Source organism: Aeromonas caviae, from assembly GCF_000819785.1.
Lineage (GTDB): Bacteria > Pseudomonadota > Gammaproteobacteria > Enterobacterales > Aeromonadaceae > Aeromonas > Aeromonas caviae.
This window is the reverse complement of the sequence record NZ_CDBK01000087.1, coordinates 55,377-112,303: the sequence shown is the minus strand read 5'-3', so window position 1 is coordinate 112,303 and position 56,927 is coordinate 55,377. Positions and strand designations below refer to the sequence as shown.

General features: G+C 62.5%; 53 protein-coding genes, 1 tRNA gene and 1 other RNA gene (2 of these 55 cut by a window edge). 26 read left to right on the top strand and 29 right to left on the bottom strand.

Features of this window, described 5'->3' with window-relative positions; translation table 11 throughout:
* The 14 genes from hscA to BN1120_RS14645 form a co-directional block, all read left to right on the top strand.
* A protein-coding gene (gene hscA / locus BN1120_RS14710) for a Fe-S protein assembly chaperone HscA (RefSeq protein ID WP_042016655.1) crosses the window boundary here: on the top strand, positions 1–218 show its 3' portion. Its footprint begins 1,630 nt before the window's first position; 218 of the gene's 1,848 nt are visible here — the last part of the coding sequence; the start codon falls outside the window, past its left edge; the stop codon is at positions 216–218.
* 1 nt (position 219) lies between these two features.
* Entirely contained in the window at positions 220–558 is a 339-nt protein-coding gene (gene fdx / locus BN1120_RS14705; protein WP_005299781.1) for an ISC system 2Fe-2S type ferredoxin, read from the top strand.
* Between the two features lie 157 nt (positions 559–715).
* A complete protein-coding gene (pepB, locus tag BN1120_RS14700) occupies positions 716–2,017 on the top strand; it encodes an aminopeptidase PepB (RefSeq protein ID WP_042016654.1) in 1,302 nt (433 codons plus the stop codon).
* Positions 2,014–3,297, top strand: coding sequence for an aminopeptidase PepB (gene pepB / locus BN1120_RS14695; RefSeq protein ID WP_039038726.1), 1,284 nt, complete (start codon positions 2,014–2,016; stop codon positions 3,295–3,297). The genes pepB (BN1120_RS14700) and pepB (BN1120_RS14695) overlap by 4 nt, the downstream gene beginning before the upstream one ends.
* 277 nt (positions 3,298–3,574) lie before the next feature.
* Positions 3,575–4,003, top strand: a complete 429-nt coding sequence (ndk, locus tag BN1120_RS14690) for a nucleoside-diphosphate kinase (protein ID WP_042016652.1) — start codon at positions 3,575–3,577, stop codon at positions 4,001–4,003.
* Between the two features lie 167 nt (positions 4,004–4,170).
* Positions 4,171–5,274 (top strand): dual-specificity RNA methyltransferase RlmN, encoded by a 1,104-nt coding sequence (rlmN, locus tag BN1120_RS14685; protein ID WP_039038724.1) that lies wholly within the window; start codon positions 4,171–4,173, stop codon positions 5,272–5,274.
* 11 nt (positions 5,275–5,285) lie between these two features.
* Positions 5,286–6,077: a PilW family type IVa pilus biogenesis/stability lipoprotein TapF gene (gene tapF, locus BN1120_RS14680; RefSeq protein ID WP_080768047.1), complete on the top strand. Its 792-nt coding sequence runs from the start codon at positions 5,286–5,288 to the stop codon at positions 6,075–6,077.
* On the top strand, positions 6,067–6,987 hold the full coding sequence (locus BN1120_RS14675; RefSeq protein ID WP_042016651.1) for a RodZ domain-containing protein: 921 nt from the start codon (positions 6,067–6,069) through the stop codon (positions 6,985–6,987). Before tapF ends, BN1120_RS14675 begins: the two co-directional genes overlap by 11 nt.
* 10 nt (positions 6,988–6,997) lie before the next feature.
* Entirely contained in the window at positions 6,998–8,128 is a 1,131-nt protein-coding gene (gene ispG / locus BN1120_RS14670) for a flavodoxin-dependent (E)-4-hydroxy-3-methylbut-2-enyl-diphosphate synthase (protein ID WP_010675049.1), read from the top strand.
* 138 nt (positions 8,129–8,266) lie between these two features.
* Positions 8,267–9,544 (top strand): histidine--tRNA ligase, encoded by a 1,278-nt coding sequence (gene hisS, locus BN1120_RS14665; RefSeq protein WP_042016650.1) that lies wholly within the window; start codon positions 8,267–8,269, stop codon positions 9,542–9,544.
* A gap of 3 nt (positions 9,545–9,547) precedes the next feature.
* Positions 9,548–10,198, top strand: a complete 651-nt coding sequence (locus BN1120_RS14660; protein ID WP_039038720.1) for a YfgM family protein — start codon at positions 9,548–9,550, stop codon at positions 10,196–10,198.
* The gene (gene bamB, locus BN1120_RS14655; protein WP_039038719.1) at positions 10,191–11,375 is read left to right on the top strand and encodes an outer membrane protein assembly factor BamB; all 1,185 of its coding nucleotides are present in this window, start codon (positions 10,191–10,193) and stop codon (positions 11,373–11,375) included. The genes BN1120_RS14660 and bamB overlap by 8 nt, the downstream gene beginning before the upstream one ends.
* Positions 11,376–11,449: 74 nt before the next feature.
* Positions 11,450–12,946: a ribosome biogenesis GTPase Der gene (gene der / locus BN1120_RS14650; RefSeq protein WP_010675045.1), complete on the top strand. Its 1,497-nt coding sequence runs from the start codon at positions 11,450–11,452 to the stop codon at positions 12,944–12,946.
* Between the two features lie 123 nt (positions 12,947–13,069).
* Positions 13,070–13,300: a zinc ribbon domain-containing protein gene (locus BN1120_RS14645; protein WP_042016649.1), complete on the top strand. Its 231-nt coding sequence runs from the start codon at positions 13,070–13,072 to the stop codon at positions 13,298–13,300.
* A gap of 322 nt (positions 13,301–13,622) precedes the next feature.
* Here BN1120_RS14645 and mltF read toward each other — a convergent pair whose 3' ends face one another.
* Entirely contained in the window at positions 13,623–15,116 is a 1,494-nt protein-coding gene (gene mltF / locus BN1120_RS14640; RefSeq protein ID WP_042016648.1) for a membrane-bound lytic murein transglycosylase MltF, read from the bottom strand.
* A 149-nt stretch (positions 15,117–15,265) separates the two neighbouring features.
* Here mltF and purL point away from each other — a divergent pair, with 149 nt between their 5' ends.
* Positions 15,266–19,159 carry a phosphoribosylformylglycinamidine synthase gene (gene purL / locus BN1120_RS14635; protein ID WP_042016646.1) on the top strand — a complete coding sequence of 1,298 codons (3,894 nt, stop codon included), beginning with the start codon at positions 15,266–15,268 and terminating at the stop codon, positions 19,157–19,159.
* A gap of 269 nt (positions 19,160–19,428) precedes the next feature.
* Here the strand turns inward: purL and nuoN are convergent, their stop codons facing one another.
* From nuoN to mepA, 21 genes are all read right to left on the bottom strand, one after another.
* Complete coding sequence (gene nuoN, locus BN1120_RS14630; RefSeq protein WP_039038715.1) at positions 19,429–20,892, bottom strand: NADH-quinone oxidoreductase subunit NuoN; 1,464 nt, start codon at positions 20,890–20,892, stop codon at positions 19,429–19,431.
* Between the two features lie 43 nt (positions 20,893–20,935).
* On the bottom strand, positions 20,936–22,453 hold the full coding sequence (gene nuoM / locus BN1120_RS14625) for an NADH-quinone oxidoreductase subunit M (protein WP_042016671.1): 1,518 nt from the start codon (positions 22,451–22,453) through the stop codon (positions 20,936–20,938).
* A gap of 69 nt (positions 22,454–22,522) precedes the next feature.
* Positions 22,523–24,370: an NADH-quinone oxidoreductase subunit L gene (gene nuoL / locus BN1120_RS14620; protein WP_042016645.1), complete on the bottom strand. Its 1,848-nt coding sequence runs from the start codon at positions 24,368–24,370 to the stop codon at positions 22,523–22,525.
* Positions 24,367–24,675: an NADH-quinone oxidoreductase subunit NuoK gene (gene nuoK / locus BN1120_RS14615; protein WP_010675036.1), complete on the bottom strand. Its 309-nt coding sequence runs from the start codon at positions 24,673–24,675 to the stop codon at positions 24,367–24,369. Before nuoK ends, nuoL begins: the two co-directional genes overlap by 4 nt.
* A gap of 79 nt (positions 24,676–24,754) precedes the next feature.
* Positions 24,755–25,294: an NADH-quinone oxidoreductase subunit J gene (gene nuoJ / locus BN1120_RS14610; protein ID WP_010675035.1), complete on the bottom strand. Its 540-nt coding sequence runs from the start codon at positions 25,292–25,294 to the stop codon at positions 24,755–24,757.
* A gap of 9 nt (positions 25,295–25,303) precedes the next feature.
* Positions 25,304–25,846 (bottom strand): NADH-quinone oxidoreductase subunit NuoI, encoded by a 543-nt coding sequence (nuoI, locus tag BN1120_RS14605; protein ID WP_010675034.1) that lies wholly within the window; start codon positions 25,844–25,846, stop codon positions 25,304–25,306.
* A gap of 90 nt (positions 25,847–25,936) precedes the next feature.
* On the bottom strand, positions 25,937–26,902 hold the full coding sequence (gene nuoH / locus BN1120_RS14600; protein WP_010675033.1) for an NADH-quinone oxidoreductase subunit NuoH: 966 nt from the start codon (positions 26,900–26,902) through the stop codon (positions 25,937–25,939).
* Complete coding sequence (gene nuoG / locus BN1120_RS14595) at positions 26,899–29,628, bottom strand: NADH-quinone oxidoreductase subunit NuoG (protein ID WP_041211565.1); 2,730 nt, start codon at positions 29,626–29,628, stop codon at positions 26,899–26,901. Before nuoG ends, nuoH begins: the two co-directional genes overlap by 4 nt.
* A 57-nt stretch (positions 29,629–29,685) precedes the next feature.
* Entirely contained in the window at positions 29,686–31,071 is a 1,386-nt protein-coding gene (gene nuoF, locus BN1120_RS14590) for an NADH-quinone oxidoreductase subunit NuoF (RefSeq protein ID WP_042016644.1), read from the bottom strand.
* Positions 31,068–31,607 carry an NADH-quinone oxidoreductase subunit NuoE gene (gene nuoE / locus BN1120_RS14585; protein ID WP_010675030.1) on the bottom strand — a complete coding sequence of 180 codons (540 nt, stop codon included), beginning with the start codon at positions 31,605–31,607 and terminating at the stop codon, positions 31,068–31,070. Before nuoE ends, nuoF begins: the two co-directional genes overlap by 4 nt.
* 72 nt (positions 31,608–31,679) lie before the next feature.
* Positions 31,680–33,485, bottom strand: coding sequence for an NADH-quinone oxidoreductase subunit C/D (gene nuoC, locus BN1120_RS14580; RefSeq protein WP_041211563.1), 1,806 nt, complete (start codon positions 33,483–33,485; stop codon positions 31,680–31,682).
* Positions 33,486–33,487: 2 nt separating this feature from the next.
* The gene (locus BN1120_RS14575) at positions 33,488–34,162 is read right to left on the bottom strand and encodes a NuoB/complex I 20 kDa subunit family protein (protein ID WP_010675028.1); all 675 of its coding nucleotides are present in this window, start codon (positions 34,160–34,162) and stop codon (positions 33,488–33,490) included.
* Positions 34,163–34,191: 29 nt separating this feature from the next.
* Positions 34,192–34,596, bottom strand: a complete 405-nt coding sequence (locus tag BN1120_RS14570; RefSeq protein ID WP_039038710.1) for an NADH-quinone oxidoreductase subunit A — start codon at positions 34,594–34,596, stop codon at positions 34,192–34,194.
* 256 nt (positions 34,597–34,852) lie between these two features.
* Positions 34,853–35,728 carry a flagellar motor protein MotB gene (locus BN1120_RS14565; protein ID WP_010675026.1) on the bottom strand — a complete coding sequence of 292 codons (876 nt, stop codon included), beginning with the start codon at positions 35,726–35,728 and terminating at the stop codon, positions 34,853–34,855.
* Positions 35,706–36,464 carry a flagellar motor protein gene (locus tag BN1120_RS14560; RefSeq protein ID WP_039038709.1) on the bottom strand — a complete coding sequence of 253 codons (759 nt, stop codon included), beginning with the start codon at positions 36,462–36,464 and terminating at the stop codon, positions 35,706–35,708. Before BN1120_RS14560 ends, BN1120_RS14565 begins: the two co-directional genes overlap by 23 nt.
* A 671-nt stretch (positions 36,465–37,135) precedes the next feature.
* Positions 37,136–37,264: non-coding RNA, RtT sRNA (locus BN1120_RS20905), on the bottom strand.
* Between the two features lie 55 nt (positions 37,265–37,319).
* Positions 37,320–37,407 (bottom strand) — tRNA-Ser (locus tag BN1120_RS14555).
* Positions 37,408–37,673: 266 nt separating this feature from the next.
* The gene (locus BN1120_RS14550) at positions 37,674–38,291 is read right to left on the bottom strand and encodes a TPM domain-containing protein (protein WP_039038708.1); all 618 of its coding nucleotides are present in this window, start codon (positions 38,289–38,291) and stop codon (positions 37,674–37,676) included.
* A gap of 22 nt (positions 38,292–38,313) precedes the next feature.
* The gene (locus BN1120_RS14545; protein ID WP_042016642.1) at positions 38,314–39,048 is read right to left on the bottom strand and encodes a TPM domain-containing protein; all 735 of its coding nucleotides are present in this window, start codon (positions 39,046–39,048) and stop codon (positions 38,314–38,316) included.
* Entirely contained in the window at positions 39,045–39,650 is a 606-nt protein-coding gene (locus BN1120_RS14540) for a LemA family protein (RefSeq protein WP_010675022.1), read from the bottom strand. Before BN1120_RS14540 ends, BN1120_RS14545 begins: the two co-directional genes overlap by 4 nt.
* A 42-nt stretch (positions 39,651–39,692) precedes the next feature.
* A complete protein-coding gene (gene mepA / locus BN1120_RS14535; RefSeq protein WP_042016640.1) occupies positions 39,693–40,436 on the bottom strand; it encodes a penicillin-insensitive murein endopeptidase in 744 nt (247 codons plus the stop codon).
* Between the two features lie 174 nt (positions 40,437–40,610).
* Between mepA and BN1120_RS14530 the strand changes: the two genes are divergently transcribed.
* Positions 40,611–41,153, top strand: coding sequence for a hypothetical protein (locus BN1120_RS14530; protein WP_010675020.1), 543 nt, complete (start codon positions 40,611–40,613; stop codon positions 41,151–41,153).
* A 212-nt stretch (positions 41,154–41,365) separates the two neighbouring features.
* Complete coding sequence (locus tag BN1120_RS14525; RefSeq protein WP_029314670.1) at positions 41,366–41,644, top strand: RNA recognition motif domain-containing protein; 279 nt, start codon at positions 41,366–41,368, stop codon at positions 41,642–41,644.
* Positions 41,645–41,713: 69 nt separating this feature from the next.
* On the opposite strand, the gene BN1120_RS14520 is transcribed toward BN1120_RS14525, so the two are convergent.
* Positions 41,714–42,613, bottom strand: coding sequence for an aldo/keto reductase (locus tag BN1120_RS14520; RefSeq protein WP_042016639.1), 900 nt, complete (start codon positions 42,611–42,613; stop codon positions 41,714–41,716).
* 166 nt (positions 42,614–42,779) lie between these two features.
* Here BN1120_RS14520 and BN1120_RS14515 point away from each other — a divergent pair, with 166 nt between their 5' ends.
* The 3 genes from BN1120_RS14515 to ltaE all read left to right on the top strand — a co-directional run bounded on the left by BN1120_RS14515 (position 42,780) and on the right by ltaE (position 45,073).
* Positions 42,780–43,187 carry a transcriptional regulator gene (locus BN1120_RS14515; RefSeq protein ID WP_042016637.1) on the top strand — a complete coding sequence of 136 codons (408 nt, stop codon included), beginning with the start codon at positions 42,780–42,782 and terminating at the stop codon, positions 43,185–43,187.
* Between the two features lie 75 nt (positions 43,188–43,262).
* Positions 43,263–43,970 (top strand): Rossmann-fold NAD(P)-binding domain-containing protein, encoded by a 708-nt coding sequence (locus tag BN1120_RS14510; protein ID WP_039038702.1) that lies wholly within the window; start codon positions 43,263–43,265, stop codon positions 43,968–43,970.
* 86 nt (positions 43,971–44,056) lie between these two features.
* Complete coding sequence (gene ltaE, locus BN1120_RS14505; protein ID WP_042016636.1) at positions 44,057–45,073, top strand: low-specificity L-threonine aldolase; 1,017 nt, start codon at positions 44,057–44,059, stop codon at positions 45,071–45,073.
* A gap of 63 nt (positions 45,074–45,136) precedes the next feature.
* Here ltaE and BN1120_RS14500 read toward each other — a convergent pair whose 3' ends face one another.
* The 4 genes from BN1120_RS14500 to BN1120_RS14485 form a co-directional block, all read right to left on the bottom strand.
* The gene (locus BN1120_RS14500; protein ID WP_039038700.1) at positions 45,137–45,568 is read right to left on the bottom strand and encodes a PAS domain-containing protein; all 432 of its coding nucleotides are present in this window, start codon (positions 45,566–45,568) and stop codon (positions 45,137–45,139) included.
* Between the two features lie 32 nt (positions 45,569–45,600).
* Positions 45,601–46,623, bottom strand: coding sequence for a response regulator (locus tag BN1120_RS14495; RefSeq protein WP_042016635.1), 1,023 nt, complete (start codon positions 46,621–46,623; stop codon positions 45,601–45,603).
* A gap of 46 nt (positions 46,624–46,669) precedes the next feature.
* A complete protein-coding gene (locus tag BN1120_RS14490; protein WP_042016634.1) occupies positions 46,670–47,614 on the bottom strand; it encodes a LysR family transcriptional regulator in 945 nt (314 codons plus the stop codon).
* An 82-nt stretch (positions 47,615–47,696) separates the two neighbouring features.
* Positions 47,697–48,398 carry a DUF2982 domain-containing protein gene (locus tag BN1120_RS14485; RefSeq protein WP_042016632.1) on the bottom strand — a complete coding sequence of 234 codons (702 nt, stop codon included), beginning with the start codon at positions 48,396–48,398 and terminating at the stop codon, positions 47,697–47,699.
* 169 nt (positions 48,399–48,567) lie between these two features.
* On the opposite strand from BN1120_RS14485, the gene BN1120_RS14480 reads away from it, so the two are divergent.
* The 5 genes from BN1120_RS14480 (at position 48,568) to BN1120_RS14460 (ending at position 54,484) form a co-directional block, all read left to right on the top strand.
* Complete coding sequence (locus BN1120_RS14480) at positions 48,568–50,508, top strand: putative bifunctional diguanylate cyclase/phosphodiesterase (RefSeq protein WP_039038812.1); 1,941 nt, start codon at positions 48,568–48,570, stop codon at positions 50,506–50,508.
* A gap of 154 nt (positions 50,509–50,662) precedes the next feature.
* Positions 50,663–52,225 (top strand): AbgT family transporter, encoded by a 1,563-nt coding sequence (locus BN1120_RS14475; protein ID WP_042016631.1) that lies wholly within the window; start codon positions 50,663–50,665, stop codon positions 52,223–52,225.
* Positions 52,226–52,292: 67 nt separating this feature from the next.
* The gene (gene nfsA, locus BN1120_RS14470; RefSeq protein ID WP_041215036.1) at positions 52,293–53,018 is read left to right on the top strand and encodes an oxygen-insensitive NADPH nitroreductase; all 726 of its coding nucleotides are present in this window, start codon (positions 52,293–52,295) and stop codon (positions 53,016–53,018) included.
* A 153-nt stretch (positions 53,019–53,171) separates the two neighbouring features.
* Positions 53,172–53,936, top strand: coding sequence for a hypothetical protein (locus BN1120_RS14465; protein WP_010675007.1), 765 nt, complete (start codon positions 53,172–53,174; stop codon positions 53,934–53,936).
* Positions 53,930–54,484 (top strand): VOC family protein, encoded by a 555-nt coding sequence (locus BN1120_RS14460; RefSeq protein ID WP_042016629.1) that lies wholly within the window; start codon positions 53,930–53,932, stop codon positions 54,482–54,484. Before BN1120_RS14465 ends, BN1120_RS14460 begins: the two co-directional genes overlap by 7 nt.
* Here the strand turns inward: BN1120_RS14460 and BN1120_RS14455 are convergent.
* Positions 54,469–55,722 carry an MFS transporter gene (locus tag BN1120_RS14455; protein ID WP_042016627.1) on the bottom strand — a complete coding sequence of 418 codons (1,254 nt, stop codon included), beginning with the start codon at positions 55,720–55,722 and terminating at the stop codon, positions 54,469–54,471. The two genes, BN1120_RS14460 and BN1120_RS14455, sit on opposite strands and share 16 nt — an antisense overlap.
* A gap of 93 nt (positions 55,723–55,815) precedes the next feature.
* Here BN1120_RS14455 and BN1120_RS14450 point away from each other — a divergent pair, with 93 nt between their 5' ends.
* Positions 55,816–56,718, top strand: a complete 903-nt coding sequence (locus tag BN1120_RS14450; RefSeq protein ID WP_042016626.1) for a LysR family transcriptional regulator — start codon at positions 55,816–55,818, stop codon at positions 56,716–56,718.
* Positions 56,719–56,784: 66 nt separating this feature from the next.
* On the opposite strand, the gene ribA is transcribed toward BN1120_RS14450, so the two are convergent.
* On the bottom strand, positions 56,785–56,927 hold the end of the coding sequence (gene ribA, locus BN1120_RS14445) for a GTP cyclohydrolase II (protein WP_010675003.1). It continues 451 nt past the right edge of the window; only the last 143 of its 594 coding nucleotides appear in the window; its start codon lies off the right edge, out of view — the gene reads right to left on this strand; its stop codon occupies positions 56,785–56,787.

The following is a 56,927-nucleotide window of genomic DNA, read 5'->3' as shown; positions in this document are numbered from 1 at the left end:
CCCTGGCCGCCGATGGCGAGGCCTTATTGAGCCCCGCCGAGCGGGTCGAGCTGGATGCCGCCATCGCCCATCTGCTGACCATGCGCAGCACGGGCACCACCAACCAGATCAAAGAGGCCATCGAGGCGGCGGACGCTGCCAGTGGCGAATTTGCAGCCCGCCGGATGGATGCCTCCATCCGCAAGGTGCTGACCGGACAAAACGTCAACAAGGTGTGATATGCCAAAACTGATTATTCTGCCCCATCCCGAGCTCTGTCCGGACGGCGCGGCCCTCGAAGGTGCGACCGGTGAAACCATTCTGGATATCGCGCTGCGCAATGGCATCGAGATCGAGCACGCCTGCGAGAAGTCCTGTGCCTGCACCACCTGCCACTGCGTGGTGCGGGAAGGGTTCGACTCCCTCGAGCCGAGCGACGAGCTGGAAGACGACATGCTGGACAAGGCGTGGGGGCTGGAGCCGGAATCCCGTCTCAGCTGCCAGGCCAGACTGGCGGACGAGGATCTGGTGGTGGAACTGCCCAAGTACACCCTGAATCTGGCGTCCGAGCGCCACTGATGACCCCTTAATTACACATGAGTGAATTGCGCGTGCAGCATCTCATGGTGCAGTAATGATATGGTGAAGGCCGTGACCCTTGAGGGAGCGGCCTTTTTTGTGCCCGTGATTTCCCTATTCGTTGATGAAAGTGCCAATAAAAAGGAAGCAAGAGAACATGGCTGACATGATGAACGTAAGGTTGTCGTCCCAGGCTGCCGCCGCCCAGTGGGGTGAGGGTGCCCTGCTCAGTTTCAACGGGGACGAGGCTCATCTCCATCTGGCTGCTGGCCAGGAGAAGGAGGCGCTGCGCGCCATCCAGCGCGGGGCCAGACGCCTCGAGTCGAGCGGCATCAAGCGCATCAAGCTGGTGGGCGAGGGGTGGGATCGGGAGCGTCGTTACGCCTTTGCCCAGGGCTTCTATGCCGCCAAGGGGGTTCGCGAGCTCGACTTCGGCGAGCAGAGCGACCAGGAGGCTGCCGAGCTGGCGGCTTTGCTCAAAGCGACCCACTGGGTGCGCGAGGTGACCAACGGCTGCCCGGAAGCCATCTACCCCATGAGCCTGGCGGAGTCCGCTCTGCTGCTCATTCGCAGCCTCGGCGGTGACAAGGTGACCGCCCGCATCACCGCTGGCGAAGCCTTGCGTGAATCGGGTCATATCGGGATCTGGTCGGTGGGCCGTGGCAGCGAGCGCGAGCCGGTGCTGCTGGAGCTCGACTACAACCCGACCGGGGATGCCAACGCCCCCGTGGTCGCGGCGCTGGTGGGCAAGGGGATCACCTTCGATTCCGGCGGCTACTCCATGAAGTCCTCCGACAACATGCTGCCGATGAAGTCCGACATGGGCGGCGCCGCCATGGTGACCGGCGCCCTGGCGCTGGCCATCAGCCGTGGCCTGAACAAGCGGGTCAAGCTCATCCTCTGCTGCGCCGAGAACCTGGTCTCCGGCCACGCCTTCAAGCTCGGCGACATCCTCACCTATCGCAACGGCATCTCGGTCGAGATCCAGAACACCGATGCGGAAGGTCGCCTGGTGCTGGCAGACGGCCTGCTGGCCGCCAGCGAAAGCGGGGCTGCCTACATCCTCGACGCTGCCACCCTGACCGGCGCCGCCAAGACAGCGCTGGGCCGCGACTACAATGCCGTGTTTGCCCTCGATGAGGCGGAGCAGGTGCGCGCGCTGGCTGCCGCCAACGCCGAAAACGAGAAGGCCTGGCCGCTGCCGCTCGAACCCTGGCACGCAGGCCAGCTCACCTCGGCCTTTGCCGAGCTGGGCAACGTGGCGTCCGCCGAAGGCACTGCCGGTGCCACCACCGCAGCGGCTTTCCTGTCGCGCTTTGTCCGTGACGAAGGCAAGGGCTGGGTGCACCTGGACCTGGCCGCTTCCTATCAGAAGTCGGGCAATGATCTCTGGGCGACCGGTGCCAAGGGCCATGGTCTTCGCACGATTGCCCGCTGGTTGCAGGAGGTGTGCGCATGAACGTCTGGTTGAGCCGAGAGTTTGCACCGGCCGAGTGGGGGGAGGGGGCACTGCTCTCCCACCGTGCCGACGGCATGGTGATCCATCTGGTGAGCGCCACTCCCTTGCTGGATATCCAGCAGGCGGCGCGGCGCCTGTGCAGCCAGGGGATCCAGCAGGTGGTCCTGGCTGGCCACTGGGAGCGGGAGCAGCAGTGGGCCTTTGCCCAGGGGCTGCAGACGCCCAAGGCGGAAGTGGGGTTGCAGTGGGCCACTTCGTCCGAGGAGGACAGGGAGGAGCTGGAGGCGCGCTGGCTGTGCGGGCGCTGGGTGCGGGAGATGACCAACGCCACCCCGGAGCAGCTGGGGCCGCTGGAGCTGGCGGTCGAAGCCGCCGCCTTCCTCACCGAGCTGGCACCGGACCGGATCAGCCATCGCATCCTCAAGGGAGAGGCGCTGCAACAGGCGGGCTGGGTCGGTCTCTATCAAGTGGGTCGTGGCAGTGACCGCGAGCCCGTGATGCTGGAGCTGGATTTCAATCCGGGCAAGGATCCCAAGGCGCCGGTAGCGGCCGCCCTGGTGGGCAAGGGGATCACCTTCGATTCCGGCGGCTACTCCATGAAGACCTCCCAGGGCATGCTGACCATGAAACACGACATGGGCGGTGCCGCCATCGTCACCGGCGCGCTGGCGCTGGCCATTCTGCGTGGCCTCGACAAGCGGGTGAAGCTCATCCTCTGCTGCGCCGAGAACCTGGTATCCGGCCATGCCTACAAGCTGGGTGACATCCTCACCTACAAGAACGGCACCACGGTGGAGGTGGTCAATACCGACGCCGAAGGGCGTCTGATCCTGGCCGACGGCTTGCAACTGGCCGGCGAGTCTGGTGCGCCGCTCATCATCGACGCCGCCACCCTCACCGGGGCGGCCGTGATGGCGCTGGGAGGGCGTTACAACGCCCTGTTTGGACTGGACAAGGGGCTGGTGAGCCGCGCCATGGCCTATTCGGATGCGGAGCAGGAGCCAGCATGGCCGCTCCCGCTGGAGCCCTGGCATCGCCAGCAGTGCCCGTCCCACTATGCCGACACCGCCAACAGCCGCCCCGTGCCGGGCGGCGGACCGGGGGGCGCCTCCAACGCGGCGGGCTTCCTCTCCCGCTTTGTCCCTGATGAGGGAAGAGGGTGGCTGCATGTCGATCTCGCCGCCTGCTTCAGCGAAAACGGCGATAGTCTGTGGGCGCCCGGGGCCAATACCCTGGGGATGCGCACCATCGCCCATACCCTGATGGCGGAGACGCGCTGAGTCAGTGAACGGCATCACAAGGGCACCTCAGGGTGCCCTTTCCAGTGCTGCTTTGCTGAGCAATTGATACGGTTTTGAGGCATTAGCATGCCGATCGTGCGCAAGCGCACATTTTTTCTCTCTGCCCTGGCACAAGATGAGTCACCATGTTGTTTCAAGGATTCTTTTGTTTAACAAAAAGTTGATTTTTTGTGTGTTATTTCGTTTTTTGTTTACGTATAATCGCCGCCGAACATGGATTCCTACAATAAAACTCTGTAGTTAAGGAAAGAACTCAATGGCTATCGAACGTACCTTCTCCATCGTCAAGCCGGATGCGGTCAGCAAGAACCTGATTGGTGCCATTTACAGCCGCTTCGAAAGCGCCGGCCTGAAAGTCATCGCTGCCAAGATGCTGCACCTGACCAGCGAACAGGCCGCCGGTTTCTACGCCGAGCACCAGGGCAAGCCGTTTTATGATGCTCTGGTCGGTTTCATGACCTCTGGCCCTGTCATGGTACAGGTGCTGGAAGGTGAAGACGCCATCCGCCGTCACCGTGAAATCATGGGCGCCACCAACCCGAAAGAGGCTCTGGCCGGCACCCTGCGCGCCTGCTACGCCGAGAGCATCGATCGCAACGCCGTCCATGGCTCCGATGCCCCGGCCTCTGCCGCCCGTGAAATCGCCTACTTCTTCTCCGACGACGAGATCTGCCCGCGCGGCTGATGTTGTCTGCTGGTGACCAAGGGAGCTTCGGCTCCCTTTTGTTTTTTGGTCATCCTGCCAATATCCACTTATTCTCCAGGTGGAAAGCCAGACCCATTATTTGTACAATGCCGCCCCCTGACGTAGGTCAGCCGATAATTTATGAAGTGTGTGAGCTGAGGCCCCTGATGAGCGAAACAAAAACCAACCTGCTGGATCTCGACCGGGATGCCATGCGTGCCTTCTTCGTCGAGTTGGGCGAGAAGCCGTTCCGGGCAGACCAGATAATGAAGTGGATCTATCACTTCGGTTGTGATGATTTCGATCAGATGAGCAACGTCAACAAGGCGCTGCGCGAGCGGCTCAAGGCCATTGCCGAGATCCGTGCCCCCGAGATCAGCCGTGAACAGCGCTCCGCCGATGGCACCATCAAATGGGCGCTGCAGGTGGGCGATCAGGAGGTGGAGACCGTCTACATTCCGGAAGCGGACCGCGCTACCCTGTGCGTCTCCTCCCAGGTGGGCTGCGCCCTGGCCTGTACCTTCTGCTCCACCGCCCAGCAAGGGTTCAACCGCAACCTGAAAGTCTCCGAGATCATCGGCCAGGTGTGGCGTGCCGCCAAAGTGGTGGGCGGCAAGCGCCCCATCACCAACGTGGTGATGATGGGCATGGGTGAGCCGCTGCTCAACCTCGCCAACGTGGTACCGGCCATGAAACTGATGATGGATGACTTCGGCTTCAGCATCTCCAAGCGCCGCGTCACTCTCTCCACCTCCGGTGTGGTGCCGGCGCTGGATATGCTGGGGGACCAGATCGACGTTGCCCTGGCCATCTCCCTGCATGCGCCGAACGATGCGCTTCGCTCCGAGATCATGCCGATCAACGACAAGTACAACATCGAGTCCTTCCTTGCCGGGGTACGCCGCTATCTGGCCAAGTCCAACGCCAACGGCGGCCGGGTGACCGTGGAGTATGTGCTGCTCGATCACATCAACGACGACATGCAGCATGCCCATGAGCTGGCCAAGGTCCTCAAGGAAACCCCTTGCAAGATCAACCTGATCCCGTTCAACCCCTTCCCGGGCAACCCGTTTGGCAAGCCGAGCAACAGCCGTATCGACCGTTTCTCCAAGGTGTTGATGGAATACGGCCTGACCGTCATCGTGCGCAAGACCCGTGGTGACGACATCGACGCCGCCTGTGGGCAGCTGGTGGGGGAGGTGATCGACCGCACCAAGCGCACCATGAAAAATCGGATGCAACAGGATGGGATTTCCGTCAAAATGGTTTAACTCCTAAGCCATTGTATAGACAGGAAATGGATATCCGTACATTGATCGTAGTGGCAGCGCTCTGTGCGCTGCCAGGCTGTGTCACAGAGACCACTTACGCTGGCCAGAATTCGACCCAGCGTGAAGTGGGTCCCGACCTCAAGGCTGCCGCCCAGACTCGTCTCGATCTGGGTATCCAGTATCTGCGCCAGGGCAATGCCGAGCAGGCCAAATTCAACCTCGACCGCGCCCTTCAGTACGATCCCAACAATCCTCAGGTCTACATCGGTTTTGCCTATTTCTACCAGCAGGTGTCGGATTTCAAGGCCGCCGAGGCGAGCTACAAGAAAGCGCTGGCCATGGATCCGTCCAATGCTGACGCGATGAACAACTATGGCGCCTTCCTCTGCAACCGTGGCCGCTTCGACGAAGCGGAAAAGGCGTTCTTGCAGGCCGTCAGTCAGCCCGATTACGTGAAGATCGCCGATACCTACGAAAATGCGGCGCTCTGCTCGATGCAAAATCACAGAAATGACAAGGCTGGCGAGTATTATCGTCTGGCCTTGGGGTATAATCCCCGCAATCCTAGGTTATTGCTGGACATGGCCGAGCTTTCCATGAAAGATGGCAAGCTTCCTGATGTCCAGTCTTACCTCGCGCGCTTTGCCGATGTGGCAGAGGAGAACGAGGAGAGCCTCTGGCTCCGGCTGCGGCTGGCCCAGGCCATGGACAAACCGGCATTACTTCACCAATTCGGGACTGAGCTGGTAAGGCAATATCCCACTTCGCAACAAGCCAAGCGTTACTTAGCCAATGACTACTGAACAGCCACACGATTTCCAAGACGACTCCCAGGCAGTTGGCCCAGGCCAGCTGCTGCGCAACGCCCGTGAACAGCTCGGCTGGACCCGGGAACAGGTTGCGTCCCGCATTCACCTTCGTCTGACCCTGATCGCCGCCATCGAAGCGGATACCTACGACAAGCACACGTCCCATACCTTCATTCGTGGCTATCTGCGGGCCTATGCCAAGCTCGTGGGTATCCCCGAGGAGACCATCCTCGCCGCCTACGAAAAGCTGGGGCTGACTCCCCCCGACAACATCGACATGCAGAGCTTCTCCCGTCGCTCCCGCCAGCAGGCCAATGACAGCCGGCTCAAGGTGGTGACCTGGCTGGTGATCCTGGTGCTGATCGGGCTCTCCGTCGCCTGGTGGTGGCAGAGCACGGCGCGCCGCTCCGCCGGTGACGACGCCCTGGCGGCGACCGAGATGAGCGCGACCGTCAATACGCCGGAAGCGAATGTTGCCCCCGCCGTGGAGGTCGCCGAGCCCGTGCTGCCCGCAGCGTCCGATGCCGTGTCCACCCAGGTTGTGGTGAGCGGTGCCACCGCGACCCTGCCTGTGGTCGCTACGGATGCCAGCGCAGCCGTCCCGACGAACGTTTCCGGTGCGGTCTCGACTGCCGAGAGCACGACCACCGAGCCCGCCAAGGCGCCCCAGCTCAAGATGAGCTTCACCGCCGATTGCTGGCTGGACGTCAAGGATGCCAACGGCAAGACCCTGTTCAGCGGTCTGAAGAAGGCGAACGACGAACTGGTACTGGAAGGACCCGAGCCACTCAGATTCATCATTGGCGCGCCCATGGCGGTCAATCTCGAATATCAGGGCAAGTCCTTCGACATGAGCCGTTACAACAACGGCCGGACTGCCCGCTTCTCACTGCCGCAGGAGTAATCAGTCCGCCATGTCTGTTCACGAAAAGCCCGCACACGAATCACCCATCGTTCGTCGCAAATCCAGACAGATCATGGTCGGCAACGTGCCGGTTGGGGGCGATGCCCCCATCACGGTACAGACCATGACCAACACCAAGACCACGGACGTGGCCGCTACCGTCGAGCAGATCCAGCGGATCGAGCGGGTCGGCGCCGACATCGTCCGGGTCTCCGTCCCCACCATGGAGGCGGCGGAAGCGTTCAAGCTCATCAAGCAGCAGACCCGCATCCCCATCGTGGCCGACATCCACTTCGACTACCGCATCGCCCTCAAAGTGGCCGAGTACGGGGCCGACTGCCTGCGCATCAACCCGGGCAACATCGGCAACGAAGAGCGGGTGCGTGCGGTGGTGGATTGCGCCCGTCACTACAACATCCCCATCCGCATCGGCGTCAACGGCGGTTCCCTTGAGCGTGATCTCCAGGAGAAATACGGCGAGCCTACCCCGGAGGCGCTGCTGGAGTCCGCCATGCGCCACGTGGATTACCTGGATCGCCTCGACTTCCAGAACTTCAAGGTGAGCGTCAAGGCGTCCGATGTCTTCCTGGCGGTCGGTGCCTATCGCCTGCTGGCCAAGCAGATCGATCAACCCCTGCATCTGGGCATCACGGAAGCGGGCGGTTTTCGCGCCGGCGCGGTCAAGTCCGCCATCGGTCTTGGCATGTTGCTGAGCGAAGGGATTGGCGACACCCTGCGCATCTCCCTGGCCGCCGATCCGGTGGAAGAGGTGAAGGTGGGCTTCGACATCCTCAAATCCCTGCGTATCCGTTCCCGCGGCATCAACTTCATCGCTTGTCCCTCCTGCTCCCGTCAGGAGTTCGACGTCATCGGCACTGTCAATGCCCTGGAAGAGCGGCTCGAAGACATCATCACCCCGATGGATGTCTCCATCATCGGTTGCGTGGTGAACGGTCCGGGGGAGGCGCTGGTCTCCGATCTCGGCCTTGCGGGCGCCGCCAACAAGAGTGCCTTCTACGAGGGGGGCCAGCGGGTCGACCGGCTCGACAACAAGGATTTGATCCCGACCCTGGAGCGTCGCATCCGTGCCCGGGCTGCCATGCTGGATCCGGCCAACCAGATCCAGGTGGACAAAGGTTGAACGATGACGGGGCCACCTGGGGTGGCCCCGGCTTTAGGTTGTTGATTTTACATCCCGCATCCGGGCACCCGATTTTACCTCGGGGTCGAAAATCCCTATAATGCGGCCAAATTTTACCTCTTTTTCTCGAGTATCAACGTGGCAAAACAGATCCAAGCTATTCGCGGTATGAATGATTGCCTGCCGGAGCAGAGCCCGGTATGGCAGAAAGTAGAACAGATCCTGCGCCAGGTCGTGGCCAGTTATGGCTACAGCGAAGTGCGCATGCCCATCGTCGAGCAGACCCATCTGTTCAAGCGTGCCATCGGTGAAGTGACCGACGTGGTCGAAAAAGAGATGTACACCTTTGAAGACCGCAACGGCGACAGCCTGAGCCTGCGTCCGGAAGGGACCGCCAGTTGTGTGCGTGCCGGCATCGAGCACGGTCTGCTTTACAACCAGGAACGCCGGATGTGGTACATGGGCCCCATGTTCCGTCACGAGCGTCCCCAGAAAGGTCGCTATCGCCAGTTCCACCAGTTCGGGGTCGAGCTGTTCGGCATCAACGGGCCGGACATCGATGCCGAGCTCATCATGCTGACTCACCGCCTGTGGCGTCTGTTCGGCATCAGCGATCACGTCACCTTGCAGCTCAACACCCTCGGCCAGAGCAGCGAACGTGCCGCCTACCGCGATGCCCTGGTCGCCTATCTGGAACAGTACAAGAGCGAGCTGGACGAAGAGAGCCAGCGCCGCATGTACAGCAACCCCCTGCGGGTGCTCGACTCCAAAGACGAAAAAGTGCAGGCCATCCTGGTGGGGGCGCCCCGTCTGTTCGATCACCTGGGCGAAGAGAGCCTGGCTCACTTCGAAGGGCTCAAGCGCCTGCTCACGGCGGCCGGCATCCAGTTCGAGGTGAACGAGCGTCTGGTGCGCGGCCTCGACTACTACAACCTGACCGTGTTCGAGTGGGTGACCAACAGCCTGGGGGCCCAGGGCACCGTCTGTGCCGGTGGTCGCTACGACGGCCTGGTGGAGCAGCTCGGTGGCCAGCCGACGCCAGCTGTCGGGTTTGCCATGGGGATGGAGCGTCTGGTGCTGATGCTTGAAACCCTCGAACTCAATGCTGACATCCGCCCGGCGGTGGATGTTTATCTCTGCATGGTGGGTGAGGGGACCGAGCAGGCTGGCTTTGCCCTGGCAGAGCGCCTGCGCGATGCCCTGCCGGACTTGCGCCTCATGAGCCACTGCGGCGGCGGCAATTTCAAGAAACAACTCAAGCGTGCCGACAAGAGCGGCGCGGCCATTGCCCTGATCCTTGGGGAGACCGAGGTGCAAAGCGGGGAGATCACCATCAAATATCTGCGTGGCCAGGCCGAGCAACAGACCGTCTCGGTCGATGCCGCCATTGCCCTGCTGGCAGCGAAAGGAGAGTAAGCTGTGGAAGTGTATACCACTGAAGAACAACAGGTTGAGGTCATCAAGAGCTGGTGGAAAGAGAACGGCACCTCGGTGATCGCAGGAACTGTTATCGGTCTGGTCGGCCTCTTTGGCTGGCGCTACTACAACGAGATGCAGCAGAACAACCAGGAAGCCGCCTCCCAGGCTTACAACGAGATGACCGCCCAGCTCGCCAAGGGGGATGACGCCGCCCTGGAGCAGGCAAAGAGCTTCATTACCGCTCACAAGGGTGACGCCTATGCCGAGCTGGCCGCCTTGCAACTGGCCGCGGCCGCCGTCAAGGCGGGCAAGCTGGATTTGGCTGCCGAGCAGCTGACCCAGGTGGCCGCCAGTGGCGACGACAGCATCAAGCCCATCGCCGCCCTGCGTCTGGCACGGGTCCTGAGCGATCAGGGCAAGGCTGACGAGGCCCTGGCCCAGCTTGGCAAGATCAACAACGACGCCTTCAAGGCCCAGGTGGCGGAAGTGCGCGGCGACATCCTGCAAAAGCAGGGCAAGGCCGAAGAAGCGCGTGATGCCTATCAGGCAGCGGCGGATGCCGGCGGCCTGCAGAGCAGCGCCGAACTCAAGCTGAAGATGGATGATCTGGCGCTGCCAGCCGTCACTGCGGGCGAGGCTCCGGATGCGTAATCTGTACAAGCGAATGGCGCTGGGGGTGGCTGTCTCCTTCGCCTTGCAGGGGTGCTCCCTGTTCAGTTCGGAAGAGGATCTCAACCCCATGGCGCCCCTGCCCAAGGTCGAGTCCGCGTTCACTGCCGATACCGCCTGGTCCTCCTCGGTCGGGGATGGCATCGGCAACTTCTACTCCCAGCTCAAGCCGGTGGTGGAAGAGGACCGCATCTATGCAGCGGCCCGTGATGGCGATGTGACCGCCTTCGAGCGCGAGAGCGGCAAGGAGCTGTGGAGCGTGGATCTGGCAGATCTGCCCATCAACGCCGACAAGCGCAGCGCCCGTCTCTCCGGCGGCCTGGTTTCCCGCTACGGCAAGCTGTTCCTCGGGTCCGAAAACGGGGTGGTCTACGCCCTGAACGAGGCCAACGGCGAAGTGCTGTGGCAGACCACGGTGCCGGGGGAAGTGGTGGCGAGCCCCGCCGTCGAGGATGGCCGCGTGGTGGTGCTGACCACCTCCGGTCGCCTGGTGGCGCTCGATACCGACGAGGGCAAGCTGCAGTGGACCCTGTCCGAAGAGCAGCCGCCCCTGACCCTGCGCAGTGCCGGCGCCCCCATCATCACCAACGGTGCCGTCATCTATGGCCGCGCCGATGGCAAGGTGGGCATCGCCCTGCTGAGCAACGGTCAGCCGGTGCGTCAATCCAAGGTGGCTGACCCGCGCGGCGCCACCGAACTGGATCGGATGGTGGACGTCGATGCCAGCCCGCTGATTGCCGGTGATGAGCTCTACGCCATCGCCTACAACGGCCAGTTGATGGCGCGCAAGCTGATGAGCGGCGACGAAGTGTGGAAGCGCAAGTATTCCGGTTATCGCGACATGGCGGTGACCGGCAATGCCATCGTGCTGACCGACAGCCGCAGCCATCTGTTTGCGGTCGATCGTCGCAACGGTCTCGAGCTGTGGTCCAACACCCAGCTGGAAAACCGCACTGTGACCGCCCCCGTCATCCTGGGTGACTATGTGGTGGTCGGCGATGTGGAAGGTTACCTGTATTGGCTGGACCGTACCGACGGGACCATCAAGGCCATGCAGCAGCTCGACAGCAGTGGTCTCTATGCCGCTCCGCTGGTGGAGGGTGACACCCTGTATGTGCAGAGCCGTGACGGCAAGTTGTACGCCCTCAAGCGTCCTTGATCGTCCGATAATGTGAATATCCGGCTCCTGGTCTTCGGACCCGGAGCCTTTGTCGTCTTGAGAATGAGGCTTTTATGACTCCTGTAGTTGCCCTGGTGGGCCGCCCCAACGTGGGGAAATCCACCCTGTTTAACCGCCTGACCCGTACCCGGGATGCCCTGGTTGCCGACTTCCCCGGCCTGACCCGGGACCGCAAATATGGCCAGGCGAAGCTGGGCGAGCTGGAATTTATCGTGGTCGATACCGGCGGTATCGATGGCACCGAGGAGGGGATCGAGCTGAAGATGGCCGAGCAGTCCCTGCTGGCCATCGAAGAGGCCGATGTGGTGCTCTTCATGGTGGATGCCCGTGCCGGTCTCACCGCGGCGGATCAGGCCATCGCCGAGCACCTGCGCAAGACCCACAAGAAGGTGTTTCTGGTGGCCAACAAGACCGACGGCATCGACGGTGACTCCGCGGTGTCCGAGTTCTACGGTCTGGCCCTGGGCGAGGTCTACCAGATGGCGGCCGCCCACGGCCGTGGCGTACTGAGCCTGCTGGAGCTGGCCTTGGCCCCCCACCTCGAGACCCTGGTCGGCTCTGCCACCGAGGCACAAGAGGAAGAGGAGCTGGAGGAGTTCGACGAAGAGGCCCTGCTGCGCATGGTGGCTGCCGGTGAGCTCGACACCCGGGAAGACACCAAGGAGACGCCGTTCGCCGACCTGCCCATCAAGTTCGCCATCGTCGGTCGTCCCAACGTTGGCAAATCCACCCTGACCAACCGCATGCTGGGTGAAGATCGGGTCATCGTCTACGACATGCCGGGTACCACCCGCGACTCCGTCTACATCCCCATGGAGCGCGACGATCAGAAATACGTGGTCATCGACACCGCCGGCGTGCGTCGCCGTGGCAAGGTGCACGAGACGGTGGAGAAGTTCTCCGTCATCAAGACGCTCAAGGCGATTGAAGATGCCAACGTCTGCCTGCTGGTCATTGACGCCCGGGAGACCATCACGGATCAGGACTTGAGCATCCTCGGCTTCGTGCTCAACAGCGGCCGCTCCGTGGTACTGGTGGTCAACAAGTGGGACGGCCTGGATCAGAAGGTGAAAGAGGACGTCAAGAACGAGCTGGACAGACGTCTGGGCTTCATCGACTTCGCCCGGGTGCATTTCATCTCCGCCCTGCACGGCAGTGGCGTCGGTCACCTGTTCGAATCCATCAACGAGGCTTACGAGTCCGCGACTCGCCGCACCAGCACCGCCATGCTGACCCGCATCATGCAGATGGCCCAGGAAGATCACCAGCCGCCCATGGTGAATGGTCGCCGGGTCAAGCTGAAGTATGCCCACGCCGGTGGTTACAACCCGCCGCGCATCGTGATCCACGGCAACCAGTTGAACGACCTGCCTGACTCCTACAAGCGCTACCTCATCAACTACTTCCGCAAGTCGTTGAAAATCATGGGGACGCCGATCCGGGTGGAGTTCCAGGAGTCGGTCAACCCGTTCGAGGGCAAGAAGAACACCCTGACCCTGAGCCAGGAACGCCAGCGCAAGCGCCTGCTCAAGGCCAAAGCGAAGAAATAAAGCCCTGCGGCTGCCCTTACCGGCAGCCGTTTTTCTTGGTGGCCCTCCTCAGGGCAGACAAATCGGGGGAGGGGCTGCAAGTGACGCCGGTGCACAGTGACGTAAAGAGGAGTCGAGAAGAGAATGAACACGCTGACCTGCCCTGCCTGTCAGGGCGAACTGGACAGCCGCAGCCGCGAGACGACGTGTGGCCAGTGTCAGGCCCGTTATCGCATCCGGGCCCTGTGTCCTGCCTGCGGGCAGGAGCTGGAGCGGCTTCGGGCTTGCGGCGCGGTGGATTATTTTTGCAACCACTGCAACACCCTGGTCTCCAAGCGCACCGTTCTGTTCGAGGCGCAGCCTGACCAGGCATAAAAAAACCCGGCTGATGCCGGGTTTATACTGTGTGCTCCGCTATCAGCAGCGTGAAGGAGCGGTTTCTGTGCCAGATCTTGCGTTTCATGTCGGCCAGCTTGAGCTTGCGTCTCGGGCTCCAGGCACATTTGGTTTTTCGGGCCAATATGGCTCTTCTGCGTGCTCGCATCCTGTTCTCCTCCCTGGTCTTGCGTGGGGCCGAAAGGGCCCTTGGCAGGAACTGCAACGCAATGAATACGTTGCAATAAGCTCGCTCCAGCGCCCCTCGTATACCCAAGGATGGTAACAGAGAACAGGGCAGGAAAACACACCCCCGGCGAGGCTAGGGGGTGATGATCTGTTTGACCACTTCGGCGATGATGGCCGGACGCTGCGCTTGCACGTCCGGCTCGCTGCTGTCGTCCTCGTCCAGCTCCTCCCGACGATGGGCCTTCTGCTGTTCGTTGTCGAGCCAGAGCAGGCTCTGGTAGTACTGGCGCACGTTGTTGACATAGTTGCGCGCCTCGCCGCCACGGGCATAGCCATAGCGTACCTTGCGATGCCAGCGTGACTGCTGCAACAGGGGCAGCACCTCTTTCACGTCGCTCCAGGCGTCCGGGTTCTTGCCCAGCTCCTTGGTCAGGCGGCGGGCATCCATCATGTGGCCGTAGCCGATGTTGTAGGCGGTGAGGGCAAACCACACTTTCTCGTCCGCCGGGACCGAGTCGGGCACCTTCGCCATCATCTCCTGCAGGTAGCGGGCGCCCCCCTTGATGCTCTCTTCCGGGTGGGTGCGATCGTTTACCCCCATCGCCTTGGCGGTCGGACCGGTGAGCATCATCATGCCACGCACCCCGGTGTAGGAGCGTGCCTGGGGATCCCAGTGGGATTCCTGATAGCTGATGGCGGCCAGCAGCCGCCAGTCGATATCCTTGGCGTGGGTCTGGAACAGCGCCTGGTACTTGGGCAGCAGGCTCTTGGCCCGTTGCAGGAAGGTACGGGTGTCGACGAAATCGAAGTTCTGCACGTGGCCGAAGTACTTCTCGTCGAGCTTGGCGATGGCGCCATCCATGAAGCGCTGACCGAAGAAGTCGATGATGCTGGCGTAGAGGCTGTCGTCGGGCAGCTTGGTCATGGCCCAGGCCACGGTCTGCTTGCTGGCGAGGGTCAAACCTTCGGTGAGTTCGGGGTAGTAGCGCTGGGTACGAGCCAGTATGGTGTCCTGCACCACCGTGTAGTCCACCTTGCCGTCGGCCACCTGCTTGAGCAGTTCCTCCACGTCCGCATCCCGATTGGTGCTCCATTTCAGGTTGGGGTACTGCTTGGCCAGCTCCTTCATCAGGTCCTCGCCGGTGGAGCCCGCCGGCACCACTATGTTGCCCTTGATGTCACCGAGGTTCTTGGGCCTGGAGGAGCCGTTGCGATAGACCAGCTTGGGGGAGACCTGGTAGAAGCCAGGGCCGAAGCGGAACAGCTTGCGCCGCTCCGGGGTCACGACGATGGCGGCGGCGGCGAGATCCAGCTTGCCCTTTTGCAGTTGCTCGACCAACTCGGCGGTGCTGTAGGCCGGTACTATGGTCAGCTTGACCCCCAGCCAGTCGGCGTAAAGCTGCGCCAGCTCGTAGTCGAACCCCAGTGCGGTGTCGTCACGCTGGTAATAAGAAGTGGGGCCGTAGAGGGTGCCAACCCGGATCTCGCCTCGCTGGCGGATCTGCTCCAGTTGGCTGGAGGGGTGGTAGAAGTCGCAACCGGCCAGGGCCAGCGTCAACATCATCCCGATGAACAGTCGAAAAATGCAGCGCAAGTAGGTGAGTACCCTTGTTGAAAAAATCGGCATTTGTCAAAAAAGAGGCACCTTTATACCAGAGAGTATGAAGGGAGTCACACCGCGCGAGATGAGAAAAACGTTTGTTCAGGATGGGCCTGATCCCTATAATACGCGCGTCTCAAATCCCCCCACACTCTAAAACTTGGTGAGAAAGGTATATGGAAATCTTGCGTGGTGCCCCAGCACTGTCTGAGTTTCGTGTCCACAAGCTGCTGCAGAGCTGCGCACAGAGAGGAGTAGAGATAGCAAGCATCTATGCGGAATACGTGCATTTTGCCGAGCTGACGAGCCCGCTGTCGCCCCCCGAGCGAGCGACCTTGGGCCAGCTTCTGCGCTACGGCCCGACCATCCCGGAACACACCCCCAGCGGTCAGCTGTTCCTCGTTACCCCCCGCCCCGGCACTATCTCCCCCTGGTCTTCCAAAGCAACCGACATCGCCCACAACTGCGGCCTGAAACAGGTCAAGCGGCTTGAGCGCGGCATTGCCTATTACGTGCAGGCCAAGGGTGAGCTGAGCGTGGCCCAGCGCAGCGAGATCGCGGCCCTGCTGCACGATCGCATGATGGAAGTGGTCTTTGCCGAGATGAACGAGGCCGCCGCCCTGTTTGCTCACCACGAGCCGCGCCCCTTTACCCAGGTAGATGTGCTGGGTGGTGGTCGCGCCGCCCTGGCAGAGGCCAACGTGACCCTGGGTCTGGCCCTGGCCGATGACGAAATAGATTACCTGGTGACCAACTTCACCCGGCTGGGTCGCAATCCCAACGACATCGAGCTCTACATGTTTGCCCAGGCGAACTCCGAGCACTGCCGCCACAAGATCTTCAACGCCGACTGGACCATAGACGGCGAACAGCAGCCCAAGTCGCTGTTCAAGATGATCAAGAACACCTTCGAGCAGACGCCGGATCATGTCCTGTCTGCCTACAAAGACAACGCCGCGGTGATGGAAGGCAGCCAGGGTGGCCGCTTCTTCCCGAGCCCCGCCAACGGTGAGTACCAGTATCACCAGGAGCGCGTCGACATCCTGATGAAGGTGGAGACCCACAACCACCCGACCGCCATCTCTCCCTTCCCGGGTGCCGCCACCGGCTCCGGCGGCGAAATCCGCGACGAGGGTGCGACAGGCCGTGGCGCCAAACCCAAGGCGGGCCTGGTGGGCTTCTCCGTCTCCAACCTGCGCATCCCCGGTTTCGAGCAGCCCTGGGAGCAGGACTTCGGCAAGCCGAGCCGCATCGTCAGCGCCTTTGACATCATGCAGGAAGGGCCCCTTGGCGGCGCCGCCTTCAACAACGAATTCGGTCGCCCTGCCATCCTGGGTTACTTCCGTACCTTCGAAGAGCAGGTGCCGAGCCACAACGGCGTCGAGGTGCGCGGCTACCACAAGCCCATCATGCTGGCGGGCGGTATCGGCAACATCCGCAGCGAGCACGTCCAGAAAGGGGAGATCCCGGTGGGGGCGGCCCTCATCGTGCTGGGTGGTCCGGCCATGAACATCGGCCTGGGTGGCGGAGCCGCCTCCTCCATGGCGTCCGGTCAGTCTGCCGAAGATCTCGACTTCGCCTCCGTGCAGCGCGACAACCCCGAGATGGAGCGTCGTTGCCAGGAAGTGATCGACCGCTGCTGGCAACTGGGGGACGACAACCCCATCGTCTTCATTCACGACGTGGGCGCCGGTGGTCTCTCCAACGCCATGCCGGAGCTGGTGAGCGACGGGGAGCGCGGTGGTCGCTTCGACTTGCGTGCTATTCCGAACGACGAGCCGGGCATGAGCCCGCTGGAAGTCTGGTGCAACGAATCCCAGGAGCGCTATGTGCTGGCCGTGGCTCAGGACAAGCTGCCTCTGTTCAAGGCCCTGTGCGAGCGCGAACGCGCCCCCTATGCCGTCATCGGCACCGCCACCGAAGAGAAGCATCTCACTCTCTCTGATGATCACTTTGACAACCAGCCCATCGATCTGCCGCTGGACGTGCTGCTTGGCAAGGCGCCCAAGATGCACCGCGACGTGCAGAGCCTGCCCGCCCAGGGCAAGGCGCTGCAACTGGACGGCATCACCCTCAGCGACGCCGCCGAGCGCGTGCTGCGCCTGCCGACCGTGGCGGAGAAGTCCTTCCTCATCACCATCGGCGATCGCACCGTAACAGGCCTCGTCAACCGCGACCAGATGGTCGGCCCCTGGCAGATCCCGGTGGCTGACTGCGCCGTCACCGCCGCGACCTACGACAGCTACCACGGTGAAGCCATGTCCATGGGCGAGCGCACCCCGGTGGCGCTGCTCTCTCATGCCGCCTCCGCTCGCATGGCGGTGGCCGAGGCCCTGACCAACTTGGCGCCTGCTCACATCGGTTCTCTCAAGCGGGTCAAGCTCTCTGCCAACTGGATGTCCGCCGCCGGTCACCCGGGTGAAGATGCCGGTCTCTACGAAGCCGTGAAAGCGGTGGGCGAGGAGCTCTGCCCGGCCCTTGGCATCACCATCCCGGTGGGCAAGGACTCCATGTCCATGAAGACCCGCTGGCAGCAGGACGGCGAGGAGCGCAGCGTCACCTCGCCGCTCTCCCTGCTCATCTCGGCGTTTGCCCGGGTCGAGGACGTGCGCAATACCGTGACGCCGCAACTGCGTACCGATCTCGGTGAGACTGACCTTATCCTCATCGACCTTGGCAACGGCAAGCAGCGCCTCGGCGCCTCGGCCCTGGCCCAGGTTTACCGCCAGCTTGGGCAAAGTGCACCGGATCTGGACAACCCGGTCCAGCTCAAGGGCTTCTTCAACGCCATCCAGGCGCTGGTGGCGGATCGCAAGCTGATTGCCTACCACGACCGCTCCGACGGCGGCCTCTTCGTCACCCTGACCGAGATGGCGTTTGCCGGTCACTGCGGCCTCGACATCCAGCTCGATCGCGTGGGTGGCGACCTGCTGCCGGCCCTGTTCAACGAGGAGCTGGGTGCCGTCATCCAGGTTCGTCGCGAAGACAAGGAAGCGGTGCTGACCCTGCTGGCCGGTCACGGTCTGGCAGCCTGCTCCCATGTGCTGGGCACGGTGCGCGAAGACGACCTCATCCTGTTCCAGCGTGCCGGCAGCGAAGTGTATCGCGCCAGCCGCACCGCCCTTCGCACCCTCTGGGGCGAGACCAGCTGGCAGATGCAGCGCCTGCGCGACAACCCGGAGTGCGCCGATCAGGAGCATGCCGCCCGCCAGGACGCCACCGATCCGGGTCTGCAGGCCAGGCTCACCTACAACCCGTCCGACGACGTGGCCGCGCCCTATATCGCTCGCGGGGTTTCTCCCCGTCTGGCGGTGCTGCGCGAGCAGGGGGTCAACTCCCACGTGGAGATGGCGGCCGCCTTTGACCGCGCCGGCTTCACCGCTGTCGACGTGCACATGAGCGACATCCTCGAGGGGCGCATCAAGCTGGAAGATTTCCAGACCCTGGTGGCCTGTGGCGGCTTCTCCTACGGCGACGTGCTGGGGGCGGGCGAAGGCTGGGCCAAGTCCATCCTGTTCAACGACAACGCCCGTGAGCAGTTCCAGCGCTTCTTCGAGCGCGGCGATACCCTCTCCCTGGGGGTGTGCAACGGCTGCCAGATGATGTCCAACCTGCGTGACCTCATCCCGGGGGCCGATCTCTGGCCGCGCTTCGTGCGCAACCGCTCCGAGCGCTTCGAGGCGCGCTTCAGCCTGGTGGAAGTGCAGGACTCCCCGTCCGCCTTCTTCGCCGGGATGGCGGGTTCCGTGATGCCGATTGCCGTCTCCCACGGGGAAGGGCGCGTGGAAGTGCGCGATGCCGCTCACCTGGCTGCGCTGGAACAGAGCGGTCTGGTGGGGCTGCGTTTCGTGGACAACCGCGGCAACGTCACCGTGCAATACCCGGCCAACCCCAACGGCTCCCCTGACGGTATCACCGCGGTGACCAGTGCGGACGGCCGCGCCACCATCATGATGCCGCACCCGGAGCGGGTGTTCCGCACCGTGGCCAATTCCTGGCACCCGGACAACTGGGGAGAGGATGGCGCCTGGATGCGCATGTTCCGCAATGCTCGGGTTCGCCTGGGCTAAGCGCCAGCAAGAAACCAAAAACCGGCCCCAGTGGCCGGTTTTTTTATGGGCATGGGTCTGAGAATGGGGAGGGCAGGAGGAGACGAGCACGATGGGGGCGAGGCCGTCTTCAGCTCGCTGCTCCGCCAGCTGCTTGCTGGAGGATATGGGATGGATTGAGGGGAGGGATCTGGTATCGCCTGCCAGATAGGCAAGCCGGACCGGGCCTTGGCGGACATAAAAAAAACCGGCCATGGAGGCCGGTTTTGCTGTGTGAGCTGAACCTGAGGCTAGCGCAGCACCACGTGTTGGAAGCCCTGCACCAGGCTGATGACGGGCTGGGGGTAGATGCCGAGCAATACCACCAGAATGGCGGAGAGCAGCACCACCAGGCCCCCGGAGGAGAAGGCCCAGTCGGCCCTGGCATCGCGCAGTTGCATGCCGGGTTCACGCAGGTAGAGGGTGACCATGACCCGCAGGTAGTAGTAGAGCCCCAGGGCACTGCCGAGCACGATGGCGCCACTGAGCCACCACAGCTTGGCATCGACGGTGACGCCGATGAGGTAGAACTTGCCGATGAACCCCAGCGTCATGGGGATACCCGCGAGGGAGAGCATCATCACCGTCATCACCGCCGTCAGATAGGGGCGCTTCCAGAACAGACCGCGATAACTGTGCAGGGAGTCCGCATCCTTGCCGCGATAGGGGCTGGACATCATGCTGATGACGCCGAAGGCCCCCAGGCTGGTGAACAGGTACATCAGCAGGTAGACACCCGCCGCTTCCACCGGCATCTCGCCGAGGCGGCTTGCCACCACCACTGCCAGCAGATAGCCGAAGTGGGAGATGGAGGAGTAACCCATCATCCGCTTGATGTTGGTCTGGATCAGCGCCAGGAGGTTGCCGACCACGATGGAGATGACTGCCATGGCCGCCAGCAGCCAGTGGATCATGGGATCCGAGGTGGCGGGTACCGCCAGGTAGAAGCGCAGCAGCACGCAGAACACGGCTATCTTGCTCACGGTGGCGAGGAAGGTGGCCACCGGTGCCGGCGCCCCTTCATAGACGTCCGGGGTCCAGAGGTGGAAGGGGGCGAGGGACAGCTTGAACGCAAAGCCGACCAGCATCAGGCCAAAGCCCCCCATCAGCAGCGGATGGTGAGCCGGGCTCTGGGCCAGGGTCACACCGAGATCGCTGAAGCTCAGGCTTCCGGCCTGGGCGTAGAGCAGTGCCATGCCGAACAGCAGGAAGGCGGTGGCACTGGCGGAGAGCACCATGTACTTGATGCTGGCTTCCAGCGAGTGCCGCTCGCGATAGGCATACCCCACCAGACCGAACATGGGCAGGGTCAGCATCTCGATCCCGATGAAGAGCGAGGCGAGGTGACGGGAGGCCGCCAGCACCAGACCACCGGCGGTGGCGATGAGCAGCAGCAGGTAGAACTCTTCCCGGTTGTCCGGATAGCCCTTGAGCCAGGTGCGACCGAAGGTGCAGGTGGCCAGGGCCCCGATGAGCACCAGCCCCATGTAGAAGACCGCGTAAGCGTCCACTTGCAGCAGGGGAGTGACCCCCTGATCCCCCTGGGCCATCACGATGGGCAGGGAGAAGAGCGCGAGGTTGAGGCCGATGATGGTGACCACGAAGGCGGTGTCGTCACAGCGCTTCCAGGCGATGGCCAGCATCAGGGCCACCATGGCCCCCGTGGTCAGCAACAGGGGCAGCAGGGCCAGCAGTTGAGAAACAGTAAACGTCATGACAGTGCTCCCGACATGGACAAGGAAGGCGAAAGAGAAAGCATCATTGCAGCGCCCCCGTGCCCGGCAGCGCGTACCAGTGCAGCACGCTCAGGAGGCTGCTGCTGGCGGTGTCGAGCACCGGCTGGGGATAGAGACCGAGCAGCACCAGGAGGCCGGCGATGGTCAGCATCATGGTCAGTTCCCGGGTATCCAGCCCCTTGAGCATGCTCTCCTCCCGGGGCGTCCCGAAGCAGGCCCGCTGCAGCATGATGAGGGAGTAGACCGAGGCCAGCACCAGCCCGAAGGTGGCGATGACGGTGATGACGGGGGCCACCTGGAAGCTGCCGATGAGGATCAGGAACTCGCCGACGAAGTTGCCGGTCCCCGGCATCCCGAGGGATGCGACGGAGAAGAACAGCATCACGCCGGGCAGGTAGCGCAACCGTCCCCAGAGACCGCCCATCTGGCGCAGATCCCGGGTGTGCAGGCGCTCGTAGAGCTGGCCGCACAGGATGAAGAGGCCGGCGGCCGAGATCCCGTGGGCAATCATCTGTACCACTGCCCCTTGCAGGGCGAGCTCGCTGCCGGAGTAAATGGCGATCATCACGAAGCCCATGTGGGAGATGCTGGTGTAGGCAACCAGCCGCTTGATATCAGTCTGGGCAAAGGCCAGCAGGGCGCCATAGACGATGCCGATGAGGCCGAGCACCATGGCGTAGGGGGCAAACTCGGCGGACGCCTCGGGGAAGAGCGGCAGAGTGAAGCGCAGCAGGCCGTAGGCCGCGGTTTTCAGCAAGATGCCCGCCAAGTCCACGGAGCCTGCGGTGGGCGCCTGGCTGTGGGCATCAGGGAGCCAGCCATGGAGCGGCACCAGGGGCATCTTGACCGCGAAGGCGATGAAGAAGCCCAGCATCAGCAGCCACTGTACCGTGCTGCTCATGGGGGTGTTGAGCAGTTCCTGATAGTTGAAGGTGAAGACACCGGTGGCGGCGTGGTGGGTCAGTACCAGGCCCAGGATGGCCACCAGCATGATGAGGCCGCTCGCCTGGGTATAGATGAAGAACTTGGTGGCGGCGTTGATGCGCGACTTGCCATCGGTGACCGAGTGGCCCCAGAGCGCGATCAGGAAGTACATCGGCACCAGCATCATCTCCCAGAAGAAGAAGAAGAGGAACAGATCCACCGCCATGAAGACGCCGAGCACGCCCCCCAGGATCCACAGCAGGTTGAGGTGGAAGAAGCCGATGCGCTGGACGATCTCCTTCCAGGAACAGAGGATGGCCAGCACGCCGATGAAGCTGGTGAGGATCACCATCAGGAGCGACAGCCCGTCCACGGCGAGGTGCAGGGAGATGCCGAAGCGGGGGATCCAGGGTTGTTGCCACTCGGCTGCCCAGACGGGGAGGCCGGGGCTGGCGAGGGTGAAGTCACCACCGAGCCAGATGGCGCTGGAGAGCACCAGACAGGCGCTCATGGAGGCGAGGGCCACCCAGCGAACGAATTGTCCGCCGAGCCGCTCCATCTGCCAGCAGAGCAAGCCGCCGATGAAGGGAATTAGCAAGATCCAGAGTAAGGTCACGATATCAGCTCTCATCTAGGTTCTAGTCGGGCAGGCGCTGAGCCTGCCACACAATATTGGGCTCATGGATCAGCCGAGCAGCAGCAGGGCCAGGATCAGGGCGGCGCCCATCCCCATGGAGGCTGCGTACCAGCGCAACTTGCCGGAGACGGTCCAGGCCAGCAGCTGATGCCCCCCCTGGGCCAGCACGGCGGGCAGGTTCATCATCCTGTCCAGCGGATCCTTGCCGAGCAGGCGAGTCGCCAGCAGGTAGGGCTTGACCCAAATCAGGTCATAAAGCCAGTCAAAGCCCCAGGCATTGAACCAGAGGGTGGACAGAGCCCGCCCCGGTGCACTCTCGGCGATCCCCTTCGCCAGGCGACGTTCGCCGAGGAAGAGGAAGGCGGCCAGCGCTATGCCTGCCACGGCGATGACGCCTGAGAGGATCTCGAGGCCATGGCGTCCCTCTTCGATGTGATCCCCGGGGCCTGCCGGCAGTACTCCGGCCAGCGGCGGCACTATCAATGCACCCACCCCGGTGGAGAGCACCAGCAGCACCAGCAGTGGCAGATGGTGGGCAAGGCCCTGTCCGGCGTGAGCCTGGGTCTGCTCCTTGCCGTGGAAGGCGATGAAGATGAGGCGGAAGGTGTAGAGGGAGGTGAGGAAGGCACCACCCAGACCGGCCCACAGCAGGGCGCTCTGGCCGCTGGCCTGCACCTGCCAGAGGATGGCGTCTTTACTGTAGAAACCGGCGGTCACCAGTGGCAGTGCGGCGAGCGCCGAGCCCCCCACCAGGAAGCAGGCGTAGACCAGCGGCAGCGATTTGCGCAGCCCCCCCATCTTGAAGATGTTCTGCTCGTGGTGGGTCGCAACGATGACGGCCCCGGCGGAGAGGAACAAGAGCGCCTTGAAGAAGGCGTGGGTCATCAGGTGGAAGATGGCCCCTTCCCAGGCACCGACCCCCAGGGCCAGGAACATGTAGCCAATCTGGCTCATGGTGGAGTAGGCCAGGATCCGCTTGATGTCGGTCTGTACCAGGGCGGCAAAACCGGCCAGCACCAGGGTGATGGCACCGACCAGCGCCACCAGATGGAGGATCTCCGGGGCCAGCAGGAAGAGGCCGTGGGTGCGGGCGATGAGGTAGACGCCGGCAGTCACCATGGTGGCCGCGTGGATCAGCGCCGAGACCGGGGTCGGGCCCGCCATGGCGTCCGCCAGCCAGGTCTGCAGCGGCAGCTGGGCGGATTTGCCGACCGCGCCGCCGAGCAGCATCAGGCAGGCGAACGACAGGGCAGGGGAGCCTTCTGCGAACATCGCGGGGGCGCGCACCAGCAGCTCGTGAATGTTGAGGGTGCCGAGCTCGCGATAGAGCACGAAGAGCCCGATGGCGAGGAAGACGTCGCCGACCCGGGTCACCACGAACGCCTTGAGGGCGGCGGCGCCGTTGTTGCGATCCTTGTAGTAGAAGCCGATCAGCAGGTAGCTGCACAGCCCCACTCCTTCCCAGCCCAGATAGACGAACAGCAGGTCATCGGCCAGCACCAGGAACAGCATGCTGGCGATGAAGAGGTTGGTGTAGGTGAAGAAGCGTGAATACCCCTCTTCCCCACGCATGTACCAGGAGGCGAACAGGTGGATGAAGAAGCCCACCCCGGTCACGACCCCCAGCATGGTCAGTGACAGCCCGTCCAGGGAGAGACGGAAGGCGGGCTGGAACTCGCCCACCGTCATCCACTGCCACAGGGTCTGGGTATAGACGCCGCCTTCCGGCATGGTATTGAGGAAATCGATGCCGACCCACAGGGTAGTGAGGGCCGAGAGACCGATGCTGCCGACACCGATGAGCGCCGAGGTGCGCTCGCCGAGGCGGCCGAGGGAGAAGGCCAGCAGCAGCCATCCCAGCAGCGGGAACAGGAAAGTCAGATATAGGAGGCTCATCCGCGCATCTCGCTCACAGTGTCCACGTTCAGGGTGTGGTAACGACGATAGAGCAGCAGTAACAGGGCGAGGCCGATACTGGCCTCCGCTGCCGCCAGAGAAATCACCAGTATGTACATGATCTGGCCGTCGGCCTGGGCCCAGCGGCTACCCGCCACCACGAACGCCAGGGCGGACGCGTTCATCATGATTTCGATACTCATGAGGATAAACAACAGGTTGCGGCGTATCAGCAGGCCGCACAGGCCGATGGCAAACAAAATGGCCGCCAGCAGGAGGCCGTGCTCCATTGGAATTCCACTCATCGCCATGCTCCTTGTGCTTGCTGGATGGAAAGGGGGCGGGCTGCCGGCAGCGAGCCATGCCTCACCACGGGGATGTCGCTCATTGCTGACCTCCTTCCTGTGTGGTGCGAGGCACGGAGAGCACTTCCCCGCTCTTGTCCTCGCGGCCCAGGTGATAGGCGGTGACCAGACCCGCCAGCAGCAGGATGGAGGCGAGCTCCACCGCCAGCACATAGGGGCCGAACAGGGCGATACCGACTTCCTTGGCGCTGACCTCGGTCAGACCCAGTTCACCGCCGGTCACGCCGAGAATGCCGTGGGCCAGAAAGCCCAGCAAAATGAGGGAGAGCAGGGCCGGGCCACCCCAGGTCATGGGGGTGAGCCACTTCTTCTCCTGATCCTGGGCGCTCCCCAGGTTCAGCATCATCACCACGAACACGAACAGCACCATGATGGCGCCAGCGTAGACGATCACCTGCAGGGCCCCCGCAAAGGCGGCGCCCAGGCAGAAGAAGATCATGGCCACGGCGATGAGGGAGATGATGAGATTGAGCAGCGCATGCATGGGGTTGCTGGTGCTGATCACCCGCAGCGTGCTGTAAACGGCGACCAGGGCCGCGGCATAGAATGCCAGTTCCATGATTGACTCCTAGGGCAGCAGGCTCTTGACATCGATGGGCTTGGCTTCGTTCTCGGCATCCCCTTTGGGTTTGCCGTCGATGGCCATCCCGCTCATGCGGTAGAAGTTGTAGTCCGGGTATTTGCCGGGGCCGCTTATCAGCAGATCTTCCTTCTCGTACACCAGATCCTGGCGACGATACTCCCCCATCTCGAAATCCGGCGTCAGCTGGATGGCGGTGGTGGGGCAGGCCTCCTCGCACAGGCCGCAGAAGATGCAGCGGGAGAAGTTGATGCGAAAGAACTCCGGGTACCAGCGGCCATCTTCCCGCTCCGATTTCTGCAAGGAGATGCAACCGACCGGGCAGGCGACCGCACACAGGTTGCACGCCACGCAGCGTTCGTCGCCGTCAGGATCCCGGGTCAGTACGATGCGACCGCGAAAACGGGGGGCGGCGTAGACCGGCTGCTCCGGGTAGCTCAGGGTTTCACGGGGGCGCCAGGCATGGGAGAAGACCATCCCAAGACTGCGCAACTGGGTGCCAACACCCTTGATAATGCTCGTAATTTTCATAGGTGCCTCACTGCACATTTATCAGCACTGGCGTCTGGGCGCTTCCTTGCCGCAGACCGCCGAATCATCGTCATGTCCATCTCGTTTTGCTCACGCATTCATCAGCACCACGGCAGCGGTGACCAGCATGTTGAGCAGGGTCAGGGGCAGGCACACTTTCCAGCCAAAGGACATCACCTGGTCGAAGCGCGGGCGGGGCAGGGAGGCCCGCAGCAGGATGAAGAACACCATGAAACAGGCGGTCTTCAGGGCGAACCAGATGAAGGGCGGCAGCCAGGGGCCGTGCCAGCCACCGAAGAAGAGGGTCACGATGAGCGAAGAGATCAGCACGATGCCGATGTACTCCCCCACGAAGAAGAGACCCCACTTCATGCCCGCGTACTCGATGTGATAGCCGTCGGCGAGCTCCTGCTCGGCCTCCGGCTGGTCAAACGGGTGGCGGTGGGTGACGGCGACCCCGGCAAACAGGAAGGTGACGAAGCCCAGGATCTGGGGGATCACGTTCCACATGCCGGCCTGGGCCTCGACGATGTCACGCAGGTTGAAGCTGCCGGTCTGGATGACGATGCCCATGAGCGAGAGGCCAAGGAACACCTCGTAGGAGAGGGTCTGGGCCGAGGCGCGCAGGCTGCCGAGCAGGGAGTACTTGTTGTTGCTCGACCAGCCGGCGAACAGCACGGCATAGACCGCCAGCCCGGCGATCGCCAGGATATAGAGCAGCCCCACGTTGAGATCCGCCACGCCCCAGGTGGGGGTGATGGGCACCACCGCAAACGCCAGGATGAAGGCGGTGAAGGCGATGATGGGGGCCAGCACGAAGATCCGGCGATCCGCAAAGGGCGGGATCCAGTCCTCCTTGAAGAACATTTTGACCATGTCGGCCGCCAGTTGCAGCAGGCCGAAGGGGCCAACCCGGTTGGGGCCGTAACGGTCCTGCCACAGTGCCAGCAGGCGGCGCTCAATGAAGCTCATGAAGGCGCCGGCCCCCACGATCCCCACGAGCACGACCAGGGCCTTGCCGACCTCGATCAGCAGATCCATCAGAGAGTCGCTCATGCGATGACCTCCTGCAGGTTATCGATCAGGGCGTGGTGCAGGGCGGTCGGCAGGCCGTTCACCCCGAGTGGCAACCCTGCCAGGCCCGGAGCCAGCGCATCGCTCAGGCGCAGACGCAGACGCCAGTGGTTGCCACCCCAGGAGAAGGCCACCAGTGCGTCAGGGGACAGTGCCAGGCGCGCGGCATCCGCCGGGTTCAGTACCAGGGTGGGTTCACCCATGCGAGCCTGGATGACCGGGCTTCTGGCGGAGAGCTCCTCGCCACCGAACAGCTGGTCATAGCTCACCACCTGCAGGGATGCGGCGGGCTGGAAGGGGGCCGGGATGGCGCCAAACCAGCCCAGGTTGCCTTCGCCCGGCTCCAGCAGGCGGCGACCGGGATCCCCGGCACGCAGGTTGCCACCCACCTCGTCCTGGAACTTGTTCCAGGCGGAGGGGGAGTTCCAGCCCGGCGCCCAGGCAAACGGTACCTGGGAGAGGGGCTGGCGGGCACCGGCGTAGCCTTCCATGGAGAAGGCGAACGGCGAATCGGGATCCTGGGCGACTCTGGGCTCGCTCACGTTCTGGTTCGCCAGCATGGAGGTGCGACCACTGTAGCGGTGCGGCTCCCGGGCGAGCTTCATGCCGCGAATGCGCAGGCCGGCGTTGGGTGCAGCTTCACCCATGGTGGTGAGCAGCGGGGCGCTGGCGGCGCAATCGCGACTCACATCGTCGAAGGTGTTCCAGCGAACCGAACGCGGTTGCTGGCTCCCTTGCAGGGCATCCAGCCAGCGCCAGCTCTCGCGCACCTGGATATCGGCGTTGTAGAAGGCGGGAGCATAGACCTGGAAGAAGCGCTGGGCGCGGCCTTCCATGTTGACCAGGGTGCCATCGCCTTCGGCAAAACTGGCGGCAGGTAGCACCAAATCCGCCTTCTTCGCGGTGGCCGTCTCCTGATGGTCGATGACCAGCAGGTGTTGCAGGCGATCCAGGGCGGCGTCCACCCGGCTGCGGGGGGCTCGGCGGTAGAGGTCGTTCTCAAGAACGACCAGGGCAAGCCTCTCTTCCCCTTCCATACGCTCGAGGGCTGCCTCCAGCGGGGCGGCATGCCGGGCCAGCATGGCCAGCCCCAGGCTGTTGGCTTCCTGAGCCACCAGGGCAAGTTCCGCGGCCTGGCCACGGCCCTTGAGGGCGCGGGCGATGTTGCTGGCCGCTTCGATCAGCGCCTCGTTGCGGGCACCATTGCCTGCGATGATGAGGGGCTTTTTGGCGTTGCCAAGCAGATCGGCCCATTGGGCGGCGAGGGCCTGCTGTTCGGGGGAGAGATCCGTTGGTGTCGGTGCACTGGCATCCAGCAGGTGGGCGATGGCAAACCCGAGGCGCGCCTGATCCGCGTGGGGGGCGTGCAGGGTGCTGCTCGCCACGTCATCCAGGCGGGTGGCATCCAGACTGGTGATGAGCAAGGGGTAGCGCTGGTTCTGGGCCAGGGTCTGCACGGCAGCGACCTGCCAGAGATCGACCTTCAGCTTGCGGGCAATTTCGCGCCCCTTGCCTTTCACCGCCTGGCGCAGGGCCAGGGCGATGCGGGCGGCGGTCTGGGTGACATCTTCCCCGAGCACCAGCACGGCGTCGGCCTCTTCCATGTCGCGCAGGCTGGGAGTACGCACGCCGCCGTGCTCCAGAATGTCCAGCATCTTCTGCAGGCATTCCCATTCGCTCTGCTCGACCCCGGAGTAGAAGTTGGCGGCCCCCACCAGTTCGCGCAGGGCGAAGTTGCTCTCCAAGGAGGCGCGGGGTGAGCCGATGCCGATGACGCCGCTGGCGGTGCGCAGCGCATCCGCGGCCCGGTTCAGGGCACCATCCACCGTGATGGCCAGCTTGTCACTGCCATCTTGCAGCAGGGGCTGGCGCGGGCGGTCGGTCAGATTGACGTGACCGTAGCCGAAGCGGCCGCGATCGCAGAGGAAATAGTGGTTCAGGGCGCCGTGGAAACGGTTCTCGATGCGGCGCAGCTCGCCGTAGCGCTCACCCGGGCTGATGTTGCAGCCGACCGAGCACCCCTGGCAGATGCTGGGGGCGAACTGCATGTCCCACTTGCGGTTGTAACGCTCGGAGTGGGTCTTGTCGGTGAAGACGCCGGTGGGACAGACCTCCACCAGGTTGCCGGAGAATTCGCTCTCCAGGGTGCCATCCTCGACCCGGCCGAAGTAGACGTTGTCGTGGGCGCCATAGACCCCGAGATCCTCGCCACCGGCGTAATCCTTGTAATAGCGCACGCAGCGGTAGCAGGCGATGCAGCGGTTCATCTCGTGGTTGATGAAGGGACCCAGATCCTGATTCTGGTGGGTGCGCTTGGTGAAACGGTAGCGGCGGCTGTTGTGGCCCGTCATCACCGTCATGTCCTGCAGGTGGCAGGCGCCACCCTCTTCGCACACCGGGCAGTCGTGGGGGTGGTTGGTCATCTGCCACTCCACCACCGTCTTGCGAAACTCCTTCGCCTCTTCATCCTCGATGGAGATATAGGTGCCATCGGTGGAGGGGGTCATGCAGGACATGACCAGGCGGCCGCGCTTGTCGTCGGCATTCTGATACTGTTTGACCGCGCACTGGCGGCAGGCACCGACGCTACCCAGCGCCGGGTGCCAGCAAAAATAGGGGACGTCCAGACCCAGCGACAGACAGGCTTGCAGCAGGTTGTCTGCCCCGTCTACCTCGTACTCTTTACCGTCTACATGAATGGTTGCCATACAACTTCCCTGAAACCTGTTTTATGAAATCGGCTATTGCCCGATGCGTCCTGGCGCTTACCAGCGCTCGCCCAGCAGGTTGGGCTGGATACCCTTGAACAGCTTGTGATTGTCATGGGGGGCCTTGACCCCGGCCTCGAACTCGGACCGGAAATACTTCATCGCACTGCCAAGGGGCTCGACGGCGCCGGGGGCATGGGCACAGAAGGTCTTGCCCGGGCCCAGGAAACTGACGAGCTGTTCCAGAGTCGCGAGATCCTCGGGTTGGCCCTCGCCCCGCTCCAGCGCCCGCAGGATCTTGACGCTCCAGGGCAGGCCGTCGCGGCAGGGGGTGCACCAGCCGCAGGATTCGCGGGCAAAGAACTCCTCCATGTTGCGCAGCAGGGAGACCATGTTGATGCTGTCATCCACCGCCATGGCAAGGCCCGTACCCATGCGGGTGCCCACCTTGCCGATGCCGCCAGCGTACATCTGGGCATCCAGGTGCTCGGGCAGCAGGAAGCCGGTGCCGGCGCCGCCCGGTTGCCAGGTTTTCAGGCGATAGCCGGGCTTCATGCCACCGGCGTAGTTTTCGAACAGCTCGCGGGCGGTGATGCCAAAGGGCAGCTCCCACAGGCCGGGATTGTTGACCTTGCCGGAAAAGCCCATCAGCTTGGTGCCGTGATCTTCCGAACCCGGCAGTGCCAGCCCCTGATACCAGGCCACACCGTTGCCGATGATGGCGGGGACGTTGCACAGGGTTTCGACGTTGTTGACGCAGGTCGGCTTGCCCCAGACGCCGGAGACGGCGGGGAAGGGGGGTTTGGCCCGCGGGTTGGCGCGCCGTCCTTCCAGGGAGTTGATGAGGGCCGTCTCTTCGCCGCAGATGTAGCGACCTGCGCCGGTGTGGACGAACAGCTCGAAGTCAAAGCCCGAGCCCAGGATGTTCTTGCCAAGGAGCCCCGCGGCCTTGGCCTCTTCCACGGCGCGGCGCAGGTGGATGGCGGCATCCACGTACTCGCCGCGCAGGAAGATGTAGCCGCGATAGGCCTTGAGAGCCCGGGCACTGATGATCATCCCCTCGATCAGCAGGTGGGGCAGCTGCTCCATCAGCATGCGGTCTTTGTAGGTATTGGGTTCCATCTCGTCGGCGTTGCAGAGCAGGTAACGGATGTTCATGCTCTCGTCTTTGGGCATCAGGCCCCACTTCACGCCGGTGGAGAAACCGGCGCCGCCGCGTCCCTTGAGGCCGGCATCCTTGACGGTGCTGACGATGTCATCCGGGCTCATCTGGCCAAGGGCCTTGCGGGCGGCCTCATAGCCCTGTTTTGCCTGATACTCCTCGAGCCACACCGGCTGGCCGTCGTCCCGCAGGCGCCAGGTGAGAGGGTGAGTCTCGGCGGTGCGGGGGATGCGGTTGGCGGTGCCGAGGGAGGCAAGCGTCTTGCCTGGCTGAATGCTCATGGGTAAGCCTCCAGGGTTTTCAGCAGGCTGACGGCATCGAGTCCGCCATAGGTATCGTCATCGATCATGATGGCCGGCCCCTTGTCGCAGTTGCCGAGGCAGCAGACGGGCAACAGGGTGAAGCGGCCATCCGGGGAAGTCTGACCGGGGGCCAGATTGACGACCTCTTTCAGACCGGCAAGCAACTGCTCGTGGCCGTTGATGTAGCAGACCATGCTGTCGCAGACGCGGATGATGTGACGACCCACCGGCTGGCGGAAGATCTGGCTGTAGAAGGTGGCGACCCCTTCCACGTCGCTGGCGGGGATGCCGAGCTCGGCACCGATGGCGTGAATGGCGCCGTCAGGCACCCAGCCACGGGCCTGTTGCACTATCTTGAGCGCTTCGATGCTGGCTGCACGGGGATCTTCGTAGTGGTGTTTCTCGTGTTCGATGGCATCGCGCTCAGCCTGGCTCAGGACGAAATCTCCCTGCTGGCTGCTGCATGCCCCTTGCCCTTGTGGGGTCTGGTTATTGTGACACTGACATTGGCTCATGACTTGACCTTTTGTGGCTTGTCCCTTTACTGCGCGTCTTGCCCTTCGCCCCGGCTGCCGGGGCGAGAGGACTCAACGATCCACATCTGACATAACGAAATCGATACTGCCCAGGTAGACGATAAGATCCGACACCATCTGGCCGCGGATCACCGAGGGGATCTGCTGCAGGTGAGCAAAGCTCGGGGTGCGGATCCGGGTCCGGTAGCTCATGGTGGATCCGTCGCTGGTCAGGTAATAGCTGTTGACCCCCTTGGTCGCCTCTATCATCTGGAAGGACTCGGCGGCCGGCATGACAGGCCCCCAGGAGACTTGCAGGAAGTGGGTGATCAGGGTTTCGATGTCCTGCAGGGTGCGCTCTTTGGGCGGTGGCGTGGTGAGCGGGTGATCCGCCTTGAAGGGGCCCTCAGGCATGTTTTTCATGCACTGCTCGATAATGGACAGGCTCTGGCGGATCTCCTCGATGCGTACGGTGGCGCGGTCGTAGGCGTCCCCGTTGCTGCCCACCGGTACCTCGAACTCGAACTGATCGTAACCGGAATAGGGGCGCCATTTGCGCACGTCAAAGTTGAGCCCCGTGGCCCGCAGACCGCCCCCCGTGGTGCCCCAGGCCAGGGCCTGGGCCGTGTTGTAGGCGGCGACGCCGATGGTGCGGCCCCGCAGTATGCTGTTGCGCATGGCCGCCTTTTCATACTCCATCAACCGCTTGGGCAGCCAGCTCAACAGGTTGTCCTGGATGAGGCGGGTCCAGCCGGCAGGCAGATCGTGGGCCACGCCGCCGATGCGGAACCAGGCCGGGTGCATGCGGGCTCCGGTGATGGCCTCGATGATGGTGTAGATCTTCTGGCGGTCCGTGAAGGTGAAGAAGACCGGGGTCATGGCCCCCACGTCCTGAATGTAGGTGCCAAGGAACAGCAGGTGGCTCTGGATGCGGAACAGCTCCGCCATCATCACCCGGATCATGTCGACCCGCGCCGGCACCTTGATGCCGGCCAGCTTCTCGACCGCCAGCACATAGGGCAGGTTGTTCATCACGCCGCCCAGGTATTCGACCCGGTCGGTGTAGGGGATGTAGCTGTGCCAGGACTGGCGCTCGCCCATCTTCTCGGCGCCGCGGTGGTGATAGCCGATGTCGGGCACGCAGTCGCGGATCTCTTCCCCGTCGAGTTGCAGCACCAGGCGGAAGGCGCCGTGGGCGGAGGGGTGGTTCGGCCCGAGGTTCAGGAACATGTAGTCCTCGTTCTCGTTGCCGCGGGCCATGCCCCACTCTTCCGGCTTGAACAGCAGGTTGTCCTGCTCCTGATCCTGCTTGACCGCATCGAGCATGAAGGGATCAAACTCGGTGGCGCGCGCCGGGTAGTCCTTGCGCAAGGGGTGCCCTTGCCAGCTCTTGGGCATCATGATGCGGGTCAGATGGGGGTGGCCATCGAAGGTGATCCCCATCAGATCCCACACTTCCCGCTCGTACCAGTTGGCGTTGGGGAAGTGGCGGCTGACGGTGGGCAGATGGAGATCGCTCTCCTTGAGCGCCACCTTCAGCATCACGTCGGCGTTACGGTCGATGGAGATGAGGTGATAGAAGACGGTAAAGTCGCTCTCTGGCAGGCCGTGGCGATGGCTGCGCATCCGTTCGTCGGTGGCGCTGAGATCGAACAGCATCACGAAGGGGGAGGGCAGCTTTTGCAAGAAGCCCATCACGTCCAGCAGCAGATCCCGGGAGAGCCAGATGACCGGCACGCCGGTACGGGTGCTCTGCACGGTGAAGCGCTCGGCACCGAAGTGGGCGAACAGCTCGCCGACCACCTGGGCATCGGCGTGATCGGCGGTTTGCCACTGGGCCATGGTGTAATTGCTTGGGAATTCTCGAGTCAGTTTCATGATCAGATCTCATCCGGCGTGCGCAGGTTGGTCACGTTGATCCGCTCGCCGCGCTTGCGTTCCTTCTCGGATTGCATCTGGGGACGGTAGATCCCCTGATCCCCCACCACCCAGGAGAGGGGGCGGCGTTCCTTGCCGATGGACTCCTGCAGCAGCATCAGGGCTTGCAGGAAGGCTTCGGGGCGGGGCGGGCAGCCCGGAATGTAGACATCGACCGGCAGGAACTTGTCCACCCCCTGTACCACGGAGTAGATGTCATACATGCCGCCGGAGTTGGCGCAGGCCCCCATGGAGATGACCCACTTGGGCTCGAGCAACTGCTCATAGAGCCGCTGGATGACAGGGGCCATCTTGATGAAAGGGGTGCCGGCAATCACCATGAAGTCGGCCTGACGGGGGGAGGCTCGTATGACCTCAGCACCGAAGCGAGCCACGTCGTGGGGAGAGGTGAAGGCGGTACACATCTCCACGTAGCAGCAGGAGATGCCGAAGTTGTAGGGCCAGAGGGAGTTCTTGCGGCCCCAGTTGACGGTGTCTTGCAGCACCTCTTCGAGGCGCCCGATCATGATGCCGCGGGTCGCTTGCTGCGCCAGTGGATCATCGACGGTCTGGCGCTGTTCCTGGGGGTAGCGCTCAACGGGCGCATCCGGGTCAATCCGGGTCAGGGTGTACTTCATGGTGCAACCTCAAAGAGATAATCGGTAGTTCAGTCTGGTTTCTTGTCAGTCAGGACACGCTTTTTCGGGGCCCAGTCGAGGGCACCAATGCGCCACAGGTAGAGGAGGCCTACCAGCAGCAGGGTGATGAAGATGGTGGCTTCGATGAAGCCGACCCAGCCGCTCTCCCGAACGGAGACGGACCAGGCAAAGAGATAGAGGGCTTCGACATCGAAGATGACGAAGAACATGGCGACCAGGTAGAACTTGGCGGAGAAGCGCAGGCGGGCGTTGCCGACGGAATCCACCCCGGATTCGAAGGGTTTGTTCTTGGCACGGCCATAGGCGCGTCCCCCCAGCAAGGCCGCCAGGCCTATCATGGTCAAGCAGATACAGATGGCGCCAATGACATAGACAGCAAAAGCCCAGTGCTGGACGGCAATATCAGCAAACATATAGGTTTTTCCCTAACCAAATTAATCATGTGACTTAACAATGACGTTACGTAGTATGCCACTTTCGTACTGATTTACATGTCATTTCAAAGGATTAATTATTAATCAACGGGATGAAAATTGTGTTTTGCTAGCGGGGTCAACTTTCTCGTTTGAGAATTGTTTTCAATCGTTTTTGTTTAGCAGAAAAAAACCGGATAGTTTGAAAATCCGGTGGATGGCAGGAAACAAAAGACCCCGCATGGCGGGGTCTGTTTCAGGGTTGGAGAACGGGGAGGCTCTGCTCTGCCGCCTTGCCCTGGGAGAGCACGATCTCCACCCGGCGGTTGGCCTGGCGGTGAGCCGGGGTATCGTTCGGATAACGGGGTTGGGTATCCGCCACCCCCTGGGCGATCAGCCGTCGTGAATCCAGCTTGGGGTTGGTCAGCAGGGTGTGGGTGATGGTGGCCGCCCGCAGCACCGACAGCTCCCAGTTGTTGCGATAGAGCTCCACCGGCGCCTGGGAGTTGTCGGTGTGACCGGTGACCACCACCATGCCGGGAATGTCCGCCAGCACGTCCGAGACCTTGTTGACCAGGGGAATGAACTGGGGCTGCAAGAAGGCGGAGTCGGCCGGGAACAAGGTCTTCTCGCCGATGCGGATCACCAGTTGGCTGCCAAGCTGCTCCACCTCGATCTCCTTGGACTCGATTTGGCTCTTGAGCTGCTGATCCAGCTTCTGCTTGGTGACCGTGACCCAATCCTGCTCCTTGGTCTTGTGGGGCCAGGACTCCGTGGCCGTAGGTTTCTCCGAGGAGCCGATGGTCTCGTTGAAAGGGTCGGCCGCCGCTGCGGGCGTCTGGGTATCCAGCACCTGCTCTTTCTGGGAGGTATTGGGGGTGGTCTTGGACTCGGGTTCCAGTATGCCTGTGCCCCCCTGCATCACGGGGGAGCCGGCGGGAAGGGAAACCAGCCCTATCTTGCCAAGAGATTCGATAAAGCCCTGAATGAGCACGCGAGTCTCCGACTGCTTGGCCATGGCGAAGGAGTAGAGCACCACGAATAGGGCGAACAGCAGTGTCATGAAGTCGGCGTAGGAGACCAGCCAGCGTTCGTGGTTCTCCGGCGCCTCAGCCTTTTTCTTTTTCGCCACTGTGGCCTCCGAGGTAAGGCTCAAGGGTCACTTGCAGCCGTTGCTGTGACTCGCCGTCCACGATGCAGAGGATGCCGGTGAGGGTCATCTCCTTGTAGTGGCGGATCTGGTGGGCAAACGACTTGTAGCGGTTGCCGAAGGGCAGGAAGATGAGGTTGGCGGCCGACACCCCGTAGATGGTGGCGATAAAGGCCACCGCGATGGCGCCCCCCAGCTTGTCGGGGGCATCCAGCAGGCCCATGGCGTGAATGAGGCCAAATACGGCCCCGACGATCCCCATGGTCGGGCAGTAGCCCCCCATGGCCTCGTAGAATTTGACGGTCTGTTCGATATCTTCCTGCTCGAACTCGATCTCGTTTTCCAGTACCTCGTGGATTTTGGTCTTCTCGTAGCCATCGACCATCATCTGTACCCCTTTTTGCAGGAAGGGATCCTTGATGTCGTCGATCATGCCCTCCAGTGCCAGCATGCCACTGCGCCGTGCATTGCCCGCCAGAGTTTCAAGCAGTTGGGCCTGCTCCAGCATGTCGAGGCGCAGGGGAGTGATGAGCCACTTGAAGCGCTTGAGGGTTTTACCAACCACGGAGAAAGGAAACTGGGTCAGTGCGGCACCGACGGTACCGCCGATCACGATGAGAAAGGCGGGCAGATCGAGCAGGGCGCTGGGGTGCCCCCCTTCTATCATGTTGCCACCCAGAATGGCTGCCAGGGCCAGCAGCAAGCCAATAAGACTCATTTGTCCATATCCCTATGCGATGTGTGAGGCTAGTGTAGCCATTTAACTATCAGTTTTTCAAAACGATATCCAATCGGTGAGCAATATCCGAGAGGTTGCGCAGACCCGGTAGTGTCCGGTGGCATCGGCCTGTGCCGCCTGATCTGCAGAGCAGGTTGACGGTGCCGGCATGGCAGGACGAGGCGGTTATCCAAGTGATATCACAATATACTGTGCTATCTGTGAGAGGGTGTTGGTTATTTATATCGTCATTTTCTCTTTGATTGGCGTAATGCGCTGTCAACGAGAGAGGGCTGGCTGCCCTCGGGGCATATCCCTTGTCGGCAGAGAGCAGAGAGCAGAGAGCAGAGAGGCGGAAGGGGTGGGATTGGCTGGGCGGCACTTGGCCAGGTATCGCGGCAAGCCGTTTTTTCTGGCCCCGCCGATGACGGGTTTCTCCTGCCAGGGGGTTGGCAGACACCTTGAAGCAAAAAAACCGACCCTGAGGTCGGTACTTCAAGCTGTACGCTGGATCGGGATTGACTCGCACCATCCCTGGCGCTCGCCCTGCGGGCGGCCTCTGGCCGTCCAGTCGGGCTATCCTGCCCGCCTGTCGACAGGGGTCGAACCGAGCCGCCCATCATCGGAAAAAGTAAAAGGCCCCGTCTTGCGACGGGGCCTTTTACTTTATCTGGCGGTGAGGGAGGGATGATTCACCACTGCATGGCTTACCCCTTCGGGGCGGCCTGCGGCCGTTCATCGCAGCAAGCTGCTCTGCTCGAACCCGACGAGGCTTCTCACCTTCTCTCCATCGACATCGGATGTTGCCATGTCACCAGATGCAAAAAACCGACCCTGAGGTCGGTTTTTACAATTTGGCGGTGAGGGAGGGATTCGAACCCTCGATACGTTGCCGTATACACACTTTCCAGGCGTGCTCCTTCAGCCACTCGGACACCTCACCAAATTTTTACTGCTTGAAGTGGCTTTCGGAGCACGCTGCGCGTGCATCTTGCCGACTTCGTCGGTGGGCAGCCTCTCGGATACCTCACCAAATTCTGCTCTGTGATTTAACGTGTTCAGCCAACACGGTGTTCGCTGCGCCGTTGCGCTGGAACGGGGCGTAATTTAGGGGAAAGGGCTGCCTGGGTCAACCACTTTTCCCCTTATTTTTCATAATCTTTATCGAGTGCCTATCCCTTGAACAGAATGCCGGTTTTTTAATCCCGTTCAAGGCTTGTCGAGAATGATCAGGCTGTCAGGCAGCTCGTTCTGATCCCGGGTGGCGGGGAAGGCGTCGGTCAGAATGGCGCTGGTGCGCTCCACGCACTCCAGGAACCCCTGCTCGACCTCCTTGTTGCGTACCCGAACCACGAAGTCGTCGATGATCTGCTGCCACTGGGTGTTGTCGATGTGCTGGGCGATCCCGTCGTCTACCAGGATTTCCACATAGTGCTCCGCCACCGAGACGAAGATTAGCACCCCGAGCCGGTCCCGGGTGCGGTGAAGTCCCTGCTCGACAAACTGCAGGCGGGCCATCAGGGCGGCCCGGTGACGGCGTACCTTGTGGGGGATGAGCCGCATCTTGATGGGTGTCCAGTGGAACAGCAGGCTCAGCAGCAACCAGACCGACCACTGCACCAGCAGGATCTCGTACCAGCCAAGCCAGAAGCCGAGCTGGAAGACCAGCAGGGGGGTGAGCATGGCCAGCAGGGCGGCCCACAGGGTCGGGATATAGCGATAGCCATCGCTGGCCGGGGCCAGCACGGTGACCAGTTCGGCATCCGTGGCCTGCTCGGCCTGTCGAACCCTGGCCTGCAAGGTGTGGAAAAACTGTTTCGAAATCATCTTGTTGTCTCTTTTTCCCTGATTACCAACCGCCAGATGCACCGCCGCCGCCAAAGCTGCCGCCGCCACCACTGAAACCGCCACCACCGCCGCCAGTGCGGCCGCCAAAGGAGCCGGCACCGAATCCACCGGCCATGTAGGCGGTCCGGCGACGTCCTCCCGGCCCACCGCCGCCGCCGCGCAGATTGTGCAGCACGATCATCGCAATCACCACCAGGATGAAGAGCCAGGGACCTCCCTGCTTGTCGGCCTTGCTGGTGTTGTCCACGGGCTGATACTCCCCGGCCAGGGCCTGCATGATGCCCTGGCTGCCGGCGAGGATGCCGGCCACCATGTCACCGCGCTTGAAGGCGGGCAGGATCCGGGTCTGGATGATATTGGCGGCGATGGCGTCGGGCAGGGCACCTTCCAGGCCATAACCCACCTCGATGCGCACCTTGCGCTCGTCCTGGGCGATGATCAGCAGCACGCCGTTGTTCTTGCCTTTTTGGCCGATGCCCCAGTGGCGACCGAGCTGGTAGCCGTACTCTTCGATGGTATCCCCCGCCAGCGTGTCGATGGAGACCACCACCAGCTGGACGCCGCTGCGCTTCTCGAAGACGGCCAGTTGCTGTGCGAGTTGGTGGGCCTGCTTGCGGGACATCAGATTGGCCTCGTCCACCACCCGCCCGGTCAGGGCCGGGAAATCGGGGGCGGCATGCAGTGCCGTGGCACAGAGCAGCAGACAGAGCGCCAGCCAGTGTCTCATCACGTTCATTGGAAGCTGACCTTGGGCGCCTCATCGGCACCGGGTTTGGCGCTGAAGGTGGGTTTGGCTTCCAGATCGGAGTAAAGCAGCTTGGACCAGATGACCCCGGGGAAGGTACGGATCTCGGTATTGAACTGGCGTACTGCCTCGATGTAATCCCGTCTGGCCACCGCGATGCGATTCTCGGTGCCTTCCAGCTGGGCCTGCAGGGTCAGGAACTGCTGATCGGCCTTCAGATCCGGGTAGCGCTCGACCACTACCATCAGCCGGGAGAGGGCGCTGGAGAGCTGCTCCTGCGCCGCCTCGAACGCCTTGAGCTGGGAGGGGTCACTCACCTGCACGCTGCCGACTCGGGCACGGGCATCGGTGACCGCCTTGAGGGTCTCCTGCTCGTGGCTGGCGTACCCCTTGACGGTGGCCACCAGGTTGGGAATGAGATCGGCCCTGCGCTGGTACTGGTTCTCGACCTGTCCCCAGCTCGCCTTGACCTGCTCATCCAGGGTCGGAATGGTGTTCATGCCGCAGCCGGTCAAACCCAGCAGCAGGGTCAGGGTCAGCAGGGCACGGGTACCACGCTGCCAGAGTGAAGTGGCCATCTTGTTGTTCTCCATTGATATTTCTCTCGGAAATAGGTTCACCATAACAGCTTGTGGTCAGCCCTCACAACGCCTGGGTAACAGGGGGGCGCGGTAGCTCATCGACACTTTGGGCAGCTGGGGTTTGTCCTTGAACCAGGAGGTCAGCTCCTCCCCACAGCCATTGCCGGGGGGAATGGGAGCCTGGGGCTGGCAGTCCGGACTGTTTGCCGGGCAGCGCAGGCGCACGTGAAAGTGGCTGAAGTGGCCGACCCAGGGGCGCAGCTTGCCGACCCAGGCTTCACCGGGTGCCTGTTTGCACACCTCGGCCTTGATGACGGGGTTGACGAAGATACGCGCCACCTCGGGGCGATCAGCCGCAAGGCGCAGCAGATTGAGCTGCCTTGGGCCGAATCGGCCGGGCAGCATCCGGTAGCTGGGTTCGTCGATCAGCGCCCACTCCCTGGGGGCATCCTGCTCCCAGCGGCTGATGGGTCTGTCAGCCATCCTGAACCAGATGTCGGCATCCAGGCCGGTCTGGTGGCTGCGATGACCTGAGGTAAAAGGCCCCCCGTGCATCATGGCGAGGTCGGCGATATAGAGATCCGGCATGCCGGCCAGTCTGGTCTGGTTGGCCAGATGCTGCAGGTAATGGATGAGGTCGGGGTGACCGTAATAGCGCAGCCGTTTGGTGCGGATCACCTGATAACCAGGGCCTTCGAGGGGCAGGGCCACGGCATTTTTCAGGCAGCCGGCGGAGTAGCCGCCGATGGCCTCGGCATAGAGTGTGCTCGCGGACAAGAGCAGGGCGGTGGCGAACATGGGACTCCCGGGATGGCGCCCAGTGCGGGCTCAGACAGCCCCAAGCATACCAAGAGTGGCGGCTGGCCGTCATCCGTGTCGCGGTGGCGGTTGCATCGCGGCGCGTCGCTCGCGCACAATGCGCGGCAACGCAGCGACGGCAAGGCCGTTCGCATCACAGAAGGAGAAGAGAAGATGAGAGTCAGTGAGCTGGCAGCGCAAGAGAACGTGAGCTGGCTGATGCCCCCGGCCCGGCGGTTTTACGGGGTCATGATCTGCCTGTTGCTGGCGAGTCTCGCCACTGTGGTGGCCGCCCTCTGGCTGGGATATCCCGACATGGGCCTGCTGCCCTGGGTCGGGGTGGTCTTTGGCGGCATCGTGCTGGTGATGATGGTGTTGCCGCGCAACTGGCAGCGCTGGCGTCTGGCGGAGCTTGCCTGGGATGAACGCCATCTCTATCTGCTCAATGGCGGCGAAGACCGGGCGTTGGCCCTGCCCAGAGCCGTGCTGGTGGGCATGGAGCGGGATCGCAAGGTGGGACACGATGGTCAGTGGCTCGATTTCAGCCTGGATCTCGGGCTGGATGAGGTGACCCTGGCGACGGCCACCAGCCTGCTCGGGTTGTCCCGGGAAGGGACTCACGAAGTGGCTCCCGGGGTCTATCGATTCGGGTTCAAACGTGCCTGGCATGGGCGTCGTGCCCTCGGCACATTGCTGGCCGAGCTGCACCCGATCTGACTATTTTCTCGACAATTCATCCCAATGCTCAGATACTGCCTCTGATTCGATTTGATCTTTCCTGCTCCGATAGCCCAAGAGATCAAGGACTTGGGATACGAAGCTGGAAGTGCCATGGCATGATGCCGTGGCTGGTCCGGCAGGGGGGTTGTGCCCTTACTCCCAGGTCGGTGGATGCATAGATAAGGCACCTTGAATCGAGAGTGGATGGCATGAAGATTTACGTAGGTAATCTGTCGTACCGGATGACGGCCGACGAACTGACAACCGTGTTCAGCCAATTTGGGCAGGTAGACAAGGTCGATATCATCATCGACCGCGATACCGGTCAGTCCAAGGGGTTTGGTTTCATTGAAATGCCGGTCAATGGTGAGGCCGAGAAGGCCATCGCCGAGTTGCACGGCACCGAGGTCGGCGGCCGCACCATCACGGTCAATCAGGCCAAACCGAAGACGGATGCACCCCGTGGTCGCCCCCAGCGCCATCGTTGAATCGTCTCGATAACGGAAAACGGCATGGAATCCTCCATGCCGTTTTTGTTTTCAGGGTCTGGTGCAGACTCAGGGAACGTCATAACCCAGAGCGGCCTTGCGGATGCGGAACCACTGCTGGCGAGTGAGCTCAATGGACTCGGCTGCCACAGCGGCGGCGATCCGCTCCCGTTTGCCGGAGCCGATGAGGGGCAGCGGCTGACTCGGCAGCATCATCACCCAGGCGTAGACCACCTGCTCCAGACAGTCGGCGCCCACCTCCTGGCGGATCTGCTCGAGTTCCGACCGCAGCGGGGCATAGTCGGGGGCATGGAACAGCCGCCCGCCGCCAAGGCAGGACCAGGCCATGGGCTTGATGCGCAGTTGCTGGCATTGATCCAGGGCACCATCCAGCGTCCCCTCCTGATGGAGCGGGGAGATCTCCAGCTGGTTGGTGACCAGGGGGAAGGGCAGGCGGGATTGCAGCAGGGCGAACTGGTGGGGCGTGAAGTTGGAGACCCCGGCGTGCTTGATCTTGCCTGCCTGCTTGAGGGTGATGAAGGCGTCGGCCACCTCGTCGGCGTTCATCAAGGGGTCGGGGCGATGGATCAGCAACAGATCCAGATGATCGGTGCCGAGCTTTTGCAAGGAGGCTTCGGCACTGGCGACGATGTGTCCCTTGCCGGTGTTGTAGTGATTCAGGGCGTGGGCCGGATTGGCGGTGAGGGCGATGCCGCACTTGCTGACGATCTCCATGCGATCGCGCAGGGAGGGTTCCAGGCGCAGGGCATGGCCGAAGGCCTCCTCGCATTGGTAGCCACCGTAGATGTCGGCGTGATCGATGGTGGTGACCCCGAGATCAAGGTGATATTTCATCAGGTCCAGCAGGGCGGTGGGGGAGAGCTGCCACTCCATCAGGCGCCAGTAGCCCATGATGAGGCGGGAGAAGGTGGGGCCTTGCTCATGCAGGGCCAGACGGGATACGGACATGGTGACTCCTCTGGAGATAACAATGCGAAAAGAAAGGGGCAAAATCATGTGCCAGCATCTTGGTCTCTTCCGGCGGACAAGGCAATAATGCCCCCTTCGCGAATTCGAACTATGGTTCTGACTCCGACGGGTCAAGATCCCGGTGTCAGTGAGAGGAGAAGGGGTGATGGAAGGATTTGCCGCCAGGCTGCAAAGCCTTATTGGGGAGGGGAGCGTGAGCGCCTTTGCCCGCAAGGTGGGGTTGAGTGAAGCCCTGATCCGCAAGTATCTGAAAGGGGCCGAGCCCGGCCTTGGCAAGGCGAACCAGATTGCCATGGGAGCCAACTGCTCGCTGGAGTGGCTCGCCACCGGTTGCGGGTATCTCTATCGTCAGGCCGAGGTGGTGGACAGGGACGCGCTGGCGGCGGCGGGGTCGCTGGTGCAGGAGACCCGTCCGGGAAAGCCCATGCCGGACGAGGAGCAACTGGTGACCCTGCTCGCCTATTACCAGTTCCTGCGCAGCCACAAGCAGGCGGACGGTTTTCTGGACCTGGCCCGGGCGCGGGAGTTTGGGCGCCATCTGGCCGAGGCCTGAGCCTGACGGGGGCTCCCGGCAGTCCGCCATTCTTCTGATACCCTCTAAGCAGTGATCAAATCCAAGGACACGCAGATGAGCTATCTGATCCTGGGCAGTGGCGGGTTGGGCAGTGCGCTGGCACGGGAGCTGGCCAGACGGGGAGAAGAGTGGTTGCTGGCGGGCAGGCAACTGCCCAGGGGGCTGGACCCCGCCTGCTACTTTCCGCTGCAGGAGGTGGACTCGCTCTCTTTTGAGGCCCTCTTCACCCTCTATGACAGCACCACCCTGCCGACGGTAGTGATCAACACCATAGGCCTGCTCCATGATCTTGCCCACATGCCGGAGCGGCGGGTGGAGGAGGTGACCCCCCAATGGCTTGAAGAGAGTCTGCTGGCCAATGCCTGGCCCCACCTGGCCCTTGGTGCCAACCTCAGTCGGCGCATGATGCCCCAGAGCACGCTCTGGCTCTGCACCCTCTCGGATCGGGCGGGAAGCCTGGAGGAGGGGGGCCAGGAGGCCATGTGCCACTACAGCTACCGTATGAGCAAGGCCGCCCTCAACATGGGATCCCGGATCCTGGCGGGTGAGTGGGCCGGACGTTTTCCCGGCGCCGGTGTCATCACCGTGCATCCCGGCCTCATGAATACCCCCATGCAGCAACCTTTTCTTCAGGAGATGGATCCCGCCCTGCTGCAGGACCCCGCCGAGGTCGCCGTCCGCCTGCTGGATCTGATGGCCACACTGACGCCGGCGCACTCGGGCCGTTTCGTGGATCTGCAGGGTCAGTCGCTGCCCTGGTGAGCCGCCGGGCTCACATTCCCGCTTGCTGTTTCTTGCCAGCCGGGTGTCGGCTGGTTAATGTCATCGTCCTGCATCAGGAGGATGACATGCGCTATATCGATTTACGAAGTGATACCGTGACCCAGCCCACGGAAGCCATGCGCCAGAGCATGCTGCATGCCGAGGTGGGAGACGATGTCTATGGGGAAGATCCCAGCATCAATGCGCTGGAGCGCCGCGGCGCCGAACTGCTTGGCAAGGAGGCGGCCCTGTTCGTGCCCTCCGGCACCATGTCCAACCTGCTGGCCATGATGAGTCACTGCCAGCGTGGGGAAGGGGCCGTGCTGGGGGCGGCCTCCCACATCTATCGCTACGAGGCCCAGGGCTCTGCCGTGCTGGGCTCGGTGGCCCTGCAATCCGTCCCCATGCAGGCGGACGGCACCCTGGCCATCGAGGATGTGCGGGGGGCCATCGCTCCCGATGATCCCCATTTCGTCCAGACGCGCCTCGTCTGCCTGGAAAATACCCATAACGGCAAGGTGCTGCCATTGACCTACCTGCGCGCCATGCGCGAATTCGTCGACGAGAAGGGGCTGAAGCTTCACCTGGACGGGGCTCGCCTCTTCAATGCGGTGGTGGCAAGCGGGGAGCCGGTGGCCGCCATCGCGGCGCCTTTTGACAGCATCTCCGTCTGCCTCTCCAAGGGACTGGGGGCGCCGGTGGGGTCCCTGCTGGTGGGATCGGCTGCGTTCATCGCCCGTGCCAGGCGGCTGCGCAAGATGCTGGGGGGCGGCATGCGCCAGGGAGGGATCCTGGCCCAGGCCGCCCTGTTCGCGCTGGATCAGCACGTTGCCCGGCTGGCGGATGATCATCGCCGCGCCAGGCGTCTGGCAGAGGGGCTGGCCGCGTTGCCAGGCATCGCACTCAACTTGGGGGAGGTGCAGACCAACATGGTATTCCTGCGCCTGACCCAGGGGGATCCCGCCACCTTGCTGGGTTTCATGAAGGAGCGCGGTATTCTCTTCTCCGGCTACGGGGAACTCAGGCTGGTGACCCACCTGCAGATCACCGACGATGACATCGACGAGGTGATCGACGCCTTCACCGAGTATCTGAGTGGCTGACGCCATTCTCCATCGCAACAACAAGGGCGCCATCGGGCGCCCTTGTTGTCATGGCAGGGTCGGTCATCCCTGGCGCTGGCCGGTGATCAGCATGGCCTCGTCGGTGGCGTCATAGATCATGATGGCCAGATGGGTGACCTCTCCGGCGAAGTCGGCCAGCGGCACCAGGGTCAGGTTCTGGTACATGTAGGGGGCCGATCCCGTGATGGGGCGGTAGTTGGAGAAACGCAACAGGTAGGGGCGCTGCTCCCAGGTGCTGAAGGCACGGTTGTTGAGCTTGAATACCATGTTGGCCTTGCGCTCGAACCAGGCCTTGTCCACATCGGGGAAGAGCGAGAACAGCCCTTGATCGCGCACCTCGCCTGCCAGCCGGCCGCTGTGACTCTCCATGAAGCCGTTCCACACCTGGATCCGGTACTCCCTGTCGAGCACGACCAGCCCCACGTCCAGATTCTGGACGATGTTCATCAGCCAATGAAATTCCCGAATGTCCATGGTCACTCCTGGTGGTTGCTGCCGCGGGACGGTCAGAGCATGTGCATGATCTTGTTGTTCATGGTGGCGATGGAATCTTCGGTAAACAGCAGCAAGAGATCGCACTGCACCGCATAGCCCTGCACCCGATAGTTGATCTCGATGGCCAGAGTGCGGCGCCAGCGGCTCTGGTTGGTCCGAATGAGATCCTGAATGGGCCTGTGCTGGCCCAGCACCACGGGGTGACCCTGGCTAAAAGGGGTGTCGAGCTGGTTGGCGTAGCCGCGCAGGAAGGCACCGATCAGCACGTTGGCGGTGTCCATCAGCAGTTCCAGTTCGGCGCCGTGATCCAGCTCCCCCTGATGGTTCATCAGGCGGGCCAGGTCCTGGAAGCTGGCATCGTGGAACAGCAGCAGGGCCTCCCCGGCGATCCCGGCCCCGATGAAGCCTTGACAGACCGCAGAGAGCGTCTCCGACTCGGCGGCGGCCGAGAGCGCCATGTGCAGCTCGGAGACCTCCAGCACGTTGACGTTGGGGATGGGGAGCAGCACGAAGGCGCCGAGCAGGCGGGCCAGCAGATCCGCCCCCTGGCCCATGGCGACGTTGGCCAGTTCCTGATAGACATCCCGCAGCTCGGGGGTGAACTGGATGCTGCTCTGGGCAGCCTGGTGGCTGGCGACGGGCTGGGGCTGGATGGCCGTCACCTGGGTGGCCGATTGCCACAGACCGTGGCGCTTGAGCAGGGCAAGGAGGGTGTCCGGGGAGGCCGGCTTCTTGATGAAATCGAGGGCGCCAAGGGCCATGACACGCTCATGGGCTTCCGGCTGGATGTCGCCGGAAACCACGATCACCTTGCTGCGCACCCCTTCTCGCTTGAGGGTCTCGAGAACCCCATATCCGTCCATCTCCGGCATGGTGAGATCGAGAAAGATCAGGTCCCCGTGCCCCATCAGGATCTGCTCGACCCCTTCCAGCCCGTCCGCGGCCTGGTGCAAGGTGACATCCCAATCGGCGGGCAGGGCGCGCACCAGCTGTTTGCGCGCGAACCCGGAGTCATCACATATCAATACATTCATAGTGTTAGCCGACCTGTGCAACGAGGATTGCGCTAAGTGTGGGTCATCAGCCGTCAGATGCAACGGGCAGCGGCTGCACCGGTGAAAATTGATCGTTCTGCTGGCGGGTGCGATAGCGCTCGGAGTGCTTCTCGACGAAATCGGCGAACATCTTAACACGCAACGGGGTGAACCGGGGCTGGCAATGGAGCATGTAGAAGGGACGTTTTCCCGACTGCCAGTCAGGCAGGACGGGGACGAGCTGACCATCTTGCAGGAAGGGATGCACATAGTGCTGCGGGGCGTTGACGATGCCGAGGTGGCGCTGGGCTGCTCGTACGGCGGCCTGGGTCTGGTCGATGCAAAGGCGGGGTGTGCGTTTGATGCAGATCGTCTGTTCGTCCCGCCCGCTCAGTTGCCAGTGCTGGTGGGGCCAGCAATAGATGAGATCGTGCTCTTCCAGCTGGGTCGGGTGGGAGGGCACCCCCATCTTCTCCAGATAGAGGGGGGAGGCGAACAGACCGTACTGGATGTGACCCAGACAGAGGGCGTTGGGCAGGGTCTGGGGAAGCTCGCCGTTGAAAAAGACCAGGTCCCTGTCCTGATCCGCCTGGAGGGCATGATCGTTGGACTGGCGGATGTCAAACTGTACCCCGGGATAGCGCAGGCCGAAGTCCGCCAGCATGTCGACCAGGATGGTGTTGGAGAGGGCGATGGGGGCCGCGAGGCGGATGAGGCCGCTGATGTCCGTCTCCTCACCCCGGATTTCGCCGGTGGCCTGCTCTATTTCCGCAAGGGGGGTACAGAGGCGCTCGTAATAGCGCAGCCCTTCGTCGGTGAGACGCAGCTTGCGGGTGGATCTGTGCAGCAGGCTGCATCCGAGCTGCTCTTCCAGTTGGGAGATACGTCGACTGATGGTGCCGGTCGGCATGCCCAGCGCAGCGGCGGCGTGGGAGAAACCGCCCTCTTGCACCACCTTGACGAACAGATAGAACTCTTCGATGTACTTCATAGCGGTTTTAGGGGGTGTTCTGACTGTAACAAGCCAGTGACCTTATGAAGAGTCACCGGGCTTGGCAAGCGCAATCCGGCGTTTAATTGATCTGGATTAGATTCGACTCGCGCTGGTATTGCTGGAGCAGATGGACGAAATCTTCCGGGGATCTGTCCAGGCTGTTGTCGGGCACCAGCAGATCGTACCCCAGCAGGTCACGCAGCCGTGCCATGCGGTTGCCGAGCATGGCGATCACCCCCTCATAGCGCTGGCCGGAGGGTGAGCAGAAGCGGCTCTCCTCCAGCAGTCCCTCTCCCAGGAGCCCACTGCCGCACCCTCCGGTCGGGCAGTCGGGGCGCTCGCTTCGCATGGCCTGCATCAGCACGGCGCGCTGCTCGGTCAGCAGACGGACGGCGAGCCGGGGTGTGATCAGCGTCAAAAAAGCGTCGTAATCCTTTATTTTCAGACCAATGTAGGGCAGGTCCACCAGATCCCACCCCAAATGGATACGTGGTTGGTCAATTCGCTGAATATTTCTCCATTTCAGGATCCAGCCGCCGTACTTGTGATGGTATTGCAGGCAGTCCTGACACAAAGAGAGACTAAAATGAGGCTCACCCAGTTTCCAAACCCCGACAAGAATTGTCATCAGGCCCGCCAGGAGGAGGGAAATGGCGGGGATTAGTAGTTGTTCACGAAGAAAAAAAAGTATAAAAATCATAGCAATGGTTACCACCATGCCCAACAATACCAGTGTGAGTCCATTTCTTCGTACCATGGGGATCACATGTAGCGTTTTCATATGATTTCGGCCTTTTTTCATCCGTTTGTTATCCGATTATGGGCCGGAACGGATTTTGTACCAGCGTGAATGCTCCTGTCAGGGGGCGCAAGCGACTGGTTCGACCATGAGCTTTCAGCATGAATCATCACTCAACATGAATACGCTAGACGAACGCCTGCTCACCGTGATGGATGTCCTCCACACGCCTGTCTGGGTCTATGACATCCAGCGTCATCATATTTACTGGGCCAACGATGCTGCCCTCGGGCTCTGGGAGGCGAGCTCCCTGGCCGAGCTGAAGTCCCGGGATTTCTCCGCCGACATGGCCGCCGCCATCGATCTGCTGCTGCAGCGCTATCTCGGCGATTTCCAGCAGGAGCGCAGTTACAACGAGTGGTGGACCCTCTCGCCCAAGGGGGTCAAGAAGCAGGTTTATCTGCGTCTTTCCGGGATCCAGCTTGCCGGACGGCAGATGATGATGGCGGAAGCGGTCATCGATGCCGACACCCTCTATCAGGAGTCCTCCCTCGCCACCGGCGACACCCTGGCCTGTCTCTTTGACAACGAGGGGCGCCTCGAGAGCGGCAACCATCACTTCGACATGTGCTTTGGCACCGGCATTCTGACGCTGCCCCAGATCTTCTCCGGTGCGGACGAGGCCTTCTATCGTCGCCTCTCCCGTCTGGACGAAGTGGTGGCCGAAGGGGAGTGCCGCACCCAGAAGGGGATGCGCTGGTTCCAGTACCAGTTTCGCCATATCCAGCAGGGGGCACGGATCCTGCTGACCATGCGGGACATCACGGATCGCAAGCTCGAAGAGCTGGAGCATCGCCACCTGGCCTGGCACGACTCCCTCACTGGGCTGCTCAACCGCTACGGCCTGATGAAATCCCTGGAAGCCTATTGCGGCCTCGGGGGGCGCTTTGCCCTGGTGTTCATGGATCTGGACAACTTCAAGCTGGTCAATGACAACTACGGCCACAAGGCCGGGGATCGCCTGCTGGAGCGGGTCGCCGGACGGCTCAAGCAGATCTGCCCGCGGGATGTGGAGCTGGCGCGCCTTGGCGGGGACGAGTTCACCGCCCTGGTGCCCCTCAACCAGGCGAGCGATCGGGCCCAGGAGGTGGCGGATCTCATGCTCTCCCAGATGAGCAAGCCACTGCAGCTGAGCGGTGTCCCCGAGGTCACCATCGGCGGCAGCATCGGCATCGCCATCTACCCGGACGACGCGGATGATGGCGACAATCTCATCACCCGTGCCGACATGGCCATGTACCAGGCCAAGCAGATGGGGCGGCTTCGCTGGCAGCGCTTCACCCCCAGCATGCAGCAAAGCCTGCATCGCAAGCTGACCCTCAAGCAGTTTCTGGCCAAGGCCGTCGGTCGGGGGGAGCTCAGCCTGCGCTATCAGCCCCAGGTGGATGTGGCGCAAGGTCGGGTCATCGGTTTCGAGGCCTTGGTACGCTGGTACAATCCCGTGCTTGGCCATGTGTCGCCGGCGGAGTTCATTCCGCTGGCCGAAGAGATGGGGCTCATCCGGGAAATCGGAAGCTGGGTGCTCTCCACCGCATTGGCCCAGATGGGGGAGTGGCAGCGACAGGACGGGGTGAGGGTGCCGGTGTCGGTCAATCTCTCGGGCTTTCAGCTCTCTGCCAGTTTGCCGGAGCTGGTGGCCCAACTGCTCGAGGCATTCTCGGTGGAGGCGGCACTGCTGACCCTGGAGCTGACCGAGACGGTGCTGATGCTCGACATGAAGGGGTGCATCGAGATCCTCGACGCCCTGAGCGAGCAGGGGATCAAGATCGCCATCGACGACTTCGGGACGGGCTACTCGTCGCTTGCCTACCTCAATCGGTTGCCGATCGACACCATCAAGCTGGACCGCTCCTTCGTGGTGGGGCTCAACCTGCCGGTGATCCGGGCGACGGTGGCCATGGCCACCAGTCTGGGGCTCGGGATCCTGGCGGAAGGGGTGGAGGAGGAGCACGAGCTCGCGGCCCTGCAGACCCAGGGTTGCCACGTCTTCCAGGGATTCCTGTTCAGCCGTCCCATGACCCCGGAAGAGGTGGCGGCAGCGGGGTTCGCAGTACAGTGCCGGCTGGGCCGCTATCCCCTCGCAAACCATTGAGCAAGTTGTCGATAAATGTGCGGCATCTCCCATTTATGAAGTGTGAGATGCCAAATTAAACATAATTAATCGAATTTTTGTCTCATATCATGGGATCCATTAGACGTTATCGCTAGTATGCGCGCTCATTCCTTGGTAATGGAGTATCACCATAATGAGTCAAGCTGCAGTGAACGAGCGTCCGGCCCCTCCCAACGGCTGGTTGAACCGCTTTCTGAACGGGGTGGAGAAGGCGGGCAACAAGCTGCCGGATCCCGCCATGCTCTTCCTCTATGCCTTGCTGATCGTCTGGGTTGGCTCCTGGATAGGCTCCCAGTTCTCCTTCGATCTGGTCAATCCCCGCACCGGAGAGGCCGTGGTCATCAACAACCTGTTGACCGGGGCAGGGCTGGCGGACTTTCTCGCCAGCATGGTCACCACGTTCACCGGGTTTGCTCCCCTTGGCATCGTGCTGGTGGCCATGCTGGGGGTCGGGGTGGCTGAACAGTCCGGTTTCATCAACACCGGGCTCAAGAAGCTGCTCAAGGTGACGCCGGCGCGCTTTCTGACCCCCATGCTGATTCTGGTGGCCATCGTCAGCCATACCGCCGCCGATGCGGGCTATGTGCTGGTGATCCCCATTGGCGGCATCATCTTCCATGCAGCGGGTCGCCACCCGCTGGCGGGGATTGCCGCAGCCTTTGCCGGGGTTTCCGGCGGGTTTGCCGCCAACTTCCTGCCCTCCGGCGGGGATGCGCTGCTTCAGGGTTTCACCCAGTCTGCAGCCCAGTTGTTCGACCCTGACTACATGGTCAACACCCTGTGCAATATCATCTTCACCGGCGCTTCTTCCTTGCTGATCATCTGCGTGGGCTGGTTTGTCACCGAGAAGATTGTCGAGCCGCGCCTCAAGCTGGTGCCCCTCAACGAGGATCTGGAGAGCGCCGACGAGATGGGTCGTTACAGCGCCCAGGAGAGCCGGGCCTTCAACTGGGCCGGGTTCGCCATGTTGGCGGCCGTGGTGCTGCTGGGGCTGGCGCTGGCCCCCGGCGACTCGCCGATGCGGGCACCGGACGGTTCCCTCACCACCTTCGCCGCACCGGTGATGAAGTCCATCGTGCCCCTCATCTTCCTGCTCTTCATCCTGCCCGGGATCGTCTACGGCTTTGTCGCCGGCAGCTTCAAGAGCGGCAAGGATGTGATCGACGCCATGTCGGCCACCATGAACAAGATGGGCTCCTACATGGTGATGGCCTTCTTCTGCGCCCTCTTCATCAAGGCGTTCGGGGATTCCAACCTCGGTACCCTGCTGGCGCTCTCCGGTGCCGAGGTGCTGCACGCCCTGGCGTTGCCGGGAGAGGTGACCATCGTCGGCATCATACTGCTGACGGCCACCGTCAACCTGGTGGTGGGCTCGGCCTCCGCCAAGTGGGCCCTCATCAGCCCCATCCTGGTGCCCATGCTGATGGCGGTGGGGATCTCGCCCGAGCTGACTCAGGCCGCGTATCGGGTGGGGGATTCCGCCTCCAACATCATCACCCCGCTGATGGTCTTCTTCCCCCTGGTGGTGGTCTATTGCCAGCAGTATGTGAAGAGCACAGGCATCGGCACCCTGGTCTCCATGATGCTGCCTTACTCCCTGGCCTTCCTGGTGAGCTGGACGGGCTTCCTGCTGCTCTACTGGGCGCTGGGGTTCCCGCTTGGGTTGCAGGCCCCCTATGTCTATCCTGCCCCTTGAGGGTGACGGGGGGCCTTGGGCCCCCCGCTTTTTTTGGGTAGAGTGTGACCTTCATTCCGGAGGTACCATGAACCCGACCATCGATCTCATTCTTTCCCATCGCTCCATTCGCCAGTTCACCTCAGAGCCCGTCAGCGCAGAGCAGTTGGATCAGATCCTGAGCGCCGCCCAGAGCGCCGCGAGCTCCAGCTTCCTCCAGGCCAACAGCATCATCCGGGTCACCGACAAGGGGTTGCGGGCCACCCTGGCGGAGCTGGCCGGCCATCAGGCCTATGTGGTCGAAGCGGCGGAGTTTCTGGTGTTTTGTGCCGACTACCATCGTCACAGCCAGATAGTGCCGGAGGCCCGCACCGGCTTTGTGGAGCAGCTCATGATCGGGGCCATCGATGGCGCCCTGATGGCGCAAAATGCCTTGCTGGCGGCCCAGTCACTTGGGCTGGGGGGGGTCTATATCGGCGGCATTCGCAACAATCCGGCCGAGGTGAGCGAGGTGCTGGGTCTGCCCCATCAGGTGATCCCGCTGTTTGGCCTCTGCCTGGGTCATCCCGCCCAGCGGCCGGAGCAAAAACCGCGGCTGCCCCGGGCGCTGGTGGTGCACGAGAACCGCTATCCTGCCACCCTGGACCGCGCCCTGCTGGCCCGGTACGACGGGCAGATCCACGACTACTACCAGGCCCGCAGCAGCAACAACAAGGATCAGACCTGGAGCGGACAGATCAGGGGGATCCTGGGCAAGGAGGCGAGGCCCTTCATGCTGGGATTCCTGCAGTCGAAGGGTTTTTGCCTCAAGTAATGGGGGCGGCGGGCGATATGGAGCATGACGCACCGGATGCGGTCACCGCCTGCGAGCGTTCTTGTGAGGCAATACGGGATCTGGGCGCTACCCTATGAGGCTAAGCTGTTGTAGGATCTCGCAATTGGATTGGGACTGGAGTGTGAACACCCTATGATTTTAACCCTGATATTGCTGTCAATCGGCGCACTCCTGTTTCTGGTCATCGCCTATAACGTGGTGCAGCAATACAAGCAGAAGGCCGAATCGGACAAGCGCCAGGCCATTGCCCGTCACAAGGCGGTGGCAGACGAGACCGAAGAGGTGTTGCTGAACGTCAACCTGGTGCCCTTTTCCAAAAACATGGTGCTGCTGTTGCAACACCGGATCTTGGATGCCTACCGCGCCATCGCGCTGGTGATGCCCAATGCGCAGGTCAAGCAGCGCATCGCCGACGTCCAGCTCCAGATCAAGAACGTGCAGGAGAACTACAGCAGCCAGGACGAGGGACATTTCAAGACGCCGGAGTCCGACCGCCAGGCCATCCAGATGCTGCAACTGGCCAAGAAGATGCGGGCCGTGCTGCGGGTCGAGCACAACAAGGGCAAGATAGATCCCCAGGGCTTTGCCCAGGAGGATCGCCGCCTCGAGCTGATGCAGCTCAAGATCAACATCGCCAACCTGCTCAAGCGGGCCATGGATGCCCAGATCCAGGGGCAGTACGGCACCTGCCGCCAGCTCTACACCAAGGGACTGGGGGCGCTGGCCAATGTCACCGACAAGGATCCCTACCTGCTGGCGCGGGAAGAGGACATGCGTCAGGGGATGCGCCAGCTGGAAGAACACCTGCAGCAGCACAGCGAGAAGGAGCTGCAAAACATCAAGGACAAAGAGACGGACGAACTGGACGTCCTGTTCCAACCCAAGAAGAAATGGTGATCATGTCACATCCCCTGGATTCCACACTGGGGCCAATGGCCCCATTTGTTTGCCAACTGCTCACGGAAATGCGTGCCGTCATGGGAGTCAACGGCTCCCCCGTGGTGGATCACCTCTGCTACCGCGCTGCCACCCTGCCGGAATATCTGGAGTTGAAAGCGGTGCTGGCCGCCCACGGAGTCTTGCTGGTTGAGGGGATGATAGGCGGTCGTCCCATCGCCACCTATCGCTTGCACCAGCCCGTCTGCTGGGAGCAGGTGACTGTCCCCTGCATCGAACTGGCCGCCCCCAAGGCGGGCCGAAGCCATCAGGCCGGGCTCGAACATATCGAGCTGGTGGTGCCCTCGCTCACGGCCTTGGTGGCGACGCATCCCGATGTCCCCTTCAAGACCGGCAACATCGATGACGGACGCAATCCGGATATAGGATTGATGCTGCCTTCTGGGCAGATCAAGTTTCATCTGCGCCCGCTTGACGAGGTGATAGACGAAGAGCTGTGCACCGGCGCCGTGCTGCCGGTACCGGCGGACTATTATGACGGTCTGTGAGGGGAGGGCCCGTTGACGGGAGCCTGACCCTGTGGCGTCAACGCACAAGCGGGCGCCACACGTCCTTTCAAGTGACCGAGCCAGAGGCTCAACCCCGCGGTGATCATCAACACCAGCTCGATGCCGAGTACCAGACCCCAGAGCCCCCCCTGCTCCCAGAAGGGATGCAGATAAAGCCCACCCAGACTGGCTCCCAGGTAGTACCCCACCAGATAGAGCGACGAGGCGAGCGCCCGGTTGTGCTCCACGTGCTGGCCGACCCAGGCGCTGGCGCAGGCGTGGGCCAGGAAGAAGCCAAAGCTCGAGACAAGCAATCCCCCGATGATGGCGACAAGGCTCCCCTGCAACAGGGCCAGGCTGCCGAGTGCCATCAAGGTTATTCCCGCCAGCAGCAGACGTTGTGCTCCCCAGCGATGGGCCCCGCGGCCGCTCAGTGAAGAGGCGACGGTACCGGTGAGGTAGGTCAGAAACAGCATGCCGAGCCACTGGGTCGGCAGGGAGAAGGGGGCCTTGGCCAGCAGGAAGGTGAGATAGCTGTACTGATTCAGGAAGACCATGAAGTTGAGGCCGCCGATGAGATAGGCCCCCACCAGCAGGGGGTTGCCAAGGTGACTCTGGATGGCGCGGCGCAGTTGCCCAGGCGCTGCCTCCACGGCCACGAAGCAGCGCTGGGCGGGCAGCAGCCAGATGACCAGTGGCAGCAGGGCGAGGCTGATGATCCCGATACCGAGGAAAGTGTGCTGCCAGTCACCAAACCAGCCAGCTAGCAGACCGCCGACCACCCGGCCCGCGATGCCCCCCAGGGAGTTGGCCGCGATATAGACGCCGACGGCTACGATCAGGGCACGTTTGTTGAACTCTTCCCCCATGTAGGCAATGGCGGTGGCGGGGAGACCTGCCAGCAGGACGCCTTGCAGGATGCGCAGGCTCACCAGCACATCAAAGTGGGTGACCCAGGGGATGCACAGGGAGAGCAGGATGGCGGCCGCCAGGGTCCACAGCATGATCCGCCGCCGTCCGAACCGATCAGCCAGACGGGCACAGACGAGCAGGGAGCCTGCAAGCCCTGCGGTGCAGCCTGCCAGCGTCCAGCTGGCGGACAGGGCGCTGACGGAGAAGACCTCTGCCAGGAGCGGCAGCAGGGGATGGGTCTGGTAGAGGTTGAGGAATACCAGGAAGGAGCCCAGGCTGAGGGCCAGGGTGGCGCGTATCCATTCGCGACTGCCTACTTCGATCATATGGAGTTGTCCCGACGACTTTTGTGCAGGGTAGTGCGACGAAACGTATAAATATAATATATTTAAGTTATTACCCTGATAAATAAAATTGATATGGATCTGAAACAGCTCGGATACCTGCTGGCGGTGCGCGATGCCGGCTCCTTCACCAGGGCGGCCCAGGGGCTGAACGTGGCCCAGCCTGCCGTCAGCATGGCTATCGCCAAGCTGGAGCAGCAGCTCGATCTGCGGCTGTTTGACCGGCAGGACCGCAGCGTGCGCCTCACCCCGGAGGGAGAGGTCCTCTGTCGCCACGCCGAACGGCTGCTGCGCCAGATGCACCAGGCCGAGGCCGAGATGGCCGAGCTCAAGGGGCTGGAGCGGGGGGAGGTGCGCATCGGCATCCCCTACATGATGGGATCCTATTACTTCCCGCCAATCCTGATGGCATTCAAGCATCGCTACCCCGGTTTGAAGATCCGGGTGGAGGAGGCGGGCACCCGGGAGCTGCTCAGCCGCATGGTGGATGGCAGTCTGGATCTCGCCATCCTCATCACCAGCGATCTGCCACCGGCCCTCGAGGGGGCGCAACTGCTGCGGGAAGAGATGCTGATGGTGGTGGGGGAGGAGCACCCCCTGCGCGGCGCTGCGTCGGTCTCGCTGCCACAGTTCTTCGGCCAGGAGCTCGCCATGTTCCGGCGAGGCTTCTACCACAGGGAACACATGGAGGTGTTGGCGCAGGGGCTGGGGGTTGAGCCTGACATCGCGTTCGAAAGTAATCTCATCCCGCTGCTCAAGGCGGTGGTGCGCCAGGGATTCGCCGTGACCACCTTCCTGCGCATGGCGCTGGAAGAGGAGCCGGCCCTCACCGGCATCCCTTTTTCACCCCCCATCTTCCTGGATCTCTGCGTAGCCTGGCGACGGGGGGATCCGCTCTCCATGGCGAACCGGGCATTGCGGGATTTTTTGCTGGCACAAGGGGATGTTTCTCACCATTGCGCTACAGATACTCAATGATTCAGTGGTATCACCAATAAAAACGCCTCCAATCTGGAGGCGTATGCTGACAAGGTGGATGCAACCTTATTTCTTGAACAGGTGATCCAGCTTGTTTGCCTTGGTGGAGAGATAAAACTCGTTGTGGGGATTGCGACCTTCCTGAAGGGGCACGCGCTCCGCCACCGGGATGCCAAAGGATTCCATCGCCTTCAACTTGCGCGGGTTGT

Bases quoted from the DNA above. Each gene is read 5' to 3' on its own strand.
- fdx (WP_005299781.1), top strand. From the start codon at position 220: ATGCCAAAACTGATTATTCTGCCCCATCCCGAGCTCTGTCCGGACGGC.
- pepB (WP_042016654.1), top strand. From the start codon at position 716: ATGGCTGACATGATGAACGTAAGGTTGTCGTCCCAGGCTGCCGCCGCC.
- pepB (WP_039038726.1), top strand. From the start codon at position 2,014: ATGAACGTCTGGTTGAGCCGAGAGTTTGCACCGGCCGAGTGGGGGGAG.
- ndk (WP_042016652.1), top strand. From the start codon at position 3,575: ATGGCTATCGAACGTACCTTCTCCATCGTCAAGCCGGATGCGGTCAGC.
- rlmN (WP_039038724.1), top strand. From the start codon at position 4,171: ATGAGCGAAACAAAAACCAACCTGCTGGATCTCGACCGGGATGCCATG.
- BN1120_RS14675 (WP_042016651.1), top strand. From the start codon at position 6,067: ATGACTACTGAACAGCCACACGATTTCCAAGACGACTCCCAGGCAGTT.
- ispG (WP_010675049.1), top strand. From the start codon at position 6,998: ATGTCTGTTCACGAAAAGCCCGCACACGAATCACCCATCGTTCGTCGC.
- bamB (WP_039038719.1), top strand. From the start codon at position 10,191: ATGCGTAATCTGTACAAGCGAATGGCGCTGGGGGTGGCTGTCTCCTTC.
- der (WP_010675045.1), top strand. From the start codon at position 11,450: ATGACTCCTGTAGTTGCCCTGGTGGGCCGCCCCAACGTGGGGAAATCC.
- BN1120_RS14645 (WP_042016649.1), top strand. From the start codon at position 13,070: ATGAACACGCTGACCTGCCCTGCCTGTCAGGGCGAACTGGACAGCCGC.
- mltF (WP_042016648.1), bottom strand. From the start codon at position 15,116: ATGCCGATTTTTTCAACAAGGGTACTCACCTACTTGCGCTGCATTTTT.
- purL (WP_042016646.1), top strand. From the start codon at position 15,266: ATGGAAATCTTGCGTGGTGCCCCAGCACTGTCTGAGTTTCGTGTCCAC.
- nuoN (WP_039038715.1), bottom strand. From the start codon at position 20,892: ATGACGTTTACTGTTTCTCAACTGCTGGCCCTGCTGCCCCTGTTGCTG.
- nuoL (WP_042016645.1), bottom strand. From the start codon at position 24,370: ATGAGCCTCCTATATCTGACTTTCCTGTTCCCGCTGCTGGGATGGCTG.
- nuoK (WP_010675036.1), bottom strand. From the start codon at position 24,675: ATGAGTGGAATTCCAATGGAGCACGGCCTCCTGCTGGCGGCCATTTTG.
- nuoJ (WP_010675035.1), bottom strand. From the start codon at position 25,294: ATGGAACTGGCATTCTATGCCGCGGCCCTGGTCGCCGTTTACAGCACG.
- nuoI (WP_010675034.1), bottom strand. From the start codon at position 25,846: ATGAAAATTACGAGCATTATCAAGGGTGTTGGCACCCAGTTGCGCAGT.
- nuoH (WP_010675033.1), bottom strand. From the start codon at position 26,902: ATGAGCGACTCTCTGATGGATCTGCTGATCGAGGTCGGCAAGGCCCTG.
- nuoG (WP_041211565.1), bottom strand. From the start codon at position 29,628: ATGGCAACCATTCATGTAGACGGTAAAGAGTACGAGGTAGACGGGGCA.
- nuoF (WP_042016644.1), bottom strand. From the start codon at position 31,071: ATGAGCATTCAGCCAGGCAAGACGCTTGCCTCCCTCGGCACCGCCAAC.
- nuoE (WP_010675030.1), bottom strand. From the start codon at position 31,607: ATGAGCCAATGTCAGTGTCACAATAACCAGACCCCACAAGGGCAAGGG.
- nuoC (WP_041211563.1), bottom strand. From the start codon at position 33,485: ATGAAACTGACTCGAGAATTCCCAAGCAATTACACCATGGCCCAGTGG.
- BN1120_RS14575 (WP_010675028.1), bottom strand. From the start codon at position 34,162: ATGAAGTACACCCTGACCCGGATTGACCCGGATGCGCCCGTTGAGCGC.
- BN1120_RS14570 (WP_039038710.1), bottom strand. From the start codon at position 34,596: ATGTTTGCTGATATTGCCGTCCAGCACTGGGCTTTTGCTGTCTATGTC.
- BN1120_RS14560 (WP_039038709.1), bottom strand. From the start codon at position 36,464: ATGAGTCTTATTGGCTTGCTGCTGGCCCTGGCAGCCATTCTGGGTGGC.
- BN1120_RS14550 (WP_039038708.1), bottom strand. From the start codon at position 38,291: ATGATTTCGAAACAGTTTTTCCACACCTTGCAGGCCAGGGTTCGACAG.
- BN1120_RS14545 (WP_042016642.1), bottom strand. From the start codon at position 39,048: ATGAACGTGATGAGACACTGGCTGGCGCTCTGTCTGCTGCTCTGTGCC.
- BN1120_RS14540 (WP_010675022.1), bottom strand. From the start codon at position 39,650: ATGGAGAACAACAAGATGGCCACTTCACTCTGGCAGCGTGGTACCCGT.
- mepA (WP_042016640.1), bottom strand. From the start codon at position 40,436: ATGTTCGCCACCGCCCTGCTCTTGTCCGCGAGCACACTCTATGCCGAG.
- BN1120_RS14530 (WP_010675020.1), top strand. From the start codon at position 40,611: ATGAGAGTCAGTGAGCTGGCAGCGCAAGAGAACGTGAGCTGGCTGATG.
- BN1120_RS14525 (WP_029314670.1), top strand. From the start codon at position 41,366: ATGAAGATTTACGTAGGTAATCTGTCGTACCGGATGACGGCCGACGAA.
- BN1120_RS14520 (WP_042016639.1), bottom strand. From the start codon at position 42,613: ATGTCCGTATCCCGTCTGGCCCTGCATGAGCAAGGCCCCACCTTCTCC.
- BN1120_RS14515 (WP_042016637.1), top strand. From the start codon at position 42,780: ATGGAAGGATTTGCCGCCAGGCTGCAAAGCCTTATTGGGGAGGGGAGC.
- BN1120_RS14510 (WP_039038702.1), top strand. From the start codon at position 43,263: ATGAGCTATCTGATCCTGGGCAGTGGCGGGTTGGGCAGTGCGCTGGCA.
- ltaE (WP_042016636.1), top strand. From the start codon at position 44,057: ATGCGCTATATCGATTTACGAAGTGATACCGTGACCCAGCCCACGGAA.
- BN1120_RS14500 (WP_039038700.1), bottom strand. From the start codon at position 45,568: ATGGACATTCGGGAATTTCATTGGCTGATGAACATCGTCCAGAATCTG.
- BN1120_RS14495 (WP_042016635.1), bottom strand. From the start codon at position 46,623: ATGAATGTATTGATATGTGATGACTCCGGGTTCGCGCGCAAACAGCTG.
- BN1120_RS14490 (WP_042016634.1), bottom strand. From the start codon at position 47,614: ATGAAGTACATCGAAGAGTTCTATCTGTTCGTCAAGGTGGTGCAAGAG.
- BN1120_RS14485 (WP_042016632.1), bottom strand. From the start codon at position 48,398: ATGAAAACGCTACATGTGATCCCCATGGTACGAAGAAATGGACTCACA.
- BN1120_RS14480 (WP_039038812.1), top strand. From the start codon at position 48,568: ATGGATGTCCTCCACACGCCTGTCTGGGTCTATGACATCCAGCGTCAT.
- BN1120_RS14475 (WP_042016631.1), top strand. From the start codon at position 50,663: ATGAGTCAAGCTGCAGTGAACGAGCGTCCGGCCCCTCCCAACGGCTGG.
- nfsA (WP_041215036.1), top strand. From the start codon at position 52,293: ATGAACCCGACCATCGATCTCATTCTTTCCCATCGCTCCATTCGCCAG.
- BN1120_RS14465 (WP_010675007.1), top strand. From the start codon at position 53,172: ATGATTTTAACCCTGATATTGCTGTCAATCGGCGCACTCCTGTTTCTG.
- BN1120_RS14460 (WP_042016629.1), top strand. From the start codon at position 53,930: ATGGTGATCATGTCACATCCCCTGGATTCCACACTGGGGCCAATGGCC.
- BN1120_RS14455 (WP_042016627.1), bottom strand. From the start codon at position 55,722: ATGATCGAAGTAGGCAGTCGCGAATGGATACGCGCCACCCTGGCCCTC.
- BN1120_RS14450 (WP_042016626.1), top strand. From the start codon at position 55,816: ATGGATCTGAAACAGCTCGGATACCTGCTGGCGGTGCGCGATGCCGGC.